The following is a 46,087-nucleotide window of genomic DNA, read 5'->3' as shown; positions in this document are numbered from 1 at the left end:
GCTTCATGCACTGGCTTTTAACACACTGTTGAGTTCTCAAGAAACGGACGCGTACACCATCACCCTGACCCGACCAACCGGTCCGGCAGAACTCCGGGGCGTTCGTTCTGTTTTATTCTGTTCTTTCGTTGTGCCTTTATTCTTTCAGGCCCGCTTTTTCGTGTCAAACCGACCCGATCCGGCTTACCTGTTTCAGAATTTACAGCCTCCCCTTTCGGGGCAACCCGTCTAACTTACTTGATCGTCCGATTCGTGTCGAATCAGACCCCTTTGGGGACAAAGATCCCGTCAGGATAAAGATCGTCAGAGAGGGTTCCGAGGCCCCGGCGTCACCGCCGTCTCCCTCGGGTGCTGGTGAACTTTATGAACCCCGGCCCGCATCGTCAAATCAACCGTGCCACCCCGGGGGAAAACCGATTGCCCGCAGGGGGCGGCGGACCGCACGCTGGCGTGGTGGTGATTCTTGAGGCCGTGGCACTGGCGAAGAGGTTCGGCTCGGTGGCTGCCGTCCAGGAGGTGAGCCTCACCGTCGAAACGGGTCAGATCGTCGGCCTGCTCGGTCCCAACGGCGCGGGCAAGTCGACGACCCTGCACATGCTCCTCGGGCTGATCACGCCCGACAGCGGAAGCATCGACATGTTCGGCCTGGATCTCGCCGGCAACCGGACCGAGGTGCTCAGCCAGATCAACTTCGCCGCGAGCTACGTCGACCTTCCCGGTGTCCTGCACGTGCGCGAGGTGCTCGACGCATTCGCCCGGCTGTACGGAGTGCGGAAGCCGAAGGTCCGGGTGGAGGAGGTCATCGAGCTGCTGGACCTGGGGCCCCTGCGCAGGCGCCGCGTGATGGAGCTCTCCTCCGGCCAGCGTACGCGCGTGCAGCTGGCCAAGGCCCTGATCAACGAGCCGAGCCTGCTCATCCTCGACGAACCCACCGCCAACCTCGACCCCGACGCCGGCGACCGGATTCGCAACCTGCTCGTCCGGGTGGCCGCCGAGAGCGGGCGCGCGATGCTCATCACGTCCCACAACATGCAGGAGGTGGAGCGGATGTGTCACCGCATCCATTTCATGTCCGAGGGCCGGATCGTGGCCAGCGGAAGCACCACCGAACTCACCGGCGTCTACGGCGTGCAGGATCTGGAAGAGGTCTTTCTCAAGGTGGCGCGATCATGACGATGGTCCTTCCTCCGCTCGGCCTGGCCGCGCGCAGGCGGCGGATCAGCGGTGTGGTCTTCCGCGACCTGGCGGCGCTGCGCCGCAGCCCGATCCGGATGTTCGAGATCGTCTTCTGGCCCACGATCGAGTTGTTCGTCTGGGGCTTCGTGACGTTGTTCCTGCAGTCGCAGCGCGTGCCGTTCATCGCCGCCTTCCTGATCGGCGCGGTCCTGCTGTGGCAGGTGCTCCAGAAGGCCAGCAACGAGATATCGATAGCGTTCCTCGAGGACATCTGGAGCAGGAACTTACTGAACGTCCAGGTCAGCCCGCTTTCCAATGTCGAGTACGTGATCGGGTTGATCGTGTTCTCGTTCGGCAAGGTCGTCTTCGCTGTCGCGATCATGTCGGGGCTGGCGCTCGGCCTCTACGGTTTCGGCGTGACGAGCATGGGCGTGGGGATGGTGCCGTTCATGGCACTGCTGCTGGTGATGGGCTGGTCCCTCGGCCTGGTGGGAATCTGCGCGGTGCTGCGGTTCGGCGAGAACGCCCAGGTGATCGCCTGGTCCCTGGTCTTCGTGGTACAGCCGCTGGCCGGCATCTTCTACCCCGTCGAGACGCTTCCCGGCCCTCTCCAGGCCATCGCGGAGTTCATGCCCGCGACCCATGTCTTCACGGGCATGCGAACCGTGCTGAACGGCGGCGCCGTGCCCTGGGAGAGCCTCGCCTGGGCGGCACTGCTGGACGCCGTCTACCTCGTCGCCACGCTCGGCCTGTTCGCGTGGGCGCTGCGCCACGCTCGCGTACGCGGCCGGTTGTCTCGCTTCGGCGAATAACGAGCGACAGGCGACAGGCGACGATAAATCAAGAGCACCGGGAGGACAAACAGCTCACCGGGCAGTGAGCAGGATGTCGTGACGTGCGCGCTTCGGGGAAAGCCGCTCCGGGAAAGTGAGGGAGGGAGGCGAGGGGCGGGGGCTCTCAGGATGCCGGGGATCTCGGGGACGTCGGCGAAGGTGCGCGGACACGCCAGGCGCGCGGCGCTCCGGCTGCTGCGGGCCCGCAACGAGAGGCGGGCGCGGCGCGCACCGGCCCCCGACACCGGAACGGTCCGTATCCTGCTGCAGCACGCGTACGGGATGGGCGGCACGATCAGGACCGTGCTCAACCTGGCGGGGCACCTGGCGCGCGAGCGCGACGTGGAGATCGTCAGCGTGGTCCGGACGGCGAAGGAGCCGTTCTTCCCCATCCCGCCGGGTGTGCGGGTGTCGTTCCTCGACGACAGGACCGGACGGCGGGGGCCGGTGGCACGGCTGCTGTCGCGGCTGCCGAGCGTCCTGATCCCGAGGCAGGAGAACATCCATCGGGCGGTCTCGCTCAGGACGGACCTGCTCATGGTCCGCTTCCTGCGGTCCATGCGCTCCGGCGTGCTGATCTCCACCCGGCCGGGGTTCAACCTGATCACCGCGCTGTTCGCGCCGCCGGGCGTCATCACCGTCGGCCAGGAGCACGTTGCCCTCGACCTGCACGCCCCGGAGGTCGTCCGGCTCATCAAGCGGCGCTACGGCAGGCTGGACGCCTTCGTCACCCTCACCCAGACGGACCTGGAGCACTACCGCAGGGCGCTGGAGGCGCCCCCGGGACGGCTGCTGCGCATCCCGAACGCCGTGACCGCGCTGGCCGGTGACATCTCGAAGCTGGACGAGAAGGTGGTGATCGCCATCGGCAGGATGGTGCACGCCAAGGGCTTCGACCTGCTGGTCAAGGCGTGGAAGCCGGTGTCGGAGGCGCATCCCGACTGGGTGCTGCGCCTGTACGGGCGCGGCAGGACCGGGGCCGAGCGAAGGCTCCGCGACAGGATCGAGGAGGCCGGGCTGTCGGACACGATGCTGCTCATGGGCAGCTCGCCGGAGATCGGCATGGAGCTGGCCAGGTCGTCCATCCACGTCGTCAGCTCGCGCTACGAGGGGTTCAGCATGACGATCCTGGAGGCGATGAGCAAGGGCGTGCCGGTGGTGAGCTTCGACTGCCCGCACGGCCCCGGAGAGGTGATCGTCCACGAGCACAACGGGCTGCTGGTCCCGGGGAGGAATCCGGCGGCGCTCGCGGAGGCGCTCTGCCGGTTGATCGAGGACCGGGAGCTGCGCCGCGAGCTCGGCGGGAACGCCGTGCTCACGGCCTCCGGCTACGGTCTCGACACCATCGGCGCCCGCTGGGACGCGCTCCTGGCGGAGCTCGGCGACGAGCATTCCACCGGTCACGAACGTCATTTTCCTGACCAGGCATAAGGGGATACATCCTCAATTAGCCGATCAAACTCCGGTAATCTGCCGCTCATCTTCAGGAGGTGGCAGGTGGCCGAATCCGGCGCCTTTGCGGTACCGGGCTACGAGGTGTCCGGGGTACTCGGCCAGGGCGGCTTCGGGATCGTCTACCGGGCCAGGCAGCTGGCGGTGGAGCGCGAGGTCGCGCTCAAGGTGGACAACCGGGTGCTGGTCTCCGAGCGGGACCGGCGCCGTTTCATGCGTGAGGTGACCTCGGCCGGCGCCCTCTCCGGCCACCCGCACGTCGCCCATGTCTACGACGCGGGGGTCCTGCCCGACGGCCGGCCGTACATGGTCCTGGAGTTGTGTCCCGGCGGGTCGTTGCTGGACCGGATGCGGGCCGAGAAGCGGCTGCCGCCGGCCGAGGTCGCCGACATCGGCATCAAGATCGCCGACGCGCTGTCGGCCGCGCACGCCACAGGGGTGCTGCACCGCGACATCAAGCCCGCCAACATCCTGATCAACCGGTACGGCAACGTGGTGCTCTCCGACTTCGGCCTGGCCACCATGCCGTCCTCGGGCGGCGAGGCGTCGGTGACCAGGGAGTCCCTCACCCCGGCCTATGCCCCGCCCGAGGCGTTCGAGCTGACCGAACCCGCCGCCGCGGGCGACGTCTACTCTCTCGCCGCCACGCTGTACGCGCTGCTTTCCGGGCGCCCGCCGCGCTTCCCCGAGAGCGGCGTGGTCAACATCGCGGTCATCATGGCCCTGCACCGCCTGCCCGTCCCCGAGATCCCGGGGGTGCCGCCGGAGCTGACCGCCGTGCTCAGGGAGGCCATGGCCACCGACCCGGCGCGTCGCACCCCCTCGGTGTCCGCGCTGCGCGACGCCCTCACCGACCTGCGCCTGGAGGGGGGCGGTCCGGCCCGCCGGTCCCCTGCACCGCGTCCCGCCGCCTCTCCTTCCTCTCCCCCGGTTCCTGCCTCTCCCCCGGCTCCGGTCGCGGGCCCGGCACGCACGCCGTACGCGGAGCCCCCGTACGCGTCGTCGTACGGCACGCCGGCGGCGCGGGGCGGGCCGGGCGGGCCGGGCGGGGAGGTGGCGCGGTCGCATCTGACGTCGCCGGGCCTGAAGGGGCTTTCCAGTACCCGGTCGCCCGCGGCGGCCCCGGCGCATCCCTCCTCGTCGAACGTGCGGGTCTTCGTCGCGGTGGCCGTGGCCTTCGCGATCCTGCTGATGGCCGGGGTCGGGCTCATGTACATCGAGAACCGCGACCAGACCCCGTCCACCGGGCAGCGGCCCGGCTCGCAGGCCCTCCAGAACGCCGGCGAGGACGGGAACGCGGCCCCGGAGGCGGACGCGTCCGCGGCTCGCGAGGTCCCCGAGGTGGCCACGGTCACGGCCGCCTGCCCCGCCGCGGCGGTGGCGGGCGCGGGAGCCGCGTGCGTGGTGGAGCCCGAGTGCTGGGGCGGTCTCGTCTCTATCGCGGGCGACGCCACGGCCAAGCGGATCGGCTGCGAGGAGTCCCACTCGTGGGAGACGTTCGCGATCGCCCCGCTGCCGCGGGACTCTCTCACCCACGATCAGGAGGCCCTGGAGAAGCACCCGACGGTGAAGAAGGTGTGCGCGGCGCAGATCATGCTCGCCTCCCGGTACGGCGACGCCCGCGGGATCGGGCGGGCCAGGTGGCGGAGCACGGTGCTGCCGCCCTCGAAGGAGCAGTTCCAGGGTGGTGCGCGGACCTATCGCTGCCTGGGCGGGGTCCTCGGCTCGGAGGCTCCCGGAACCCTGTTCCGCCACTGATCCCAGGGGATCCCAGGGGATCCCACGGCTTCGCACCGGGCCCGGGCCTCTCTCTCCCCGCTCCCGCCGGACGCGGAAACCCCGTGGAAACGGGCGGGTTCGCGGATCCGTACGGCGCCGGGGCCCTCTCTCCCGGGACCTCTTGACGGCTTTGATCGGCGGTGGGTGCAGACTGGCATTCTTGGACACGACAAAGGAGTGTCAGAGATGACTCAGGCTCAGATCGGTGTGACAGGACTGGCCGTGATGGGGGCGAACCTCGCCCGCAACCTGGCCAGGCACGGGCACTCGGTAGCGGTACACAACAGGTCCCAGCACAGGACCAAGGCACTGATCGAGGAACACGGGGACGAGGGAACCTTTGTCCCCTGCGAGACTCCGGAGGAATTCGTCGCCGCGCTGGAGCGGCCCCGGCGTATTTTGATCATGGTCAAGGCGGGTGCGCCCACCGACGCGGTGATCGAGGAGTTCGCCCCCCTCCTGGAGCCGGGCGACATGCTCGTGGACGGTGGGAACGCGCACTTCGCCGACACGCGCAGGCGCGAGGCCGCGCTGCGCGAGCGCGGCATCCACTTCGTCGGCGCGGGGGTTTCCGGTGGCGAGGAGGGCGCGCTGCTCGGGCCGAGCATCATGCCCGGCGGCTCGAAGGAGTCGTACCAGGCGCTGGGCCCGCTGCTGGAGGACATCGCGGCGAAGGTGGACGGCGTGCCCTGCTGCACGCACATCGGCCCCGACGGCGCCGGGCACTTCGTGAAGATGGTGCACAACGGCATCGAGTACGCCGACATGCAGCTCATCGCCGAGGCCTACGACCTGCTCAGGCAGGGACTCGGCCGGACCCCGGCGGAGCTCGCGGACATCTTCGCGGAGTGGAACGAGGGCGAGCTGTCCTCGTACCTGATCGAGATCACCGCCGAGGTGCTGCGCCAGGTCGACGCGACCACGGGCAAGCCGCTCGTCGACGTGATCGCCGACCGGGCGGAGCAGAAGGGCACCGGCCGGTGGACGGTGCAGATCGCGCTGGACCTGGGCGTTCCGGTGAGCGGCATCGCCGAGGCGGTGTTCGCCCGCTCCCTGTCCGGCCACGCGGACCTGCGGGAGGCCGCGCGCGGTCTGCCGGGCCCGTCGGGCGTGCCCGCGGGGGCCGTCGGCGACGAGTTCGCCGAGGACGTGCGGCGGGCGCTGTACGCCTCGAAGATCGTCGCCTACGCCCAGGGATTCGACCAGCTCAGGGTCGGCAGCGCCGAGTACGGCTGGGACCTCGACCTCGGCGCGCTGGCCACGATCTGGCGGGGCGGCTGCATCATCCGCGCCGTCTTCCTCGACCGCATCCGCGAGGCGTACGCGGCGCAGGACAAGCCGGTCACGCTGCTCGCCGCCCCCTACTTCGCCGACGCGCTCACCCTGGCGCAGGACTCGTGGCGGCGGGTGGTGTCGAAGGCCGCCGAGCTGGGCATCCCGGCGCCCGGTTTCTCGACCGCGCTGGCCTACTACGACGGGCTGCGCGCCGAGCGCCTGCCCGCGGCCCTGATCCAGGGCCAGCGTGACTTCTTCGGCGCGCACACCTACGAGCGGGTGGACCGCGAGGGCTCCTTCCACACCCTGTGGTCGGCCGACCGCACGGAGGTCGAAGGCTAGAGCCGGTAGCCCCCGGGGGCGGCGGATTCCCGCCCCCGGCCCGGTCCCGGCCCTGTCCCGCTCCCCTGCCTGCCCCGCCCGTTCTGCCCCGGCCCGGTGCCGCGTGTTCAGGGGAGTTCGGGGAGCAGGGCGAACGCGTGGTCGGCGGCGGCGACGGCCGACGGGTGGGTCCCCTCGGCCGTCGCCCCCCCGACCAGGGCCAGCCAGTTGCGCCGGGCCAGCACCCGCTGCGCGGCGAGGACCTGGCCGGCGACGAGCAGCGCGGTGAGCTCGTCGGTGTCCTCGGCGAGCGCGGCGGCGAGAGCCTCCTCGTCGAGGGCCATGTAGTGGAGCACCCGGGCCGCCAAGCTGGGCGTGGAGAAGACCATCCGGTGGTAGCCGAGCACCTCGGGGTGGTCGTTGAGCCCCGTCACGGGATCGCGCCGGTCGAGCCCGGCCAGGAAGTGCCGGTGCAGCGCCGCCAGCGGCCTCTCGCCCGCCCCGCGCTCGCGGACGACCCGGGCGGCCTCCCCCTGGTGGTCGGAGATGCGGTGCAGGACGAGGTCCTCCTTGGTCGGGAAGTACTTGAACAGGGTCGGTTTGGATACCCCCGCCGACGTCGCCACCTCCGCGACCGACACCTCGTCGAACCCGCGCTCCAGGAAGAGCGCGATCGCCGCCGCCGAGATCGCCTCGTGGACCTGCTGTTTCTTGCGTTCCCGAAGTCCTGTCACGCGTTCCAACCTAACAGAAGCACAACTCGGTTAATATCTTAACCAAGTTAAGGCTTTTGGGAGTGAGGTGCGACGACCGACACGGGACTCGACGACGAGCGGGTTTTTCACCTTTGATGCACCTTTCGCCCGTTATTGCCATTCAATGGCTCGCGCTTTAATGCTGGAATTCGCTGGAATTCAGGGGAGGCTGGTGGAACTCCTGTTACGCTCCGGGCCGTGAGTGATTCACTGGACGCGCTGGAACGGCGAATAGCCGACCTCCGCGCCGAGGTGCGACGGGCGGTCAAGGCGAGGGAGAACTCGCTCGCCCGGTCGCTGCGCGGGGATTTACGCAGGGCCGAGCAGGCGTGGGACGCGGCGGTGGCCTCCGACATCCCGGCGGCCCCGGCGCCGCCGCACGAACCCGAGACCTCGCTGCTGCCCATCAGGGAGCAGGTGCACCAGGCACTGACCATGCTGGGCGTGCCGACGCCGGCCAAGCTGATCGTGGCGGTGAACGACGCCTTCTTCTCCCGCGAGCTGCGCGGCTCCCAGCTGACCAGCCTGCGGCGCGACGAGGAGCGCTCGTTCCGCGGCGACCCCTACGCCAGACCGTACTACCTGTGCGCCGCGCTGACCGACCGCCTCTCCCCCGCCCGGGGGCTGCTCGCCGACAGCACGTGGCCGCCCGAGCTGCGGGTGCTGGGACCGCTGAGCCCCCGCGTCGACTTCCTCACCTCGGCCATGCGCGTCGCCGAGCAACTGACCCGGCTGACGGAGCCGCCCCCGGGGGCGGTGCGGCTGCTGTCGCGGATGGCGCAGAACATCCCGGGGGCCGTCGAGGGATTCGCCCCGGCCGACCCGGCGACCGCGATCCGCGCGGCGCGGGCCGAGCTGGAGGTGCACCTGGCCGCCGACTCCGCGCAGCGGGCCGAGGTGGCGGCACGGGCGACGAGGCAACTACCGGACGTGGAGCGCCTGTTCGGCGCCACCGCGATGAACACCTTGAGGGGGGCCTGTTGAAGACCAGGCTGGACGGGGAGACCGGCTCATGAACAAGCTCAGGGAGAGGTCCTTCCCGAACAGGCTTGACGAGCTGCGCGGACCGATGCCGTCCCGCCCGCACGACGCGCGGGCCATCGCGGCGCTCGCCGCCAACCCCGGCTGCGCGCGCCGGGCGCTGATGGACGCCGCCGGTGTCGACAAGGACCTCACGGCCCGGCACGTCGGCTTCCCCGCGCCGTTCGGCCAGTCCCAGTTCGCGATCAGCCGTGGCAACGTGTTCGAGGCGCTGGTGAAGGAGAACGGCTGCGCCGAGCTGCTGCGGCTGCTGCGCGAGCTGCTCGGCCTGGCCGTCGCCCAGGTCGGCTACCAGGACGTGGAGAGCGTCGGCTCCCACCTGCGCCACTCGCACACCCGGGCGCTGATCGACCGCGCGGCGCGCGAGGACGACGGGACCGCGGTGTTCTACGACCACCCGCTGCTCAGCCTGCAGATCGCCGGGCACACCTCCTACCTGGAGCCGGACGTGGTGGCCTTCCAGATCGGGGGGCGCTTCCACATCGTCGAGATCAAGTCGTTCGGCATGATCGACGGCCAGGCCGAGCCGGACAAGGTCGCGGCGGCGACGCGGCAGGCCGCGGTCTACGTCCTGGCGCTGCGCACGCTCATGGCCGACCTCGGCCACGACCCTCAGCGTGTCTCCCACGACGTGGTCCTCGTCTGCCCGGAGAACTTCGCCAACCGCCCGACGGCGGCACTGGTCGACGTGCGCAAGCATCTCTCGGTGCTCACCCGCCAGCTCACCCGGATGACCAGGGTCGAGCACCTGCTGGAGGGCCTGCCCGGCGACCTGACCTTCGATCTGGCCCCCGGCGAGGACGGCGTGCCGACCCGCTCGGCGGAGGAGCTGGCCCAGGCACTGCTCCAGGTGCCCGCCCGCTACGCGCCCGACTGCCTGTCCACCTGCGACCTGTGCATGTTCTGCCGTCACGAGGCCCGCGCCTGCGGGTCCACCGACCTGCTCGGGCGCCAGGTGCGCGACCAGCTGGGCGGCGTCTCCGGCATGGACGAGGCCCTCGGCCTGGCCGAGGGCACCCGCGAACCGGCCGAGGGGCAGGAGGAGATCGCCCGCCTGCTCCGGCTGGCGAACCGGCTGCGTGAGGAGTCGCTGCGGTGAGGACGGGCGCACCGGCCGCACGAGACGTCACCGCGGCGGACACCGGCACACCGGGCCCGGCCGCCTGGTCCTCGCGGCGGACGGGGGGCGGCAGGTGAGCACGCTGACGGCGCTGGCGCAGCTGCGGGCCGTCAGGGACGGCGTCGCGCAGCGGATCACCACGGTCCGGCACTGCCACATCTCCGCCCAGCCGATGGTGCTCATCCCGCTCAAGCTCGCGGGCGAGGCCGCCGCGCCGCTGGCCGCCATGGTGGGCACCGACCCGGGTCACCCCCGGCTGCTCATCGTTCCCCAGCCCCGCAACCGGGACCAGCGGTTCGCCTTCGCCGCCGGGCTGGCCGAGGTGCTGCTGCCGTACATCGAGGGGTTCGAGAAGAGCACCGAGACGGTCGAGCGAAGGGGCGGCGAGCCGTACGAGCGATGCCTGGACGCGCCGCAGATCCTGGTGCCGAACCGGCCGGCGGCCTCGTTCGCCGGGCTGCTCGGCCGGTCCACCCGGTTCCGCCGGGCCGACGGCCCCTACCCGGTGCATCCTTCGGTGCCGCTGCTCGGCCGGTGGCTGACCTACTTCGGCGACCGGTCGCGGCAGCCGGGCTCCTCGGTGCTGCTCGCGGCCACCGAGGCGCTGAGCCTGCACTGGGCGACCGGGCAGAGCGGGCTGGAGGACGCCAACCTGGCGGCGCTGCTGGGGTGGATCGATCCGCCACCGGGAATGTCCGGACGCCGGGCGGCCGAGGAGGCCGAGGACCCGCTGCTCTGGCCTCCGGCCGGTCCCGCCACCGACCCCGGCTTCGACAACGAGGTGCTCGGCCCCGCGATCCGCGCCTACGAGGAGGCGCCGACCGATCGCGCCGTCGACCGGATCGCCCAGGCGCTGCGCACCCAGCTCGACCCCACCTGGCGGCTGATGTGGCGGAGCGTGGACCTGCTGCGTTCCCTGCCCGAGGGGTCGCGGGTCAAGGACCGCTGGGAGATCGACCGCGGGTCGTTCACCCGGTTCGTCGAGCGGATCGCCGAGGGCGGGCCGCCGCAGGCGCGCAGGGACGGGGCGGTCGGCGCCGCCGCGCGGCTGGCGGGCCTGGAGCGGGCGCGGGCGAGCTACGACGTGCAGCGGGCCCACGACGACCCGCTGCTCATGGCCGAGTACCGGCTGAGCGGCGAGGCCTTCGCCGGAACGGTGACGTCCGCCGACCCCGAGCACAGCGAGGGCGAGGGCCGCTCGCGCAAGCTCCGCCCCCTGATCACGGTGCGGACCGGCGACCCGGTGCGGCTCGCCCCCGGCACCACGGTCGGCAGCCCCGACCGGCGCGGCCACGCCGCCGAGATCGTCGAGATCGCGGACGGGGAGATCACCCTCAAGGTCACCAAGGGGATGGGGCGGGGCAGGACACCGGCCCCCGGCTCGGTGCCCGAGCCGGGCGAGCGGGTCTCGTACACCTCACTGACCGACGACTTCCAGTCGTCGGCGGCGCTGCCCGACCCGGAGCGGACGCCGTGGACCCACGGCGGCCCCCCGCAGGAGTACGAGCCCGGTGACGACGACGCGCAGGAGGAATGGCTTTGAGCGTTCACCGGACCCCGCGTCGCCGGGCGGTGTCCCGTCCGGTCGCGCGCGCTCCTCGCGCGATGGGCCGTGACGGGGGTGCGGCATGACCCCGCAGCAGGAGGCGGCGGCCGTGGTGGAGGCCGTGCTCGCCGACCTGCCCCGCCACCGCGGCGTGGTCGTGGACTCGCCGCCGGGCGCGGGCAAGTCCACGCTGGTGGTGAAGGCCGCCGGGCACATCGCGGAGACCGGCGAGCCGCTGATGATCGTCGCCCAGACCAACGAGCAGGTCGACGACCTGGTGGAGCGGCTCGCGGCCGAGCACCCCGACCTGCCGATCGGCCGCCTGTCGGCGAGCGGCTACATCACGCCCGCCCGCGTCCTCGCCCACCCCAACGTCTCGGTCGCGGGCAAGCTGCCCGACCTGGGAGACCCGGCCGTGGTGATCGCCACCGCCGACAAGTGGGCCTGGATCGGTGACCGCACCTGGCCGTGGGCCATCGTCGACGAGGCGTACCAGATGCGCTCGGACAAGCTGCTGCGCATCGCCTCGCTGTTCGAGCGGGCGCTGTTCGTGGGCGACCCCGGCCAGCTCGACCCGTTCTCGATCGTGGACGGCGACCGCTGGGCGGGCCTGTCGTGGGACCCGGTGCAGAGCGCGGTCTCGGTGCTGCTGCGGCACAACCCCGACCTGCCGGTGCACCGGCTGCCGGTCTCCTGGCGGCTGCCGGCGTCGGCGGCGCCGGTGGTCTCCGAGGCGTTCTACCCGTTCACCGGCTTCCGTGCCGGGACGGGCCCCGACGACCGGTCGCTGGAGTTCACCGTGAACGGCATGCGCACCTCCCACGACCGGGCGCTGGAGGAGGCGGCCGTGTCGGGCTGGGCGCTGTACGAGCTGCCGAGCCGCCACACGGTGCGCACCGACGCGGAGGCCGTGACGGCGACCGCGCTCCTGGCCACGCGGCTGCTCCAGCGGGGCCCGGTCGCGCACTCCGAGCGCGGCAGCCATCCCGTCACGGCCGACCGGATCGCCATCGGCGCCGCGCACCGCGACCAGGTCGCCGCGATCAGGGCCGCCGGGGTGCCGCCGGAGATCACGGTGGACACCGCCAACCGCCTGCAGGGCCGGGAGTACGACGTGACGATCGTGCTCCACCCGCTCTCCGGGCGCCGCGACGCCACCGCGTTCCATCTGGAGTCGGGGCGATTGTGCGTGCTCACCTCCCGGCACCGCCACGCCTGCGTCGTGGTGGCCAGGGCGGGCATCCCCGAACTCCTGGACGCCCACCCGTCGTCCGAGCCGGTCCAGCTCGGCGTGCCGGTGAAGTTCCCCGACGGCTGGGAGGCCAACCAGGCGGTGCTGGCCCATCTCTCCAAGCACCGGGTGACCCCGGACGGATGACCGCTCTCCGCGGTCAGATCGTGCGCCGCCAGACGTCGATGGCCAGCACCTGGCGCATGCCCACCGAGAGGTAGAGGTCGAGGGCGGGCGTGCTGTTGTTGGCGTCGACGTGGAGATAGGTGCCGGCCCGCCCGCGGCGGGCGTCGTCGGCGAACGCCCCGCGCAGCATGAACCGGCCCAGGCCCCGGCCCCTGAAGGCGGGAAGTACGGCCAGCCGGCGCACGTAGCCGCAGTTCTCGTCGCCGAGGAAGGCGTCGGTCCCCAGCAGCATCGCCACGGGCTCGCCGTCGAGGCGGGCGACCGCCAGCTGCGCCCAGTCGGTGTTGACCGAGGAGTCCAGCTCGCCGTACCACTCGTCGTAGTCCTTCGGGGTGAACCCGAAGTGCTCGGCGAAACCGGCCTGCTCCACGGCGTGGCCCTGGCGGCGCACCTCCTCGGTGAGCCCGTGGTGCACCGTCGTCCCGGCCGGGAGGTCGGGCCGGGGCACCGTCCCCTCGTGGTCGGCGCGGAGCCGGATGAAGCTGGTGGCGGCGGCGAAGCCGCGGGCGGCGGCGACGGCGCGCTTGCCGCTGTCCTCTCGGTAGAGGCCGATGTCCACCACGGCCCGGTCGTGACCGAGCTCGGCGGTGATCTGCCTGGCCCGCTCGGTCACGGTGTCCCAGAGCGGGCCGGTCAGGTCCGGAGTGGCGGGGTGCACGACGACGTCCACGTCGACGTTGTCGCCGCCGCCCTTGCGGCAGGCCCAGGCCCACGCCACCAGCCGTCCGGTCTCGTCGTGGACGAGCCAGCCGTCGGACTCCGCGTCGAAGGAGGAGTCGTTCAGCTGGTCGGCGACGTCGTCCAGGGTCATGTCGGCCTTGCCGATCACCTGGGTGTCGCAGAGCGAGATCAGCTCGTGGATCTCGCGGGCGTCGCCGGCCAGCGGCCGCCGGGTGACGTACCCGGCGGCGGGGGTGGTTGTCTTCATGCCCCCATCGTGGCGGGGGTGGCTTGGGGATCGCTGGGCCGGGACTTGGGGCCTGGCGGCCGGCCGTCAGGCCCCGGCGAGCCGGTCGGCCGGGCACTGGGACCGGGACCTGGGCCTGGGCCTGGGACTCGGACCGATCCGCAGGTCGGTCGGGCACCGGGACCGGAACCTGGGCCTCACACCAATCCGCGGGTCGGCCGGGCACCGGCGCCTGGGCCTCGCACCGGTCGGCCGGTCAGTCGAGCGCCGGAACCGGGGTCTGGGCCTCCTCGGACGCCTCGGGCCCGCCGCGCAGCGGGATCTCCTTGATGAAGGCCGCCAGCAGCGGCACCACGACGGCGAACAGGATCGCCCACCAGAAGACGCTGGAGACGGACTCGGCCAGCGACTCCAGGAAGCCGACCCGCACGTTGGCGGGCAGCTCGTGCAGCGCGGCCGGGTTGAACTGGGCACCGCCGGAGGCGAGCTGCCCGCCCGCGGCGCCCAGCTTGCTCTCCAGGCTCGAGGTGAGCTGGTTGTTGAAGACCGCGCCGAACAGCGAGACGCCGAACGAGCCGCCGATGGAACGGAAGAAGGTCGAGGCGCTGCTGGCGACGCCGAGGTCCTTCTGCTCGACGCTGTTCTGGGCGATCAGCATGGTGGTCTGCATCAGGAAGCCCATGCCGAGGCCGAGCACCGCGATGAACACGCCGGTCTGCCAGGCGGGGGTGTTGACGTCCATCATGGAGAGCAGCCACATGCCGAACGCCATGCCCGCCCCGCCGAGGATCGGGTAGATCTTGTACTTGCCGGTCCGGGTGATGGCGCGGCCGACGAAGAGCGAGACCACCATGGCGGCGCCCATCATCGGGAGCAGCAGCAGGCCGGAGTTGGTGGCACTCGCCCCCTGGACGGTCTGCTGGAACAGCGGCAGGAAGTTGATCGCGCCGAACATGGCGAAGCCGAGCAGGAAGCCCACGCCCGAGATCAGGCTGAAGTTGCGGTCGCGGAAGACGTTGAGCGGCATGATGGGCTCGGCCACGCGGCGCTCCACCAGGACGAACAGCACCAGCGTGACGACGGCGAGCCCCGCCAGGCCGAGGATCTGCCACGATCCCCACGCGTAGTCGTTGCCGCCCCAGGTGGTGATGAGGACCAGCGCGGTGATGCCGGCCGAGAGCAGGGCCGCGCCCAGCCAGTCGATGCGGTGCTCGGTGCGGAGTCTGGGCAGCTGCAGCTTGATCGCGAGCAGGGCGAGGGCGGCGAACCCGACGGGCAGGTTCACGTAGAAGGCCCAGCGCCAGTCGAGGTGGTCGGTGATGAACCCGCCGACGAGCGGGCCCGCGATCATGGCGAGTGACATCACGGCGGCCATGATGCCCTGGTACTGGCCGCGCTCGCGGGGCGGGACGAGGTCGCCGATGATCGCCATGGCGTTGACCATCAGGCCCCCGGCTCCCAGGCCCTGAAGCGCGCGGAAGGCGATGAGCTGCGTCATGCCGCCGGAGGGCCCGCCGAGCATCTCGGAGCCGGCCATGCCGCAGAGCGCGGAGCCGATCATGAAGATGACGATGGAGGCGAGGAAGATGCTCTTCCTGCCGTACAGGTCACCGATCTTGCCCCAGATGGGGGTCGAGACGGTGGTGCCGAGCACGTAGGCGGTGACCACCCAGGACAGGTGCGTCAGCCCCCCGAGCTCGCCGACGATGCGGGGCAGCGCGGTGCTGACGATCATGTTGTCGAGCATGGCCAGGACCATCGCGAGCATCAGGCCCGGCAGCACCACCATGACCTCGCGACGCCGCGCCGGCGCGGCCGCGGTCTCCTTCACTTCTTCGCCCCCTGTTTGAAATCCTTTGGAGATCCTTGTGGATCTTCCTTACTTGCCGACCGGCTAGCATCGGCTATGCTGGAATGTAAGCCGCTTACTTGCCGGCCGTCAAGTTGATTTCTCGGTAAGGGAACCATGAGGGAAAACGCCGACACACGGACGCGCATCCAGGAGATCGCCCTGAAGCTCTTCACCGAGCAGGGCTACGAGGCCACCTCGCTCCGCGAGATCGCGGAGGCCCTCGGCGTGACCAAAGCGGCCCTTTACTACCACTTCAAGACCAAGGACGACATCATCGCCAGCCTGGCGGAGGACCGGGTGAGGGCGATCGAGGAGCTGGTCACCTGGGCCCGTTCCCAGCCGCGCACCGACGAGACGCGCGAGGAGCTGATCCGCCGCTACTCCCACGACCTGTACCGGGGCAGGCACCGCGAGGTCATGCGGTTCTTCGAGCGCAACCAGACCTCGCTCAAGAACCACCCGACGATGGAGAAGACCCGCGAGCGGATGTTCGAGCTGCTCGCCTTCCTCGTCGACCCGGAGGATCCCCTGTCCACCCAGCTGAGGCACTCGATGGCCCTGTTCGCGCTGCACGCCTCGCTGTTCATGCTCAGGGACGAGTCGATCACCGACGAGGAGCGCCAGGCCGCCGCCCTGGAGGTCGCGCTCGACCTCGCCCGGCGGTGAGCGTGCTCATCGACCCGCCCAACTGGCCGGGTCCGCACGACCTGCTGTGGTCACACCTGGTCAGCGACAGCTCGATCGGGGAGCTGCACGCCTTCGCGGAGCTGCTCGGCGTGCCGCGCCGGGCGTTCGACCGCGACCACTACGACGTTCCGGAGACCGTCTACGAGCGGGCCGTCGCGCTGGGCGCCGAGGCCGTGCCCTCGCGCGAGCTCGTCACCCGGCTCATCGCCTCCGGTCTCCGCCGGCGCAAGGTCCGTCCCGGTACCGACGGTTCTCGCATGGATCCCGACTCTTCGGGCATGGCATCCCTTTGATGACATCACCGCACGTCAACGGAGGAGACGACATGCTGAACGGCAAAACGATCGCGTTCCTCGTGGCCCCGGAGGGCATCGAGCAGGTCGAGCTCACCGAGCCCTGGCAGGCCGTCAAGCAGGCGGGAGGAACACCCAGGCTCGTCTCCACCGAGCAAGGTCAGGTCCAGGGGTTCAACCACCTCGACAGGGCCGACACCTTCCCGGTGGACGCGACGGTCGAGGAGGTCTCCGCCGCCGACTTCGACGGGCTGGTGCTGCCGGGTGGCGTCGCCAACCCCGACTTCCTGCGGACCGTGCCGGAGGCCGTCGGCTTCGCGAAGGGGTTCTTCGACGCGGGCAAGCCGGTCGCGGCCATCTGCCACGCGCCCTGGACCCTGATCGAGGCGGACGTCGTGCGCGGCCGGAAGGTCACGTCCTGGCCGAGCCTGCGGACCGACCTGCGCAACGCCGGGGCGACCTGGGAGGACCACGAGGTCGTGATCTGCTCCTCGGGCCCGAACACCCTGATCACCAGCCGCAAGCCCGACGACCTCAAGGCCTTCTGCCAGGCCGCGATGGACGCCTTCTCGGGCTAGCGCCATCGATCAACCCAAGCCGGGCGGGGGTCTGCGACCCCCGCCCGGCGGGCGTTCCGCGCCCGGAGCGAATCCTCCACACATCCGATTACCTGTCACGTATGCGGCACTTTGCCATGTGTTGCCGTATTCCAGGGACACGATCACCCATCCCCGATTAGGACGGGTCGCCCAGGGCAAAGCTTCTACACATCGCTGCGAAAGGAGGGGACCGTGGAGGCCACGATTGCGTTGCGTCTGCCGCGTGACGCCGCGAGTGTTCCCGTGATCAGGCAACTTCTCGACTCCTCGCTCCAGGCCCTGGGCGTGGTGCCGCAGATTCGCGAGGACATCCAGCTCATGCTCTCGGAGGCGTGTTCCAACGTCATCCAGCACGCCACCCCCAGTGACGACTACATGGTCAGCACCGAGCTGACCAGGGACCGCTGCGTGATCAAGGTGGTGGACGCCGGCAACGGCTTCGACTTCTCGGAGACCACCTCCCCCGCCCCCACCTCCGAGCACGGCCGGGGGCTGCTGATCATGCAGGCCCTGGCCGACGACATCCGGTTCGTCAAGCGGCAGGAGCGGGGCTCGATCGTCTGCCTGGAGAAGACCCTGCGCTTCGTCGAGGACGCCCCCGGGCTGTCACTGCTCCTCAACGAGGAACTTGAGCTCCAGGAGGGCGTCCCTGAGATAGTCGGTGACGGTCCACACGTCGGGGACCATCTCCCTGCAGGCGATCACGCCGACGTCAAGTGAGCCGTCGTAGGAGAAGACCGTGATGTTGATGCCGCCGCTGGCGTCGGTCACGACGGAGACGGGGTGGTACGAGAGAAGCCTGGCGCCGTTCACGTAGAGGGGGAGCTGCGGGCCGGGCACGTTGGAGATCACCACGTTGATCGGGCCCGCGCTGCCGGCGAACAGGTTGAAGGCCGCGCGGGAGGCCAGGCCGGTCAGCGCGGAGGGCATCATGTCGCTGAGCTGCTGGAGCCAGCGCGCCGGGGCGAGCGACGAGCGGTCCTTGATCAGGCGCATGGCGTCCCGTACCGCCATCAGCCGTTCCACCGGGTCGGCGATCTGCGTCGCCAGAGTGGTGATCATGATGCTGACCTGGTTGCCCGCGCTCTGGTCGCCGGGGACGCGGAGCGAGAACGGCACCCCCGCGACGAGGGGCTGCTCGGGCAGCGCGTCGTGCTTGAGCAGCCACTGGCGCAGCGCCCCGGCGCACAGGGACATCACCACGTCGTTCACCGTGACGCCGAAGGCGTTCTTGACCAGCTTGACGTCCTCCAGCGGCAGGGTGGTGTAGGCGAACCGCCGGTGCGCGCTGATCCTGCCGCTGAAGGGAGTGCGGGGAACGGTCATGCGGGGCATGGCGGGCACCTCGGCGGCCCCGGATCCGGACAGGTAGGTGGCCAGGTCCCTGGTGAGCCGCGAGACCAGCCCCGCCCCGGGCACCTGGGAGATCAGCGGGATCTCGTCGAGGTGCGGGACGGCGTTGATCAGGAACCGTATCGTGTTGGCCGGGTTGACGACGGCCTTGGCCAGCCCTCTGACGACCATCTCCCCGGTGTCGATCTCCTCCTCGGGCTCGGCCGCGGGCGCCAGCCGGACCTCGGCGGGCTCGGGTGAGGTGTCCAGCAGGCTGGCCAGCACGTCGGCACCGGTGACGCCGTCGACCGCGGAGTGGTGGACCTTCATGTAGAGGGCCGTGCGGTCGCCGCGGAGGCCGTGGATCAGATACATCTCCCAGAGCGGGCGGCGCCGGTCCAGGCGGCGGGCGTGCAGCCTGGCCACCTGCTCGCCCAGCTGCTTGTCACTGCCCGGCCTGGGCAGCGCGATCTCGCGCACGTGGTAGTCGAGATCGAGCCTGGAGTCCTCGGTCCAGTACGGATGGTCAAGGCCGAGCGGGACGAAGGCGAGCCTCATCCGGAAGGGCGCGGCCAGGTGGAGGCGATGGGCCAGCAGCGACACCAGGTCGCCGCGCGACAGCCCACCGGACAGGATCGCGAGTCCCCCGATGTTCGCGACGTTCGTCGAGGTCTCGAAATTCAGGAACTGCGTGTCCACCGCACTGAGCTGCCGCACCGTCTACCTCCGGGATGTCGTTCTCCCATCCTGCTCCCGCGAGGTCCCCAGAGCCAACGCGGCCAGCCCCACCAGGAAGACTACGGACACAAGGATCAACGACAGCGGGATGAGCACGAGCACGACGATGACGGTCATGATCTCGCTGATCAACTGCGGCACCGGAGAGCTGTGCCCTGATTACCCGGCCGTTACACCGCGTTCCAGCGACAGAGCTTCAGCGCGAGATGGAGTTCTAACCTGTGGGTTCCGTTCTTGAGGTTGCGGCCGGCCAGCTGCTCGATTCTGGCGAGGCGATAATAGAGGCTGGTGCGGTGCAGGTGCAGCTGTCTGGCGGTCTCCTGCGCGTCTCCCCCGCTGTCCAGATAGGTCTCCAGGGTGACGAGGAGCGCCGGGTGCTCGCGCAGCGTGTCGAGCGGGCCGCCCGCCGAACCCGGCCGGCCGGTGAGCGGCTCGGCGAGCAACCGGTAGACGCCCAGGTCCGGCCAGTGGGCGACCGGCCGCAGCGTGCGTTCCGCCGCCGCGGCCCTGGCCGCGGCGAGCGCCTCCTCGTGCGCCCGTACGGCCGACTCCAGCCCCGGGTGCGACGCGCTGACCCCGACGCCCGCCCGGATCCTGGCGGCCAGCCGCTCCCCCAGCGCCGTCGCGTCCTCGCCGCGGTTCAGCAGCAGCACGGCGTGGCGGTCCAGGATCGTGAAGGCCGGCGGGCGGCGCACCCTGGCCAGCTCGGCGCCGACCGCCTCGCGCAGGCCGTCCGGGTCGCCGCGCAGCGCCATGACGCGCAGCGGCCCCTCTCCGAGCACACCCGCCGCACGCCGCACGCCGATCTCGCCGATGAGCAGCTGGCTCAGGGTGTGGGAGCTGCCGCCGTCGTCGAGCAGGGCGGCGATCGCGGCGGCGTCGCGTACGGCCCTGTCCCGCTCCTGCGGGTTCAGCGGGCCATGCCCCTCGATGATCCAGAGGTAGCCGACGCGGCGGTCCTGGTGGAGCAGGGGCACGCAGAGCCGGGCCGCCATCCCCAGGTCAGGATTTTTCGGGATCCGCACCGGCTCGCGGGTCGCGGCCACCCCGTGCGCCTCCTGCCAGGCGCTCACCTCCGCGGGAACGGACCGCGAGAGGATGGCCTGGGCCCTGACCTGATCGACCTCCCCGTGGTGGGCGCTGTGCGCGACGACGCGGCCCTCCAGGTCGTCCACGGACATGCCCCTGCCCACCGCCATGGCCAGTGATTCCAGCAGGTCCTGGACATCGTCCGCTATCACGGTCCGATCCTACATATGTAGGAAGTATCTCCGGCGTCGGAACGATGACTCGATCTGGCGCGAGCCGTAGCGTCGCACTTGTTCATTTCGGGGAGTCCGTCTCGTGAGAGGCGGGGAGTCCGTCTCGTGAGAGCCGTCCGATCGCCCGGTGAAAGGAGCCTCGTGGAGGAGCGCAGCCGCGTCGCCCCGTGGGCGCCCCCGCGGGCACAGCTGCGCCTGGCCGAGCTTGAGGCCGAGGTGGACGGTCTGGGACTCGACGCGGTCACCCGGCTGGTCGAAGCGGTGCTGGCCGAGCACCGCGGCCGCCTCGACGAGGACGGCGTGGTCCTGTACGCGGGCACCAACACGATGAGCGCGCGCGCGAGGGCCGCGCACGAGATCTCCCTGGGCTGCCGCCCGTCGATGGGCTGGCCCGGAGACAAGCACCAGACCGGCCTGGACGAGCTGGACGTGCTGGAGGTGCTCGCCCCGCTCCAGGTCGCGGCGCTGATGGGCGGCGAGTTCGCCGAGGTGCGGCTGCAGAGCGCCACCCTGGCCAACCTCGCCTGCTACAGCGCGTTCGCCCGCCCCGGCGACACGATCGCGGTGCTGCCGGAGACCGCCGGGGGCCACGCCGGCCACCACGCCCAGGGCGCCGCCGGGATCCGGGGCCTGAGGGTGGCCGGCCTGCCCTACGACGCCGGGCGGCTCGACGTCGACCACGCGGCCCTGCCGGCGTTCCTGCGCGAGCACCGGCCCGCGCTGGTGGTGATCGGCGCGAGCCTGATGCTCTTCCCGTACGACGTCGCGGGAGTGCGGGCGGCGTGCGACGAGGTGGGGGCCCTGCTGGTCTACGACGCCTCGCACGTGGCCGGGCTGATCGCGGGCGGCCGGTTCCAGCGGCCGCTGGACGAGGGCGCGCACCTGGTGACCATGTCCACCTACACGTCCTTCGGCGGCCCGCCGGGGGCGGCCGTCGTGACCCGCGACGAGGATCTCGCCCGCCAGGTGGCGTCGGCCGCCTATCCCGGCCTGACCGCCAACTACGACGCCTCACGGCTGGCACCGCTGGCCCTGGCCGCCGCCGAGCACGCCGCGGGAGGTTCCGGGTACGCCGACCGCTGCGTCGCCAACGCCGGGGCGCTGGCCGCGGCGCTGGACGGCGAGGGTTTCACCGTGGCCGCCGCCCACCGGGGCTGGACCGTCTCGCACCACGTGGCGGTGGACGCCGCCGCGTTCGGCGGCGGGGACGAGGCCGCCCGGCTGCTGGCCGAGGGCGGCGTCTATCTCAGCGGCGTCCACCTTCCCGGGCAACCTCCCGGTGAGCCCGCGCGGGGCCTGCGGATCGGCACCCAGGAGGTGACCCGCCGCGGCTTCGGCCCGGAGACCATGCGTGAGGTGGCGGTCCTGATGCGCCGCCTGCTCATCGACGGCCAGGCTCCCGCCACGGTCCACCGGGACGCGGTGGCCCTGCGCCGCGCCACCCCATGATCACGGACCGGCCCGCTCGACCCCCGGGGGTCCGCCCCCTGGCGGGCCGGTCCGCCCAACGCCACTCCCCCTGACAGGCGGACCGGCCCGCGCCCCCCTGGCGGACCGGTTCGCCGCCTTCCGCCCCACCCGCGCGCGTCGCCTCATACGGACGGGTCACCTCCCCGCCCGGCGGCGGGGACGCGCGCGGGTGGCGGCCGGAACCGGGTCAGACCGCGCGGTGGTACTGGTCGGGCCAGCGGGCTCCGGCGGAACCGAGCTCACGGGCGGCGAGGTTCGGCCAGTAGGGGTTGCGGAGCAGCTCGCGGCCCAGCAGGACGGCGTCGGCCTGGCCCGAGGCGATGATCTCCTCGGCCTGCCGGGGCCGGGTGATCTCACCGACCGCGCCCACCGGCAGGTCGGTCTCGGCCTTCACCCTGGCCGCGTACGGCACCTGATAGCCGGGCCCCGCGGGGATGCGCGCCCTGGCGACGTTGCCTCCGGTCGAGGCGTCGAGCAGGTCGACGCCGTGGGCGAGCAGGTCCTTGGCGAAGCGGACGGTGTCGTCCGCGCTCCAGCCCTCGCGGTCGTCGGCGGGGTCCTCCGCCAGCCAGTCGGTGGCCGAGATGCGGAAGAAGAGGGGAAGCTCGTCCGGCCAGACCGCGCGGACCGCGTCGACGACCCGGAGCGCGAAGCGGGTGCGGTTCTCGTACGAGCCGCCGTACGCGTCGGTGCGGTGGTTGCTGAAGGGCGACAGGAACTCGGCGATCAGGTAGCCGTGCGCGCCGTGGATCTCGGCCACCCGGAAGCCCGCTTCCAGCGCCCGCCGCGCCGCGGCGGCGAAGTCGTCCACGATCCGGTCGATGTCGCCGGCGCCCAGCTCCGTGGGAGTGGGGTGGACGTCGCTGAAGGGGATCGGGCTCGGCCCGACCGGCTGCCAGCCGTGCTCGCCGGGACCGGTGGGCGCGCCGCCCTGCCAGGTGCGGCGGGTGGAGGCCTTGCGCCCCGCGTGCGCGAGCTGGATGCCGGGCACGGCGCCGTGCTCCAGCAGGAAGCGGGTGACGCGGGTGAACGCCTCCCGCTGGCGGTCGTTCCAGATCCCGAGGTCGGCCGGGCTGATGCGTCCCTCCGGCGCCACCGCGGTGGCCTCGGTCAGGATGAGCCCGGCGCCGCCCACCGCGCGGGCGGCCAGGTGGGACAGGTGCCAGTCGGTCGGCACTCCCTGCTCCGGTCCCTCGACCGCCGCGGAGTACTGGCACATCGGAGCCATCCAGACCCGGTTGGGGATGGTGACGGACCTCAACGTCAGGGGCTCGAACAGGGCGCTCACGGCCGCACTCCTTCTCGGGAGGGATCTCGGGGACGGCGCCCCGGCTTCACATCTAATACGATAGTCTACGTACTACGATAGATGTCAAACTACGACCACCTTCGTACAATAGAGTCGACCCACAGAAGGGACCCACCGTGTCGACCGCGTCCGCCAGGGCTCTGGAGCACCCCGCGTGCGGGGAGATCCGTCTGGAGGGCGTGCTGCACGCCCTGTCCGACCCGATGCGCCTTCAGATCGTGCGCTTCCTGTGGCAGCTGGAGGAGGACGAGGGGGCTCCCTGCTCGGCGATCGAGCTGGCGGTCACCAAGTCGACCACCACCCACCACTTCCGGGTGCTGCGCGAGGCGGGCGTGATCAACCAGGTCTACCGGGGCACGGCCAAGCTGAACGCGCTGCGCCGGCGGGACCTCGACACGCTCTTCCCCGGGCTTCTCGGCGCCGTCCTGGCCGCCGACGCGATCCAGTGCGAGCGCGACGGCTGACCACCGGCGCTCCCCGGAGCCGGGCCGGGCGGTTCCGGGGTGATCCAAGGACCGGCCGGGCGGTTCCGGCGAGGCGAATCGGATCCGGAGGACCGGAAGAGCCGCGAGACGGAGTACCGTCCTGTCATGTGCCGGAGTATCAAGACCCTTCGTGAGCCCTACGCCAGCGACGTGACCGACGACGACGTGCGAGCCGCCGCGCTCCAGTACGTCCGCAAGGTGTCGGGCTTCCGCTCCCCGTCGACGCGCAACGCCGAGGCCTTCGAGCGGGCCGTCGAGGCGGTGGCCGCCGCGACCCGGACCCTGCTCGACGATCTCCAGCTGAAGCACGTCTCCCGCGACTGACCTCGGACGACCGGAGACGGCGGAAGGCGGGCGGCGGCGGGGACGCCCGCCGCGACACGTACGTTCCTCCGGCGGAGGCGGGGACCGCTCCGCGCCGGGAAACCAGGACGACAAAGAGCCCCGGGGGACAGTACGGTTACCCCCGAGGGGCGGCTCCTGGACGTGCTTCCTTCTTCTCATGCAAAGGGCTTTAGCGCGTCCGCTCTCCGCCCCTCCTCGCATTCTTCCGACAGGGAGCTCGGGCAGGGAGAGCACACGATGAACAGGACGGCCGAGATCCTGCTGCGGCGGCGCCGGCTCGTGCTTCCCGCCCTCCTCCCCGCCGGGGAGGCCGCGACCCCTCCGAGGCGCTACTTCCGCAAGCCGCGCGGCTCGCGGTGGATCGCCGGGCCCGGCCTCGGGCTCGGCATGCAGGTGCTGGAGACCGAGCTCCTGCAGCACGGCTTCCTGATGTCGGCCGCGCTCAGAGCCGAGTTCGGGCGGATGACGGCCACCGACCTCGGCCTGGCGGGCCGCGGGCTCCTGCACGCGCTGCGGAAGGAGGTGGGCGACCACGTCGAGCACGTGCCGCTCTTCCGCCACTTTCCCGAGAGCGTCCCCGCCGACACCGCCGAGCTCTACGTCCGCAGGGTGTTCACCGTCCTGCTGCAGGAGCCCGAGCAGCCGTGCGCGCTGTGCGGGCGAAAGGACACCGTGCAGGCGGTCTCCCCCTGCGCCCACCTGGTCTGCCACGCCTGCTGGGACGGCTCCGACTACGCGGGCTGCCCGATCTGCCACCGCAGGATCGACCCGGACGACCCCTTCCTGCGCCCGGCCGACGCCCCGGCGGCCCGGACCGCGCCCACAGCGCCCACAGCGCCCACAGCGGCCGTCACCCGCCGCTCCCTCGGCCTGCTCTCGTTCCACGACGACGTCGCCGCGGCCGCCCGGGAGGTCACCGTCTCGCTGCTGGAGCGCCGCACCCCCCTGTCGGCGGCCGACCGCGAGGACGTCACCGCGCTGATCGGCGACCACCTGCCGGAGGCGGCGAGCTGGCTGCCGGAGACCATCCCCGTCCGCGAGACCAGGGCGGCCGTCCTGGCGACGCTACTGCCCCACCTCTCCCCCGCCGCCGCGCGCGACCTGCTCGACCGGCACGCGGACACGGCGACCGACGTGCTGCGCCTGCTGTACGCGCTCATGGGCGGCGACCCGGGCCTGCGCACCAGGCCGCCGCGCCGTCTCTCCCTGCCCCGTCCCGTACGCCGCGTGCTGCTGGCCCGCCTCGACTCGCTGCCCCTGCGCCACCTCGCGGAGGACCTGTACCGCCACCCCGAGGCGTGGAAGCACATGGCGGAGACGCTGCACCCGCACGAGTTCCACCGGCGCCACCCCACGGTGGCGCTGGCCTTCGCGGCGCTGCGCGGCACCCCGCTCACCGGCGCGTTCGGACGGGCGATGCTGGAGCATGCGGCCGGGCACCCCGACGTGCTGCGCGTGGACGGCGGGCGGTTGCGCGTGGAGACCTTCGCGAGCCGGGTGGAGGCGGCGCTGCGCGCGGGCGAGCCCGCGCTGCCGCTGCTCGCCGCGAGGCCGGGCGAGCTGGTGCGGCGACTCTTCAAGCTCCTGTCCAACGGGGAGAAGGGCGTCGCCGAGGCGACCACCGCCGCCGCGCCCCGGGTCGCGCCCGGGGTGCTGATCGCCGCCCTCGGCAGGCTCCGCACGCCGGTCGGCGGGTCGCGGGTCTTCCTTCCGCGCGGCGACACCGCGCGCGCCTGGGTGCGGCCGGACGGTCGCCCCGAGCTGCCCGAGGGCGAGACCGGGCCGGTCGTCGCGGCGCTGACCGGCGAGATGCTGCGCCGCGCGGGCGCGCTGCCCCCGCTGGGGCGGGTGCTGCTGGACGAGGGGCTGGCCGACCTGGTCGCGCCCACCTCCGAGCGGTCCGCCTCCGGCTCCCTGGTCAGGATTCCGCGTGGCAGCGTGCAGCCGCTCCCCGACGGGGATCGGATCCGCCTGTTCCTGCACTGGGCCGAGCCGCCGGGCGAGCAGATCGACCTCGACCTGTCGGTGATCCTCTACGACACGCACTGGCAGTACGTCGGCCACTGCGACTACACCAACCTGCGCCTGGACGGGGCCGCCGCCGTGCACTCCGGTGACCTGACCTCCGCCCCCGAGCCGCTCGGAGCCTCGGAGTTCGTCGACCTCGACCTCGCCGCGCTGCGGGCCCTCGGCGGGCGCTACGCGACACCGATCGTCTTCAGCTACAACGACGTGCCGTTCGACGATCTCGTGCGCGGTTTCGCCGGGTTCATGAACCGGCCGGAGGGCCTGTTCGACCCCCGGGCGGTCGAGCAGCGTTTCGATCTGACCGGCTCCGACAAGATCCGGTCTCCTCTGGTGGCCGACCTGTGGTCACGCACGATGCGCTGGATCGATCTCGGCCAGGCCAGTGAGGGGTACGGGCACAACGCGTTGGGCTACGGCTCGCATCTGGCCAGGATGTACGCCGCGATCGAGGACTCCTGCCTGCGGGCCGGGCACGTCACCCTGTGGGAGGTGGCGTGCTGGCACGCCGCCGCCCGCGCCGGCGAGGTGCTGGTCCGCCGCCTGGACGGCTCGGTCTCCCGTTACGCGCGCCGGGCCGGCGAGGACGTCGCCGGTCTCGTCACCAGGCTGATGGCACACGACCACGACGGACCCTGGGAGGAGCCGGTGGGCGACACGGACCTCGCCGTGCTCGTCCACGCGGACCTGGACCTGCCCGAGGGCTCCCGGCTCTACGCGCTCTACCCGTGGAGCGCGGACGCGAGCCGGGTGGAGCTGCTGGACGCCGCCGACCTGGTCGGCGCCCTGGCCCCGGAAACCTCCGGCTGATCACCGGTCCGGCCGTCCGCCGTTTCCGGCGTCCGGGGCTCCGGCTCCCCCGATTCCGGTGCCTCGGTTCCGGCGCCCCGGCCTCGGGCGACCGGCGGCGGCCGAACGCCCGGACCGGCGACCGGCCTCGCCGGGCCCGGTCGCACCGGCCCCGGTCCCGCCTCCAGGCGCTGGTCTCGCCCCTGGACGGCGGTCAGTCGCGCGTGTTCGAGGAGCGGAAGAGCCTGCTCACGAACATGACCACCACGCCCACCAATCCGATGATCAGAGCCCACTTGAGGAGCGTGAAGAGGAAGCCCAGAACCGAGCCCAGCAGGAGGAAGCCGATCACCACGGCCGCCACGATCAGAAGAATTCGTCCCATGCACTCCACGCTAGGCCCCCGCCGGGCCCGGCGGCAGGCCGGATCCCCGATGCCAGGGACAAGCCAGGGTTTTCCCTCATGACCACCCCGCCGTCCGAGGGCCGGAGACGGTGGTTTTCCATGATCTACGGGGATCGCGCCGTCGCGAGATCACGATGGGGGCGGGGTGGCGACGAGCCCGCCCTCGTAGGCCGCGATGACGAGCTGGGCCCGATCGCGGGCGTGCAGCTTGGCCAGGAGGCGGCCGATGTGGGTCTTGACCGTGCCGACGGTGAGGTGAAGGTGCTCCGCGATCTCGGAGTTGGACATCCCCCTGGCGATGAGGGTGAGCACCTCGTGCTCGCGCTGGGTGATGACGCCGAGGTCTCGCCGGGCCGGGGCGGGATGCGGGCGTAGCAGGAAGTCGGCGATGAGCCGACGGGTGACGGTGGGCGCGAGCAGCGCCTCCCCGGAGGCGACGACGCGGACGGCGGCCAGGAGCTCGGTCGCCGTCGCGCTCTTGACGAGGAATCCGCTCGCGCCGGCCCTGAGCGACGCGTACACGTACTCGTCCTGGTCGAACGTGGTGAGGATCAGGACGCGGATGCCGGCACCGGCCGGGTCCCCGCAGATACGCCTGGTCGCCTCGATCCCGTCCATGTCCGGCATCCGTACGTCCATGAGGACGACGTCCGGTCGCCGTTGGTGGGCCAGGAGCACGGCTTCGGCGCCGGTGCCCGCCTCCCCCACGGTGACCATCCCCGGTGCGGTGTCGATGAGGACCTTGAGGCTGTCGCGTAACAGGACCTGGTCCTCGGCGAGCAGGACCCGGACGGGCGGGGGCTCGTGCGAGGACCGGTCGGGCGGGGCTGCGTCGCCGGTCATGTCGTCGCCGGTCATGTCGTCGCCGGTCATGTCACGGTGCCGCTCGGGTCGTAGGGCAGCCGGGCCGCCACGCGAAAGCCTCCTTCGGGCCGGGTTTCCGCGCTGAAGGTGCCTCCGTACATCTTGGCCCGTTCGCGCATGCCGATCAGGCCGTGTCCGCCGTGTCCGCCGTGGTCGCCGTGGTCGCCGTGGCCCGCTCGCGGCGGCCGGCCGTGGCGGGGACCGTCGTCGACGACCTCGATCACGGCCACCCGCCCGTCGACGTCCACGGCGACCGAGCAACGGGTGGGCCCCGCGTGGGTGACGACGTTGGTCAGGGCCTGCTGCACGATCCGGTACACCGACATCGCGACCGCCGGAGGTGGCGCGGCCTCCTCGCGAACGGTCAGGTCGACCTCGACCCCGGCCGAGCGGGCGTCGGCGGCCAGCTTGGGCAGGCCCGCCATGCCGGGGACGGGCAGGATGGCCTCCTGCAGATCCCCGTCGGACCGCAGAAGGCCGAGCACCCGGTGGATCTCGGCGAGCGTGCTTCGGCTGGTCTGCTCGATGACGGCCAGCGCGGCGCGCACCTCCTGAGGGCGGGCGTCGGCGACATGGTTGGCCACGGTGGCCTTGACGGCGATCAGGCTCATGCTGTGGCCGATCACATCGTGCAGTTCCCGGGCGATGCGCCTGCGCTCGTCGGTCACCGCGGCCTCGGCGAGGCGAGCGGCCGTGTCCCGCTTCCAGCGCACGACCGTCCCGAGGGTCCATCCGACGGTCAGCAGCACACAGGTCACACCGATCTCGATCGGCCAGTACGGCGGCAGCTCGCTCTTCCACCCCGTGAGCACGAGCCCGGGGAACACCTGGGCGTAGAAGACCAGGATCGAGGCCACCGCGGCGGACGCGCACGTCACCAGGCCCGCCGCCGACCATCCGACCGGGACGACGGTGGCCACCAGGTACAGCACGAGCACGGTCGGCACGAACGACAGCCAGATCATGCCCGCCGCGACGGCACCGGCCATGGTGGCCAGCGCGCCCGCGGCGCACGCCACACCGAGCATGACCCGCGGCCGGCGTCTCCGGACCGCGACCGGGAGGCTCACGACGGCCGCCACCGGCCAGGCCGACCAGAGGGGCCACCACGACGACGGCCCCGGCGGATCGACGATGGCGTACCCGATGGTCAGCGCCAGGACGGCCGCCGCCACCGCGTCGAGGACGCCCCTTCCACCGAACCGCCGCCACGTCCGATCCATGAGGAGAAGTTATCGCCTCACCGGATCACCCGGCGTCTGCCCAGGGTAGGACATTTGCCTCTGTCTTGGGTCGTACCGCCGGTTCACGCGGCCACACGGGATGCGACCCGGCCGGACGCCCGGCCTGGAAGAGGGCCGGGCGTCCGTGCCTTTTCCGAAGGGCTCGTGCCCTCGGAAGGGGTCCGCGTTCCCGGACGAGGCCGGGGACCGGGGGTCAGCGAAGGGCGAAGCGCCCGCCGACGACCGGGAGGGTGACCGAGCTGGATCCCGGGTCGACCGAGACACCGGTGCCCGGGGGCAGGCGCAGGGTGAAGTCGCGGTCGGTGGAGACGAGCACGACGCCGATCCGGTGGCCGGCCTTGACGACGTAGTCGTTCGGCTGGAGGTCGAAGCGGAAGTCGTAGAAGCGGCCCTCGCGCAGGAGCTCGGTCTTCGAGGCCGAGTCGCGGTTGCGGACGTCGAGCCAGCCCCTCGTGATGATCTTGTAGGGGGCGGTCACCGTGGTGTGCTCGGCCAGCCGGGCGCAGCCGGTGTCGCCGGGCACGCCCTGGCCGTAGCAGACCTGGGTGTCGCCGTAGACGACGTCGCCGTACGCGCGGGCGTCGGTGCCGTAGTCGACGAGCAGCGCCGTCAGGTACGGCGAGCGCCCGCCCTTGAACGCGGCGCGCACCTCGACCTCGGGGGTGCCGGACAGGCGCGCGTCGCGGGCCAGCGGAGCCGACAGGTAGGCCAGGCGGTTGGGGTCCGTGGCCTCGGCGTTCTCGGCGAGCTGCTCGGCGGTGCGGGCGCTCTGGTCGACGAAGGACTCGACGGTGTGGCGGCCCCGGGGGCGGTCGGTGCCCAGGGTGCCGTTGCGGCCGTCCTTGCCGGCGGTCAGGTGGAGCCGCGCGTCACGGGTGCCGGGCAGCGGCCACGAGGCGTGCTGGGCCCACTGTCCCGGGCCCGACTCCACGTCGGCCTGCGGCTCGTCCATGATGCCGTTGCGCAGGCCGTACAGGTGGAAGTCGAACCAGCGGTGGAGCTGGCGCAGCCACTCGGCGTTGCGCCCGGCGAAGGAGAACGGGTTGAAGTGCGCGCCCTGGTGGAGCCAGATCTTGCGGGGCACGTTCCGCTTCGCGAGGGCGTCCCACCACTGGACGGCCTGCTTGGTCTTGACGTTCCAGTCGTTGAGGCCGTGCACCAGGAAGACCGCGGCGCGGACCTTGTTCACGTCGTTGAGGTAGTTGCGCTGATCCCAGAAGTCGGAGTAGTCGCCGGTGACCCGATCCTGGTCCTTCTCGATCCGGTCCATCAGCGCGCCGCAGGCCTGCGTGGCGTTCTCGCGGGTCAGGACGTAGCGGGCGAGCACGTCGGCGTCCTCACCCTGGTAGCCGCCGGGCGCCAGCACGCCGCCGTTGGCGCGGTAGTAGTCGTACCAGGAGGAGATGGCCGCGATCGGCACGATCGCCTTGAGTCCCTTGACCCCGGTCGCGGCGACGGCGTTGGGCAGCGTGCCGTTGTAGGAGACGCCGATCATGCCGACGTTCCCGGTGGACCAGTCGGCCCTGATCTCGTTCCCTGCCGCGTCGAACCCCCGGGCCCGGCCGTTGAGCCAGTCGATCGCGGCCTTGGGGCCCGCGGTCTCGTTGTCCAGGCCGGTCGTGGGGCAGCCGGTCGCCCGTCCCGAGCCGAGGTTCTCCACCAGCGCGATCGCGTAGCCGCGCGGCACGAAGTAGTTGTCGTAGTAGCCGCGGAAGGGCGGCGCGGCCGCGCGGTTCACGTCGGAGCCGTCGACGCCGAACATCTCGTCGCGCAGGTCGTTGAACTTGTTGCGCCGGTACTCCATGCCCGCGGGGTCGGAGCCGTCGAGGTCGACGACGTGGTTGGGCACGTCGTTGCCGCCCGCGTAGTAGGGGCTGGCCTCCATGACGACCGGGACCTTCAGTCCCGACGCGGTCTCCTTGGGGCGCATGATGTCGACGGCGACCCGGTCGGGGCGGCCGTCGGCGTCGCTGTCGACCCCGGCGACCTCGACGAACACGGTCTCGGTGAGCGCGTCGGCGCGCGAGTAGATCGGCTGGGTCTCGCCGTTCTCGATCGGGGGGGCCGCGGATCGCGCGGCGGCGGCGGGCAACGCGCCGGTGGGCAGCACACCGGCGGGAAGCGCGGCAGCCGGCAGGACGCCGCTTGGCAGGGTGACCGCCAGTGCGACGATGACCGTCTTCCATCTGTTCATCGAGGAAAGCTCCCAGAGGGTCGCTGAAAAAACTGACAACTCCGGTCAATCTCCTGCGAAGCAATCTTGACCTGCAAGATCGAAGATATAACGAATAAGCGGCTATCTCGCGTTACGCGCGAGTTCCAGCGCGTATTCGGGGAACCAGTCGCCGGCGCGGGGCTCTCCCCGGTGGCATTCGCCGTCCGACTCGCCGGGGCGTTTGATCCACAGGAAGGCGTCGATCCGCTCGTGGCCGGTCTTGGTGGTCGGCTCCGTGCCGAGCGCGCGGCCCTTGGGGTTGCACCACGCGTCGTCGCCCTGCGCGTCGCGGACGGGGCCGTTGCCGTTGCGGGAGGTGTCGATGACGTAGTGGGCCCCGCCGACCGCGTCCGAGAGCCGTTCGGCGACGGCGACACTCTCCTCGACGGTGAAGAAGTTGCTGACGTTGAAGGCGAAGCCGTCGGCCTTGGGCACCCCGGCCCTGCGCATGGGCTCGGCCCACTCGCCCGGGTCCTTGATCCAGCCGGCGTTCCCCGCGTCGACGTAGACCTTGGTGGCGGGCTGCTTCTTCAGCGTCTCCACCGCGCCGCGGAGCAGGTCGAGGCGCTCACCGGCCTGGCCGCCCTGGGTGCAGTTGTCCAGGATGTGGGCGAGCGCGTCGGGCTCGACGACGACCAGGGCGGGCCGGTCGCCGATGCCCTCGGCGAACCGGCCGATCCAGGAGCGGTACTCCTGCGCGCCTGCGGCGCCGCCCGCGGAGAACTGCCCGCAGTCGCGGTTGGGGATGTGGTACGCCACCAGGACCGGGATGCGGCCTGCCTGCCGGGCCCTGGTGGTGATGTCGGCGACCCTGTCCCTCGGATCCTGGTCACCGATCCAGATCGCGTTGGGCCGGTCGGCGATCCTGCGGATCAGCCCGGCCTCCTCGGTCCTGCCCTCCCCCTCGAGCTTGCGGACCTCCTGGGCGGCGGCGCCGTCGGGGTCGACGTAGAAACCGCTCGCGTCCTTGGAAGCGGTGCTCCCCGGGGCGGCGCTCCCCGGGGCGGTGCTCCCCGGGGCGGCGCTCCCCGGGGCGGCGCTCCCCGGGGCGGCGCTCCCCGGGGCGGCGCTCCCCGGGGCGGCGCTCCCCGAGCCGGCGGGCGGCGCGGGGTCGCCGGTGCAGGCCGCCGTCGCGAGAGTGAGAGCCAGCGCGGCTGCGAGGCCGTACCTGTTCATCGAGTACCTCCGGCGTGGGGACCCCGGGCCTGGCCCTGGGGAGCGGAAATGGGCGGGCTGGGGGTGGGGGTGGAAGGGCGGCGTACGCCGCGGGAGGCCGAGGGGGACGTGTCGGCCTCTCCCCGGACGTGAACCCAGCGGGCCGGGGACGGTGTTCCCCGTGCGGTGACCCCGAACAGCATGTACCACCCCGGGGGCACCAGGGCCGGATTGGAGGGGATCTCGGCGATGATCCCGGTCTTCACCCGGGTGAAGTCCAGCCTGATCGAGCGCTGCTCCACGTCGGTGACGTGGGTGACGGCGCTCGGGCGCATCAGCCGTACCTGGTGGATGCGTGCGGCGTCGGGGGTCTGGAACCCGGCCCTGCGGCCCAGGAGCACACTCTCACGCCCGCCGGTGAACACCGGCGCCTTCTCGCCGTTGTGCAGGTAGGTCGGCGTGTAGATCTCGATGCGCTGGTCGAAGGTGCCCGGGAGCGAGCCCGCCTTGTCGCCGAAGAGCGGGTCGGAGCCCATGCCGAGCACCCGGCCGTCGGGCAGCAGGAGGCCCTCGGCGTGGTAGTTGCGGCCGACCGCGGGCGCCGCGGCCTCGTGGAAGCTGTTGCTCTCCGGGCGGTAGACCTCCGCGCGCAGGACGTCGCTGGCGCCGCGCCCCCGGTAGTCGCTGGAGCCGTTGAAGGAGAAGACGGTGTCGTCGGGCAGCAGCACGGCGTTCGGGTAGCGCACCGGGTCGGACAGGTCGGGACCCCTGACGTAGCGCGGGCTGGCCTCGGTGAGGTCGACGATGGCGGTCCTGGCGGTGGCGTTGGGCAGGCCCGGCTGGCGTTCCCCGACCGGTCCTCCGCCCATCACCATGACCCGCTGGTCCTGCGCGGGCGGCAGCAGCACGGAGGCGCCGGTCTCGTTCAGCTCCGGCTCGGGCAACCCGGGTACGGGGGTGAACGCCTCCATCTCGTCGGGTGCCACGCCGCCGACGCCGCCCGGGGCCTTCACCAGCCGGTCGGTGTCGCGGCGGTAGTCCCAGATGCCGGGGGGACGCAGCGCGAGCTGGCCGGGACCGTACCCGGCGCTCATGCCGGAGAAGAAGAGGGTGCCGTCCTCCAGCAGGAACAGCGCGGGGTAGGTGGGGAAGAACCGCTTGGGTCCCGGCCGCCAGGTCTTGGTCTCAGGGTTGTAGATCTCGTTGTCCCTGGTGATCTGCCCCACGACGTCGAGCCCCGAGACGGTCATCACCCTGCCGTCGGGCAGGTTCGTCATGGTCGGGTACCAGCGTCCCTCGGCCATGTCCTGGACCTTGATGTAGCGCTCGGTGACGGGGTCGAACTCGTAGGCGTCCCTGATGCCCTGGAAGTCCTGCTTGTCCAGTGTCATGCTGCCGCCCATGGCGTACAGGTTGCGCTTCTCCCGGCCCTTGAGTCCCTGGATCTCGTAATTGACGGAGCCGGCCGGCGCGGTGAGCAGGCCCGCCGCGCCCTCGGTGACGGCCTCGGCGAAGACCTTGGTCTGGCTGGGCCGGATCCGCACCTTCCCCGGCAGGCCGGTCTCGACCTTCTTCGCGGGCGGCACGCTGACGTGGGCGGTGGTGCGGTAGACCTGCCCGCTGGGGGCGGTCAGCAGCGTGCCGGGGTGGAACTCCCTGGGCTTGGCGTCGGGGTCCTCGTTCTTGATGGTGAGGGCGCCCGCGGCCCGCTTGACCTTGGCCTTCAGCACCTCGAAGCGGCCCGTGCCGCCCGCGATGAGGAGCTTGCCGTCGGGCAGCACCGAGTGTCCGGCGCAGAAGAAGTCGACGGGCGTGTCGACGAGCTTGAACTCGTCCGGCCTGCCCGGCTTCGCCGGGTCCCACAGCACGGTCTTGAAGGTGCCCTTGTCGAAGTTGGCGGCGTTGTTGCCGGAGCCGGCGACGATGAGCACCTTGCCGGTGTGCAGCAGCGCGGCGTGGATGGCGTTGACCTTGAACTTCTCCGGGACGTCGAGGAAGGTCCAGTGGCCGTGAGTGGCCTTGTAGTCGTCGCGGTTGATGCTGTAGTCGTGCCACTGCTCGGTGGCGAACCCCGCGACGGCGGGCAGGTTGATCGCGAGGACGGCGGTCACCACCGCCGCCCCGACCAGGTGCTTGCGCAGGCGGCTCACGACCCGTCACCGACCGCTCGCGAGGCCGCCTTGAGCGCCCGGAGGTTCCAGGCCCAGGTCGTGAGCGGTCCGAGGCAGATGACCAGGGCGAGGATCCCCCACAGGGTCATGACCAGGTGGATGTGGCCGGTCCAGAAGATGGTCAGCAGCAGGCCTCCGCCGAAGATCGCCGCCCACCACAGGTGGATGCGGAACGTGGCGACCTGGTCGGGGCTGGCCGAGTCTCCCTTGGGGGTGACCACGAACTTGCTGGGCCTGCGCAGCGCGGCGCCGATGAGCGAGGTGACGTAGATGGGCGCCGACAGCGCCGACATGACCATCCCGGCCACCCCCGAGGAGCCCTCCGGCTCGTGCGGGCTGACGTTGTGCCGCCGGTTCCAGGTGTAGAGCATGACCTGCAGCAGCGCCGCGTCGCCGTACAGCATGAGCCACACGTCCATCGGCACGGTCACGCCGGAGCCCCCGACGGCCATGAACAGGGTGGCGCTGAGCCCGGCCAGCAGCCAGTTGAGCGCGGACATCGGGTAGAAGGTCACCATCAGGGTGTAGTTGAAGAACCGTCCCGGCGAGAGCTTCGGCGCGGCCCTCCAGAACTGGGTGAGCAGCGTCTCGTAGGTGCCCCGGCTCCAGCGCAGCTGCTGGGTGAAGAAGTCGGTCCACGACGACGGCCCCTCCCCCACGGCCAGCACGTCGGGGGTGTAGACCGACATCCAGCGCTGCCCGGTCTCCGGGTCGCGGGAGCGGTGGAACTCGATGCCGGTGGCCATGTCCTCGGTGATCGAGTCGTACAGGCCGCCGATCTGCTTGAGCGCGCGGATGCGTACGGCGTTGTTGGTGCCGACGAACATCGGCGCGCCGTACAGGTTGCCCGCGCGCTGGATCAGCGAGTGGAACAGGAACTGCTGGCTCTCGGCGGCCTTGGTGACCCCGGCGTCGTAGTTGCCGTAGACCTGGGGGCCGACGACGAAGGCCACCCGCGGGTCGCGGAAGTAGCCGAGCATGCGCTCGCAGAACTCCGGGAGCGGCACGTGGTCGGTGTCGACCGAGACGAAGAAGTCGTAGTCGTCGCCGTGCGCGTCCAGCCAGCTGTTGTAGTTGCCGTGCTTGGTCTTGGCCCGGAAGCTGCCTTTCGGCTGGTTCCACTCGGGCACGCCCTTGCGGCTGAAGTGGTGGGCGCCCAGCCAGTCGCAGAGCTCGTGGATGTCGGGGTCGTCGCCCTCGTCCAGCAGCCAGACGTCGAGCACGCCGTCGTGGCGGATCTTCAGTGCGGCGGCCAGGGTCTCCCTGACCATCTCCAGCGGCTCCTTGCCGGGTACGCAGGTGGTGATGAAGGCCACCCGGGTGCCGGGCTCGGGCGCGACCGGGACCGGGTCCCTGGCCGCGAGCATGGCGTGCACGTTGGAGACCACGCTGACCAGCCGGAAGACCTCGATGAGGGCGATCGCGACGAGCATGATCCGGTCGGCCACCGGCAGGTACCACGGGATCGTGCCGTAGGGGTCGGGCCGGACGGTCCAGTGCTCGGGCAGCAGCAGCCAGACCATGAGGGTGAACTCCACGAGAAGCGCCGCGACCATCAGCAGCACCGCCCGCACCCGGTGTGGCTCGGTGGCCAGCAGGGAGCGGTAGCTCACGCGGTAGGGCACCCCGGGTTCCGGTTCGGTCACGGGCCCGGCGAGCCTGCTGAACCTCTCGTAGTCGTAGGGAGCGATTTTCGCGGCGGGGGCGGGGGCGCTCATCGTTGCGGCGACCTCGGAGCACGCGAAAGCAAGCCCAGCACTGTTCCCCCAGGTAGATCGCATAGGCCGCTCCTCGTCAAGGCGAGGTCACCTGCGGCCCGCGTGGTGATAAATCGTCACACATCATATTCGGATCAGTAAGCAAGATCTCCCCAACCCGGGGATGTGCGGAACATTTCACACGGCTTTCTAGTTTAAGATTCAACAACTGAGGTGAGAGGAAGACCAGGCATGACCGTCGACATCCGCAGGTCCGGCGAACGGCCCGCGACCAAGATCCAATGGCTGGATTCGAAGCACTCCTTCTCCTTCGGCCGCCATCAGGACCCGAACAACACCCACCACGGCGTGCTGCTCGTCAACAACGACGACATCGTCAAGCCCGGCACCGGCTTCGACACCCACCCCCACCAGGACATGGAGATCGTCACCTGGGTGCTGCGCGGCTCCCTCGTCCACCAGGACTCCGAGGGCCACTCCGGGGTGATCTATCCGGGACTGGCCCAGCGGATGAGCGCGGGGACGGGCATCCTCCATTCGGAGAAGAACGACTCATGGCGGCTGCAGGGTGAGCGGCATACCGATCCGGTCCACTTCGTCCAGATGTGGGTGGTGCCCGACGAGGGCGGGCTCACCCCCGGCTACGAGCAGTTGGAGATCGACGCCGAACTGCTCGGCGGCGCCCTGGTCCCGGTCGCCTCGGGCATGGCCAGGGACGCGGGCCGCAGCGCCATCCGCATCAACAACAAATACGCCGCGCTGCACGTGGCCAGGCTCCAGCCGGGCCAGAGCGTGGAACTGCCCGAGGCACCGTTCCTGCACCTGTTCGTCCCCCGAGGCGCCGTCGACCTGGAGGGTGCCGGGCACCTCTCCGAGGGCGACGCCGTCCGCTTCACCGCCACCGGCGGCCAGCGCGTCACCGCGATCACCCCGGCCGAGATCCTGCTCTGGGAGATGCACGCGACCCTCGCCGCCTGACGGGGGGACGGGACGGCCCCGGCGCGAAAACCCGTACCGGCGCCGAGCCGGGGCCTGGCAGGCTGTGCGGATGGAGGTACGGTACGTCCCGGATCACTCGATACTGTCGGTGGTGATCGGCTCGCGGGCATACGGGCTGGAGACGGAGGAGTCGGACGTCGACCGGCGCGGGGTCTTCGTGGCGCCGACCCGGCTGTTCTGGCGGCTGGCCAAGCCGCCCACCCACGTCGACGGGCCACTGCCCGAGCAGTTCTCGTGGGAGGTCGAGCGGTTCTGCGGTCTCGCGCTGGAGGCCAACCCGACGGTCCTGGAGTGCCTGTGGTCGCCGATCGTCGAGCAGGCCACCGCGGCGGGTGAGGAACTGCTCGCCCTCCGGGACGCCTTCGTGTCCGAACGCGCCAACCAGACCTTCGCCGGATACGCCAACGCCCAGTTCCGCCGCCTGGACCCCGCGCGCCCCAAGTGGAAGCAGGCCATGCACATGATCCGCCTGCTGCTCAGCGGCCTGCACCTGGCCCGCCACGGCGAGCCCCTGGTCCGGATGGACGACCACCGCGACCGACTGCTCGCCGTACGGCGGGGAGAGCTCCCCTGGGACGAGGTCGACCGCTGGCGCTCGGAGCTGGTGGCGAGGTTCGGCGGTGCGAACGTGCTGCCCGCCGAGCCCGACCGGCGGCGCGTGGAGGAATACCTGGCGCGCACCAGGGAGGCGGCGCTGTGACCGTCACCCTGCCCTCCTGGCCGGCCGAGATCCCCGCTCCGGGAATCTTCCCGGGATCTTCCGGGGATCAGAGCCTGGGGTCGGAGCCCAGGGGCGGGTAGGCGGGCACCGGCGCCGGCACCTGCCGGGGCCGGCGGGACGTCTCGCCGCCGGGCAGCGTCTCCCACCAGCTCTCCAGCATGGGCACGTCGGCGGTGTCGACGCGCTCGCCCGGGCGGGGAACGACGATGCGGACGTCGCGGGCCTTGGCCTCGCGCCACAGGCGGTCGATCGGCTCGGCCCACGGGTGGGTGGCGAGGGCGAAGGTCGCCCAGTGGACCGGGAGAAACAGCCTGCCGCCCAGGTCGAAGTGGGCGTTGACCGCCTCCTCGGGGTCCATGTGGATGTCGGGCCAGGCGGCGTTGTAGGCGCCGATCGGCATGAGCGTGAGGTCGAACGGGCCGTGCGCGGCGCCGATCCCCGCGTAACCGTCGAAGTATCCGGAGTCGCCCGCGTAGAAGACCTTCTTCTCTCCGGCCGCGATCACCCAAGAGCCCCACAGGGTGACGTTCCGGTTGAAGGTGCGACCTGAGAAGTGGCGGGCGGCGGTCGCGACGAACCGCAGGCCCGCGACGGTCGCCTCCTCGTCCCAGTCGAGCTCGATGATCCGGGAGGCGGGCACGCCCCACCGCTCCAGGTGGGCGCCGATGCCCAGCGGCACCAGGAACGGGGCGGTCTGCAGCGCGGTGAGCCCGCGGACCGTCGCGCGGTCGAGGTGGTCGTAGTGGTCGTGCGAGATCACGATCGCGTCCAGCGGCGGAAGGCCCGCCAGCGGCCCCGGCACCGGGTGCAGGCGCCGCGGGCCGACCAGCTGGGAGGGCGAGGCGCGCCTGCTCCATATCGGGTCGACGAGCACGCGGCGGCCCTCGATCTCCAGCAACGCGGTGGCGTGGCCGTACCAGATGACGCTCAGCCCCGCCGGGGACGGCCCGCCGGACGGTGAGGTCACCACGGGGATCGCGGCGGCCGGGCGGCGCTCCTCGCGGTTGCGGAACATGTTCCAGGCGATCTCCCGCGCGCTCTGCGGGGAGGGCACGAAACCGCCGGGCATGGAGTTGCGGAAGACGCCGTCGTGGAAGCGCGGCGAGCGGCGCATCCGCTCCAGCCGCTCCCCCTTGGCCTCGCCCCCGAGCTCCGCGGGGATGTCCTTCAACGCCCACCCGGCGGCGGCCAGCGCCAGCCCGCCCGCGAGGAGACGCCCGATCGACCTGCTGCCCGCCATGCGGCTCACGCTCCTGAGAATCGTCCGTTCCTGCAGAACGATCCCGGCTCCCTTGGTGTTCCCATTACGCTCTGGGCGGGACAGGCCGCCCGGAGACGACACGCCGGGACGCGAGGGGCGTCACGGGGCGAGATGCCGCTCGACGGTGGCGACCTTGGTCTCCAGACGGCCGCCCTCCCCCTCGCGGATGTCCGCCTTGAGGACGAGGCTGACCCGCCCGGCGCGAGCCTCGACCGCCGCGACGGCGTCCTTGACGACGGTCATGACCTCGTCCCAGGTGTATCGTAGTGAAATACGTACTTATCCCCCGACAAGCGAGGGACGTCACATGCCTCCCCCACGTGCCCAGTTCCCCACAAACGGCCCACTCCGGGCGATCATCTACTGCCGGATTTCCGATGATGATGAGGGCCTAGCCCTAGGCGTGACCCGACAAGAGGAAGACGGCCGGGCGCTGGCCGCAAGTCTCGGCGCAACGGTTGTGGCCGTGTACACGGACAACGACATCGGCGCTAGCACCCGTAGCCGGAGCAAGCCCCGGCCGGGCTACAACCAAATGCATGCTGACGTTCATGCGGGGTTGGCTAACTGCGTCATCTACTACACCAACAGCCGACTTACTCGGCGACCAATGGAGTACGAAGAGATCATCCAACTCGTCGAACAGACGGGCGTTCGTCTCGCTTCCATCAAGTCGAACAACGTTGATCTAACGACGGCTGACGGTAGGCAGATGGGACGCATTCAAGCGGCCATCGACGCGGGCGAAGTGGAACGCGCAGCAGAGCGAATCCAGCGGAAGCTACAGCAAAACCGCGAAATGGGAAAAGTCCACGGCGGGCGCCTTATGACTGGCTGGCTTAGGCCGGACCCCAAGCAAGACATTGGGATCATGACGCATCTGGACCCTGTCGCGGTCGAGAAAATCAACACTGCGGCTGATTGGCTGCTTTCCGGCGTCACCGTCTCTCGGGCCGTGACGCGCTGGCAGAACTCCGGCTTTAAGACCCTAGCCGGGGCCGAATGGATGATAGGCACGTTTCAGTCGCTCATGTCGAATCCACGTCTTGCCGGGCTAGTTGCCTACAGGGGGGAGATCGTAGGCGAGGGCAATTGGCCTGCCGTGATGGACCGTGCAAAGTGGGAAGCGGTTCAGCCTTTCGTCAGAGCGCACGGGAAACGGCCTTTTTCGACTGCACGCAAATTCCTCCTGTCGGGATTCATTTTGTGCGGTAAATGCGGAACCACGCTTTCGGCGCGGCAAGGCAACAAGAGTGATAGGCAAATGCGCTACGCCTGCATTAGGTCGTCCCGTGGCGGATGCGGGGGGATTTCAAGAAACATGGCTTGGCTGGAATCGGTCGTACGTACTTACGTGGAATCCTGTATCACCATAGAGCTAGAGGCGGCGCCGGTAGAGGTCCCTCGGACGGTGGAATCAGAACGGCTAACAGGAGAGATCGAGGGGCTAGAAACCAGGCTCGCGGAAGCTCGCGACGCGGCCGGGGCCGGGCTCATGAGCATGATTGACGCGGGCATCATCATGTCGGACCTACGTGAGCAGATCACGAAGCTAAGAGACTCGCGAGGGCAGGCGGTAGCGACGGAGCGCCGAGATCAGCGGAACCCGGTAGACCTACGCGCGCAATGGGCTAGAGACGACCTAGACACCCTCGGGGAACGGCGGGACATCCTAAGCCGGTACGTGAAACAGGTCATGGTTCACCCGCTCGAAAAAGGCCGCAAGTGGACTAAGGAAAACATGCCTCTCGACTCGATCACCATCATCCCCGCGTAACGCAGAGAAGCCCCCGCCGTAGCGGGGGCTTCCTTATGTCGAGGGCTAGAAACGCTGTTCGCAGATCGGGCCGATACCCTTTTCGATGCTCTCCGGGTTCGTGAGTACGCGGCCACAGATACAGCATGAGCCGGTTTCCCGCCCGAACGCCATGGCCTCCTCAATCGTCAGGGCGTGTTCGGGACGAAGGTCCCGCACAACCCCCCGCGCGATCTCCCGGCAAACCTTGCCGACTTCGTTAAGGAAGATCTCCAGGGCGTACGCCCGGCCCGCTTCCGAAATCCGCACTTCGTAGATGTACTCATGAAGCGAGTAGAACCCGGCCTCAAGCTTCGCCGTCGTCCTGTAAGGCGACTTAAAGAACCGGTCGATAGCCAGACGGGCGACGCCCGGCGGAACCTTCCCAGAGTCCACCAGAGGCTTAACCAGCTCCCACCCCTCGATGGGCTCGCGGTCGCTGGCGAGAGAGCGAATCAGGTCAATCTGCTTAGTGCTGGCGTAGGGGTTCCGGGCGGGGGCGGTTGCGGTCCTCATGGTGTTTCCCTTCGTTCCTGCTGACGAAAGGGACCATAACGCGTGTACACGCTTTCTTGCAACTCGGAAGCTCGCCGACCAGGGGCGATGTCACGCGGAGTGATAACCGCGGTTGCCCCCTGCAAGCCTCTGACCTGCGGGGGGTGGAGGCCGGCGGGCGCGGAGCGTAACCAAAAACAGAAAGCCCCCGCCGTAGCGGGGGCCTGTCTCACGCTGCCTGTTTCTGCACGTCTGCCGTTCTACTCATCCCCACCAGGATGCCCGCGACCCTTGCCCACCGTTCCGGATCGGGGCGGTAATCCCTGACGGCCTGAGCGCGAATCTGAGCCACGACATTCGGGGGAAGCTCGTACGCCATCAGGAAGCCAGGCGAACCGTGTGAGCCACATCAGAGCGGCTGTAATGGGCTTCCTCACGGTGAAGCACCGAGAGCACAATCCCCCGGTTGTAGTCGACGGCGAGACCAATCCGCCCGGCCTGACGAACCCCATACCCTTCCGGCCTGTCCTTCTGACGGTAAGCAATCTCCGGACTGTCGAGACAGGCCCGAATCTCTTCCGGGGTAACGAGCATGTCGAGAGCCCGGCTAAGGGCGTGCTTCGTGAAAGTCCAGTTAGTCACCACAAACCGCCTTGTCCCGCGAACTCTTCATTGCGTTCAGCGTCTAGAACCATGACCAGGCCCCGGAAATGGGGGCCGACCTTACCGAAAACCGCCCCTACCGGGGGGCACGTAAGCAGGGCGACACCGCGCCCCGGAACGTCGGGGCGAACCTTGTTAAACAGCGCCAGGTAGCCGGGGGAAACCATCACCGACTCAGGGAAAGGGCGAGCGTTCTTAACCGCACCCGCGAACATGTCAGCGAGTAGGCGCCACTCAGAACGAAAGCCATCATCGGAAACAACGGCCAGAGCGGTAGCCGTCTCGGCGTTGTTGTCCTCGATAGAGCCGTGCACGATGACCCCATCAGGTTCGACCGTGACGCGGCTTAGAACCTTCCGTGTGCCGTCCTTACGGGCTCTCGCTGCCAGGCCGACCAGATCAGCGCGACTGATCTCTACGGCCACGTGAGGCCCTGTGTAATCCTGTGCGGGGCACGTAGCTTCACCGGCCGTGTAGTGATCAGTCACCGTGACGACAAGCCCGGCAAGCGGGTTACTGGTGACCAGCGCCACGGGCACCGGCCCCCGCGCGGGGAACCAACCCTCGGCGTTCGACAGGGCCTTAGAAAGGTCTGCCGCGTTGACTGTGAGTACTGCCATGCCCGAAATCTACCGCAGTTTCCGAGTTGCAGCCGAGTTGCAACCGGCCTCAGGCATGTGAGGTACATCACATCGTCCGATGGGCAAAGAACCGGCGAAAAGACACGACTACCCATATGCCCCCCCCCACCGGGGGGGTTTGGGGGGGCAGCTAACAAGCCAACCCGCCAAAGGCGGCTAGCTAACAAACACAAAAGCGCTTACGTAGCCCAAGCGGAGTAAGCGAAACAACAATAACTAAGTAGCTAGCTCGCAAGCTCGCTAGCTAGTACGCGCGTGAGGCGCGCGAAACGATGCCACGAGCAAAGCAAATCTGTTCCACGTCTGCCTGTCGGCAGACGGTCAAGGGCAGAGGGAAGTGTAAAGATCACCAGCCCATAGGTTGGTATACACACGACAGACGTAGCCGTCTCCCAAAGGATTGGGAGCGGCGTCGACTAATCGTTCTCCGCAGGGACAACTACACCTGTTACGTCTGCGGTGCCGACGGCACCGAAGTAGACCACGTGAATCCCGGAGACGACCACGACCTAGCTAACCTCGCGGCCATATGCCGCGAGTGCCACAAAGCAAAGACCCTCAGAGAGCGCTAGGACGGCCCTTACCGGGCCGTAGCTCACACCCCCTAGACCAGGTCCCGTCCAGCAGGCCGGGGCCTAACCAACCGCACACAGCCGGGCGGTGAGCCCGGCACGCCCCCCCCGATAGCCAACCCACCTAGCTACCCACTAGGCACACACCCATTGGTGTGTGGTGGTAGTGGTGAATGAATGAGTAGGTGATGGTGTGTTAGGTGTGTATGTGTTCTTTGTATATGTGGTGATTATGTGTTGGTTGTGGAGTGAGTAAGTAGTGGTGTGTAGGTGTGATGGGTATTACATGGATATGTAGTGAGTGTGTTTGTACTCATGGGTGTGATGAGTGTGTGGTGGTGTGGTGAGTAAGTGGTGATGAGGTGAGTGTGGGTTGAGTGAGGTTCCTCCCCACACAGGCGAAGCATCGAGCGCGCTGCGGCGCGCGTACCGCCCACGTCACTAGCCCACGTCACCACGAGGTGACACACCTAGACCGTGTACACGCTCACGTCACGCTCTGTAGCTACCAGGGTGGGGGTACCCCCATGATCACGCGCGTAGGGAACTGTGGAGGGGGTGGCCCTCGGGAAACGTACGGGTCCGGGCTTCCGGTCAGCTAGCTATCGTCACCCTGTGTGACGTGCGCAGACAAGCAAAAACCCCCGCTGGAAAAACGGGGGTTCGCTGTGGGCCTGGTGGTCGTCAGGCTTCCGGCCGAGGATGCCCGACGGCGTAGCCGTCACGTACCAACAGGATGAGCGGCGGCACAGCTTCGCTCTCCTCCGTGGCCCCGTCGGGGACGCTCACGCCCCACTGCGTTCGTGCCTCACGGACCCCCGTGTCCCACACCCATCGCGGGTGTGCGGAGCGCTGTAGCAGCTTGCCGACGGCGTCTAGAACGATGTCGCCGGGCTTCCACTCTTCGGCCCCCTCGGGGGCGTGCTCGCTGGCGCTCTTCACGTAGCTACCTCTCCCGTGCACACGGTCTATGAGCCCTCTCAGTTCCAGGACTTGAAGCGCGCGAACGACGGTGGGACGCGAGTAACCGAACTCGGCGATCAGTTCCGCCTCTGACGGGATGCGGTCGCCCGGCCTGTATGTGCCGTCGGCGATCCTCTCGCGGATCGCCTTGACCACTTGGGCGTATTTGGGCGGGGACCATTCATCGTCCGGTGACGACATGACGTGTTCCTGTCTACTCGACTTGTCATCCAGGGTAGCGCCTTTGGCCCCTTGTGTGACTTGCGATCAGGCCCCCTCGGGCCTGGTCAGTAACTTTGTTTATCCGAAGGGTGATTGATCCTGTCTACGTTCCGTCGGCTTGCCGCCGCTTTCGCTGTTCTTGTCGCTGCCTTTTCCGGCGTGGCCGCTAGTGCCTCTTCGGCTTCCGCTGCGGTAAGTCAGTGCAATGTGATTGCGGACTATCCGTCTTATGCGAGCCCGTATGTGAGCGGTTTCGGTACCGGCCGGTGCAACTCGGCGGGTACGTGGGATTCGATCGGCATCACGGTGAGGCTGACTCGTGACGGTGTGACCGTCGACACCACGGAGGGCGGCCGGTGTTATGGCCCCGGCCCGATCACCTGTGAGGCGCCGGTGCAGGCGACGAACGCTAGCGGCGATCAGGTGTGGTGTACGCACGCGCGTCTGTACAACTACGACACGGGCGCGACTCTGGCGACTGACCAGACGTGCGAAACGTCGGCCTGGCGACAGGCGTAAGAACGTGCAGGGGTTACCGGCGCCGGGCTGATCACTCGCCGACGCGTGTACACGCTGTTTCCTGGTCGCCCCTGCGACACGTGGTGACCGTAGCTCAAAGGTAGAGCGCCGGGTTGTGATGCCGGTACGCGAGGGTTCGAATCCCTTCGGTCACCCTTTTGCCCGCCTAGCCCAATTGGTAGAGGCGCATGTCTTAGGAACATGAGGTTCCCGGTTCGAGTCCGGGGGCGGGTACTGGTTTTCGGCGCTGGCCTAACTAGCCGGTTGGCGAAAACCTAGGGATGCGGTGTAGGGAGCACCCCGGCCCCAAATGGCAGGCTAGTTACCTGCAAATAGGGCGGGCGGAGAGGGTTCGAATCCTTCCATCCTGCGGGTGAGTAGAGCCGGTTCGAATCCGGCACGGTGGCCGGAGTGCCGACCGTTGGTGTAATCGAAGCACGCTCACAGGTTTAACGGTTGTTAGCTCAGATGGTAGAGCAGTGGCGTGAAGTGCCACGGGTACTAGGTTCGATTCCTAGGCAACCGGCGAGGGGAAAGAATGCGGGTTCGAATCCCGCCGGGGCCGATAGGTCCCGTGGTGTAAGGGGCAACACATTCCCCGTGCGGCCGGTAGCTCAATGGCAGAGCAGCGGACTTTTAATCCGCGTGGTCTGGG

41 protein-coding genes and 4 tRNA genes (1 of these 45 only partly in view) are annotated in these 46,087 nt (G+C 70.1%); 25 read left to right on the top strand and 20 right to left on the bottom strand.

Annotated features, from left to right (window positions below):
• Positions 1 to 453 precede the first annotated feature (453 nt).
• From ACTOQ1_RS12085 to gndA, 5 genes are all read left to right on the top strand, one after another.
• Positions 454 to 1,173 carry an ABC transporter ATP-binding protein gene (locus ACTOQ1_RS12085; protein ID WP_440066530.1) on the top strand — a complete coding sequence of 240 codons (720 nt, stop codon included), beginning with the start codon at positions 454 to 456 and terminating at the stop codon, positions 1,171 to 1,173.
• Positions 1,170 to 1,988 (top strand): ABC transporter permease, encoded by an 819-nt coding sequence (locus tag ACTOQ1_RS12080; protein ID WP_440066528.1) that lies wholly within the window; start codon positions 1,170 to 1,172, stop codon positions 1,986 to 1,988. The genes ACTOQ1_RS12085 and ACTOQ1_RS12080 overlap by 4 nt, the downstream gene beginning before the upstream one ends.
• A 150-nt stretch (positions 1,989 to 2,138) precedes the next feature.
• Positions 2,139 to 3,440, top strand: a complete 1,302-nt coding sequence (locus ACTOQ1_RS12075) for a glycosyltransferase family 4 protein (protein WP_440066526.1) — start codon at positions 2,139 to 2,141, stop codon at positions 3,438 to 3,440.
• Positions 3,441 to 3,506: 66 nt separating this feature from the next.
• Positions 3,507 to 5,219, top strand: coding sequence for a serine/threonine-protein kinase (locus ACTOQ1_RS12070; RefSeq protein WP_440066525.1), 1,713 nt, complete (start codon positions 3,507 to 3,509; stop codon positions 5,217 to 5,219).
• 207 nt (positions 5,220 to 5,426) lie between these two features.
• Positions 5,427 to 6,857, top strand: a complete 1,431-nt coding sequence (gene gndA / locus ACTOQ1_RS12065) for an NADP-dependent phosphogluconate dehydrogenase (protein WP_440066523.1) — start codon at positions 5,427 to 5,429, stop codon at positions 6,855 to 6,857.
• Between the two features lie 107 nt (positions 6,858 to 6,964).
• Here the strand turns inward: gndA and ACTOQ1_RS12060 are convergent, their stop codons facing one another.
• Positions 6,965 to 7,570 carry a TetR/AcrR family transcriptional regulator gene (locus ACTOQ1_RS12060; protein ID WP_440066521.1) on the bottom strand — a complete coding sequence of 202 codons (606 nt, stop codon included), beginning with the start codon at positions 7,568 to 7,570 and terminating at the stop codon, positions 6,965 to 6,967.
• Between the two features lie 219 nt (positions 7,571 to 7,789).
• On the opposite strand from ACTOQ1_RS12060, the gene ACTOQ1_RS12055 reads away from it, so the two are divergent.
• The 4 genes from ACTOQ1_RS12055 (at position 7,790) to ACTOQ1_RS12040 (ending at position 12,676) form a co-directional block, all read left to right on the top strand.
• Positions 7,790 to 8,575: a hypothetical protein gene (locus ACTOQ1_RS12055; protein WP_440066519.1), complete on the top strand. Its 786-nt coding sequence runs from the start codon at positions 7,790 to 7,792 to the stop codon at positions 8,573 to 8,575.
• Between the two features lie 28 nt (positions 8,576 to 8,603).
• Positions 8,604 to 9,731 carry a hypothetical protein gene (locus ACTOQ1_RS12050; RefSeq protein WP_440066517.1) on the top strand — a complete coding sequence of 376 codons (1,128 nt, stop codon included), beginning with the start codon at positions 8,604 to 8,606 and terminating at the stop codon, positions 9,729 to 9,731.
• Between the two features lie 94 nt (positions 9,732 to 9,825).
• Positions 9,826 to 11,295, top strand: coding sequence for a hypothetical protein (locus tag ACTOQ1_RS12045; RefSeq protein ID WP_440066516.1), 1,470 nt, complete (start codon positions 9,826 to 9,828; stop codon positions 11,293 to 11,295).
• Between the two features lie 85 nt (positions 11,296 to 11,380).
• A complete protein-coding gene (locus tag ACTOQ1_RS12040) occupies positions 11,381 to 12,676 on the top strand; it encodes an AAA family ATPase (protein ID WP_440066514.1) in 1,296 nt (431 codons plus the stop codon).
• A gap of 13 nt (positions 12,677 to 12,689) precedes the next feature.
• On the opposite strand, the gene ACTOQ1_RS12035 is transcribed toward ACTOQ1_RS12040, so the two are convergent.
• Entirely contained in the window at positions 12,690 to 13,643 is a 954-nt protein-coding gene (locus ACTOQ1_RS12035; RefSeq protein ID WP_440066512.1) for a GNAT family N-acetyltransferase, read from the bottom strand.
• Between the two features lie 235 nt (positions 13,644 to 13,878).
• Positions 13,879 to 15,453: an MDR family MFS transporter gene (locus ACTOQ1_RS12030; protein ID WP_440066510.1), complete on the bottom strand. Its 1,575-nt coding sequence runs from the start codon at positions 15,451 to 15,453 to the stop codon at positions 13,879 to 13,881.
• A gap of 135 nt (positions 15,454 to 15,588) precedes the next feature.
• On the opposite strand from ACTOQ1_RS12030, the gene ACTOQ1_RS12025 reads away from it, so the two are divergent.
• The 4 genes from ACTOQ1_RS12025 (at position 15,589) to ACTOQ1_RS12010 (ending at position 17,773) form a co-directional block, all read left to right on the top strand.
• Positions 15,589 to 16,140, top strand: coding sequence for a TetR/AcrR family transcriptional regulator (locus ACTOQ1_RS12025; protein ID WP_440066509.1), 552 nt, complete (start codon positions 15,589 to 15,591; stop codon positions 16,138 to 16,140).
• Positions 16,137 to 16,454, top strand: a complete 318-nt coding sequence (locus tag ACTOQ1_RS12020; protein WP_440066507.1) for a DUF4031 domain-containing protein — start codon at positions 16,137 to 16,139, stop codon at positions 16,452 to 16,454. Before ACTOQ1_RS12025 ends, ACTOQ1_RS12020 begins: the two co-directional genes overlap by 4 nt.
• A 32-nt stretch (positions 16,455 to 16,486) precedes the next feature.
• Positions 16,487 to 17,032, top strand: a complete 546-nt coding sequence (locus ACTOQ1_RS12015) for a type 1 glutamine amidotransferase domain-containing protein (protein ID WP_440066505.1) — start codon at positions 16,487 to 16,489, stop codon at positions 17,030 to 17,032.
• 213 nt (positions 17,033 to 17,245) lie between these two features.
• Entirely contained in the window at positions 17,246 to 17,773 is a 528-nt protein-coding gene (locus ACTOQ1_RS12010; protein ID WP_440066503.1) for an ATP-binding protein, read from the top strand.
• Here ACTOQ1_RS12010 and ACTOQ1_RS12005 read toward each other — a convergent pair.
• Genes ACTOQ1_RS12005 through ACTOQ1_RS11995 form a run of 3 tightly spaced genes read right to left on the bottom strand, consistent with a single transcriptional unit; the run spans position 17,660 to position 20,364 of the window.
• Positions 17,660 to 19,102, bottom strand: a complete 1,443-nt coding sequence (locus ACTOQ1_RS12005) for a WS/DGAT/MGAT family O-acyltransferase (RefSeq protein ID WP_440066501.1) — start codon at positions 19,100 to 19,102, stop codon at positions 17,660 to 17,662. The genes ACTOQ1_RS12010 and ACTOQ1_RS12005 overlap by 114 nt on opposite strands.
• Before the next feature lie 3 nt (positions 19,103 to 19,105).
• Positions 19,106 to 19,264, bottom strand: a complete 159-nt coding sequence (locus ACTOQ1_RS12000; RefSeq protein WP_440066499.1) for a hypothetical protein — start codon at positions 19,262 to 19,264, stop codon at positions 19,106 to 19,108.
• 29 nt (positions 19,265 to 19,293) lie between these two features.
• Positions 19,294 to 20,364, bottom strand: a complete 1,071-nt coding sequence (locus ACTOQ1_RS11995; protein ID WP_440066497.1) for a PucR family transcriptional regulator — start codon at positions 20,362 to 20,364, stop codon at positions 19,294 to 19,296.
• 162 nt (positions 20,365 to 20,526) lie between these two features.
• Here ACTOQ1_RS11995 and ACTOQ1_RS11990 point away from each other — a divergent pair, with 162 nt between their 5' ends.
• Complete coding sequence (locus ACTOQ1_RS11990; RefSeq protein WP_440066495.1) at positions 20,527 to 21,834, top strand: serine hydroxymethyltransferase; 1,308 nt, start codon at positions 20,527 to 20,529, stop codon at positions 21,832 to 21,834.
• Between the two features lie 208 nt (positions 21,835 to 22,042).
• Here ACTOQ1_RS11990 and ACTOQ1_RS11985 read toward each other — a convergent pair whose 3' ends face one another.
• Positions 22,043 to 23,143, bottom strand: coding sequence for an NADH:flavin oxidoreductase/NADH oxidase (locus ACTOQ1_RS11985; RefSeq protein WP_440066493.1), 1,101 nt, complete (start codon positions 23,141 to 23,143; stop codon positions 22,043 to 22,045).
• A 137-nt stretch (positions 23,144 to 23,280) separates the two neighbouring features.
• Here ACTOQ1_RS11985 and ACTOQ1_RS11980 point away from each other — a divergent pair, with 137 nt between their 5' ends.
• The 3 genes from ACTOQ1_RS11980 to ACTOQ1_RS11970 all read left to right on the top strand — a co-directional run bounded on the left by ACTOQ1_RS11980 (position 23,281) and on the right by ACTOQ1_RS11970 (position 26,829).
• Positions 23,281 to 23,628 (top strand): ArsR/SmtB family transcription factor, encoded by a 348-nt coding sequence (locus ACTOQ1_RS11980; RefSeq protein WP_440066491.1) that lies wholly within the window; start codon positions 23,281 to 23,283, stop codon positions 23,626 to 23,628.
• Positions 23,629 to 23,754: 126 nt separating this feature from the next.
• A complete protein-coding gene (locus ACTOQ1_RS11975; protein WP_362686632.1) occupies positions 23,755 to 23,973 on the top strand; it encodes a DUF2277 domain-containing protein in 219 nt (72 codons plus the stop codon).
• Positions 23,974 to 24,231: 258 nt separating this feature from the next.
• Entirely contained in the window at positions 24,232 to 26,829 is a 2,598-nt protein-coding gene (locus ACTOQ1_RS11970) for an MXAN_6230/SCO0854 family RING domain-containing protein (protein WP_440066489.1), read from the top strand.
• 193 nt (positions 26,830 to 27,022) lie between these two features.
• Here ACTOQ1_RS11970 and ACTOQ1_RS11965 read toward each other — a convergent pair whose 3' ends face one another.
• The 7 genes from ACTOQ1_RS11965 to ACTOQ1_RS11935 all read right to left on the bottom strand — a co-directional run bounded on the left by ACTOQ1_RS11965 (position 27,023) and on the right by ACTOQ1_RS11935 (position 36,581).
• A complete protein-coding gene (locus ACTOQ1_RS11965; RefSeq protein ID WP_389917953.1) occupies positions 27,023 to 27,193 on the bottom strand; it encodes a hypothetical protein in 171 nt (56 codons plus the stop codon).
• 150 nt (positions 27,194 to 27,343) lie between these two features.
• Positions 27,344 to 28,057: a response regulator gene (locus ACTOQ1_RS11960; RefSeq protein WP_440066556.1), complete on the bottom strand. Its 714-nt coding sequence runs from the start codon at positions 28,055 to 28,057 to the stop codon at positions 27,344 to 27,346.
• Positions 28,058 to 28,083: 26 nt separating this feature from the next.
• The gene (locus tag ACTOQ1_RS11955; RefSeq protein WP_440066486.1) at positions 28,084 to 29,301 is read right to left on the bottom strand and encodes a sensor histidine kinase; all 1,218 of its coding nucleotides are present in this window, start codon (positions 29,299 to 29,301) and stop codon (positions 28,084 to 28,086) included.
• Between the two features lie 214 nt (positions 29,302 to 29,515).
• Positions 29,516 to 31,516, bottom strand: a complete 2,001-nt coding sequence (locus ACTOQ1_RS11950) for a Xaa-Pro dipeptidyl-peptidase (RefSeq protein ID WP_440066484.1) — start codon at positions 31,514 to 31,516, stop codon at positions 29,516 to 29,518.
• A gap of 102 nt (positions 31,517 to 31,618) precedes the next feature.
• Complete coding sequence (locus tag ACTOQ1_RS11945) at positions 31,619 to 32,713, bottom strand: glycoside hydrolase family 6 protein (RefSeq protein ID WP_440066482.1); 1,095 nt, start codon at positions 32,711 to 32,713, stop codon at positions 31,619 to 31,621.
• Positions 32,710 to 34,842, bottom strand: coding sequence for a galactose oxidase-like domain-containing protein (locus tag ACTOQ1_RS11940; RefSeq protein ID WP_440066480.1), 2,133 nt, complete (start codon positions 34,840 to 34,842; stop codon positions 32,710 to 32,712). The genes ACTOQ1_RS11945 and ACTOQ1_RS11940 overlap by 4 nt, the downstream gene beginning before the upstream one ends.
• Complete coding sequence (locus tag ACTOQ1_RS11935; RefSeq protein ID WP_440066479.1) at positions 34,839 to 36,581, bottom strand: glycosyltransferase family 2 protein; 1,743 nt, start codon at positions 36,579 to 36,581, stop codon at positions 34,839 to 34,841. The genes ACTOQ1_RS11940 and ACTOQ1_RS11935 overlap by 4 nt, the downstream gene beginning before the upstream one ends.
• A gap of 231 nt (positions 36,582 to 36,812) precedes the next feature.
• On the opposite strand from ACTOQ1_RS11935, the gene ACTOQ1_RS11930 reads away from it, so the two are divergent.
• Positions 36,813 to 37,559: a pirin family protein gene (locus ACTOQ1_RS11930; protein ID WP_440066477.1), complete on the top strand. Its 747-nt coding sequence runs from the start codon at positions 36,813 to 36,815 to the stop codon at positions 37,557 to 37,559.
• 70 nt (positions 37,560 to 37,629) lie between these two features.
• Complete coding sequence (locus ACTOQ1_RS11925; RefSeq protein WP_440066475.1) at positions 37,630 to 38,280, top strand: nucleotidyltransferase domain-containing protein; 651 nt, start codon at positions 37,630 to 37,632, stop codon at positions 38,278 to 38,280.
• A gap of 67 nt (positions 38,281 to 38,347) precedes the next feature.
• Here ACTOQ1_RS11925 and ACTOQ1_RS11920 read toward each other — a convergent pair whose 3' ends face one another.
• A complete protein-coding gene (locus ACTOQ1_RS11920; protein ID WP_440066554.1) occupies positions 38,348 to 39,541 on the bottom strand; it encodes an MBL fold metallo-hydrolase in 1,194 nt (397 codons plus the stop codon).
• 120 nt (positions 39,542 to 39,661) lie between these two features.
• Positions 39,662 to 39,835 carry a thiamine-binding protein gene (locus ACTOQ1_RS11915; RefSeq protein WP_440066553.1) on the bottom strand — a complete coding sequence of 58 codons (174 nt, stop codon included), beginning with the start codon at positions 39,833 to 39,835 and terminating at the stop codon, positions 39,662 to 39,664.
• Positions 39,836 to 39,869: 34 nt separating this feature from the next.
• Here ACTOQ1_RS11915 and ACTOQ1_RS11910 point away from each other — a divergent pair, with 34 nt between their 5' ends.
• Positions 39,870 to 41,339, top strand: a complete 1,470-nt coding sequence (locus tag ACTOQ1_RS11910) for a recombinase family protein (protein ID WP_440066474.1) — start codon at positions 39,870 to 39,872, stop codon at positions 41,337 to 41,339.
• A gap of 45 nt (positions 41,340 to 41,384) precedes the next feature.
• Here ACTOQ1_RS11910 and ACTOQ1_RS11905 read toward each other — a convergent pair whose 3' ends face one another.
• The 3 genes from ACTOQ1_RS11905 to ACTOQ1_RS11895 form a co-directional block, all read right to left on the bottom strand.
• A complete protein-coding gene (locus ACTOQ1_RS11905) occupies positions 41,385 to 41,873 on the bottom strand; it encodes a DUF6011 domain-containing protein (RefSeq protein WP_440066472.1) in 489 nt (162 codons plus the stop codon).
• A gap of 357 nt (positions 41,874 to 42,230) precedes the next feature.
• Entirely contained in the window at positions 42,231 to 42,494 is a 264-nt protein-coding gene (locus ACTOQ1_RS11900; RefSeq protein WP_440066470.1) for a hypothetical protein, read from the bottom strand.
• Positions 42,491 to 43,135 (bottom strand): hypothetical protein, encoded by a 645-nt coding sequence (locus tag ACTOQ1_RS11895; RefSeq protein WP_440066468.1) that lies wholly within the window; start codon positions 43,133 to 43,135, stop codon positions 42,491 to 42,493. Before ACTOQ1_RS11895 ends, ACTOQ1_RS11900 begins: the two co-directional genes overlap by 4 nt.
• 293 nt (positions 43,136 to 43,428) lie before the next feature.
• Between ACTOQ1_RS11895 and ACTOQ1_RS11890 the strand changes: the two genes are divergently transcribed.
• Positions 43,429 to 43,728 carry an HNH endonuclease gene (locus ACTOQ1_RS11890; protein ID WP_440066466.1) on the top strand — a complete coding sequence of 100 codons (300 nt, stop codon included), beginning with the start codon at positions 43,429 to 43,431 and terminating at the stop codon, positions 43,726 to 43,728.
• A 684-nt stretch (positions 43,729 to 44,412) separates the two neighbouring features.
• Here ACTOQ1_RS11890 and ACTOQ1_RS11885 read toward each other — a convergent pair.
• Positions 44,413 to 44,892: a GntR family transcriptional regulator gene (locus tag ACTOQ1_RS11885; protein WP_440066464.1), complete on the bottom strand. Its 480-nt coding sequence runs from the start codon at positions 44,890 to 44,892 to the stop codon at positions 44,413 to 44,415.
• Positions 44,893 to 45,515: 623 nt separating this feature from the next.
• Here ACTOQ1_RS11885 and ACTOQ1_RS11880 point away from each other — a divergent pair.
• The 4 genes from ACTOQ1_RS11880 to ACTOQ1_RS11865 form a co-directional block, all read left to right on the top strand.
• Positions 45,516 to 45,587: transfer RNA gene (locus ACTOQ1_RS11880), tRNA-His, on the top strand.
• A 5-nt stretch (positions 45,588 to 45,592) separates the two neighbouring features.
• Positions 45,593 to 45,666: transfer RNA gene (locus tag ACTOQ1_RS11875), tRNA-Leu, on the top strand.
• A gap of 219 nt (positions 45,667 to 45,885) precedes the next feature.
• Positions 45,886 to 45,958: transfer RNA gene (locus ACTOQ1_RS11870), tRNA-Phe, on the top strand.
• Between the two features lie 77 nt (positions 45,959 to 46,035).
• A tRNA-Lys gene (locus ACTOQ1_RS11865) sits at positions 46,036 to 46,087 on the top strand (it continues 20 nt past the right edge of the window).

This window comes from Streptosporangium sp. OZ121 (genome assembly GCF_051918885.1).
Taxonomy (GTDB): Bacteria; Actinomycetota; Actinomycetes; order Streptosporangiales; family Streptosporangiaceae; genus Streptosporangium.
This window is presented reverse-complemented; position numbering and strand designations above follow the sequence as displayed.

Coding starts and splice junctions, on each gene's coding strand:
- ACTOQ1_RS12080 (WP_440066528.1), top strand. CDS start 1,170: ATGACGATGGTCCTTCCTCCGCTCGGCCTGGCCGCGCGCAGGCGGCGG.
- ACTOQ1_RS12075 (WP_440066526.1), top strand. CDS start 2,139: ATGCCGGGGATCTCGGGGACGTCGGCGAAGGTGCGCGGACACGCCAGG.
- gndA (WP_440066523.1), top strand. CDS start 5,427: ATGACTCAGGCTCAGATCGGTGTGACAGGACTGGCCGTGATGGGGGCG.
- ACTOQ1_RS12050 (WP_440066517.1), top strand. CDS start 8,604: ATGAACAAGCTCAGGGAGAGGTCCTTCCCGAACAGGCTTGACGAGCTG.
- ACTOQ1_RS12040 (WP_440066514.1), top strand. CDS start 11,381: ATGACCCCGCAGCAGGAGGCGGCGGCCGTGGTGGAGGCCGTGCTCGCC.
- ACTOQ1_RS12035 (WP_440066512.1), bottom strand. CDS start 13,643: ATGAAGACAACCACCCCCGCCGCCGGGTACGTCACCCGGCGGCCGCTG.
- ACTOQ1_RS12025 (WP_440066509.1), top strand. CDS start 15,589: ATGAGGGAAAACGCCGACACACGGACGCGCATCCAGGAGATCGCCCTG.
- ACTOQ1_RS12015 (WP_440066505.1), top strand. CDS start 16,487: ATGCTGAACGGCAAAACGATCGCGTTCCTCGTGGCCCCGGAGGGCATC.
- ACTOQ1_RS11975 (WP_362686632.1), top strand. CDS start 23,755: ATGTGCCGGAGTATCAAGACCCTTCGTGAGCCCTACGCCAGCGACGTG.
- ACTOQ1_RS11970 (WP_440066489.1), top strand. CDS start 24,232: ATGAACAGGACGGCCGAGATCCTGCTGCGGCGGCGCCGGCTCGTGCTT.
- ACTOQ1_RS11965 (WP_389917953.1), bottom strand. CDS start 27,193: ATGGGACGAATTCTTCTGATCGTGGCGGCCGTGGTGATCGGCTTCCTC.
- ACTOQ1_RS11960 (WP_440066556.1), bottom strand. CDS start 28,057: ATGACCGGCGACGCAGCCCCGCCCGACCGGTCCTCGCACGAGCCCCCG.
- ACTOQ1_RS11955 (WP_440066486.1), bottom strand. CDS start 29,301: ATGGATCGGACGTGGCGGCGGTTCGGTGGAAGGGGCGTCCTCGACGCG.
- ACTOQ1_RS11950 (WP_440066484.1), bottom strand. CDS start 31,516: ATGAACAGATGGAAGACGGTCATCGTCGCACTGGCGGTCACCCTGCCA.
- ACTOQ1_RS11945 (WP_440066482.1), bottom strand. CDS start 32,713: ATGAACAGGTACGGCCTCGCAGCCGCGCTGGCTCTCACTCTCGCGACG.
- ACTOQ1_RS11935 (WP_440066479.1), bottom strand. CDS start 36,581: ATGAGCGCCCCCGCCCCCGCCGCGAAAATCGCTCCCTACGACTACGAG.
- ACTOQ1_RS11930 (WP_440066477.1), top strand. CDS start 36,813: ATGACCGTCGACATCCGCAGGTCCGGCGAACGGCCCGCGACCAAGATC.
- ACTOQ1_RS11925 (WP_440066475.1), top strand. CDS start 37,630: ATGGAGGTACGGTACGTCCCGGATCACTCGATACTGTCGGTGGTGATC.
- ACTOQ1_RS11920 (WP_440066554.1), bottom strand. CDS start 39,541: ATGGCGGGCAGCAGGTCGATCGGGCGTCTCCTCGCGGGCGGGCTGGCG.
- ACTOQ1_RS11910 (WP_440066474.1), top strand. CDS start 39,870: ATGCCTCCCCCACGTGCCCAGTTCCCCACAAACGGCCCACTCCGGGCG.
- ACTOQ1_RS11905 (WP_440066472.1), bottom strand. CDS start 41,873: ATGAGGACCGCAACCGCCCCCGCCCGGAACCCCTACGCCAGCACTAAG.
- ACTOQ1_RS11895 (WP_440066468.1), bottom strand. CDS start 43,135: ATGGCAGTACTCACAGTCAACGCGGCAGACCTTTCTAAGGCCCTGTCG.
- ACTOQ1_RS11890 (WP_440066466.1), top strand. CDS start 43,429: ATGCCACGAGCAAAGCAAATCTGTTCCACGTCTGCCTGTCGGCAGACG.
- ACTOQ1_RS11885 (WP_440066464.1), bottom strand. CDS start 44,892: ATGTCGTCACCGGACGATGAATGGTCCCCGCCCAAATACGCCCAAGTG.